This is a genomic window from uncultured Roseicyclus sp. (genome assembly GCF_937892565.1).
Lineage (GTDB): Bacteria > Pseudomonadota > Alphaproteobacteria > Rhodobacterales > Rhodobacteraceae > Roseicyclus.
The window spans coordinates 1-52,715 of sequence record NZ_CALAHQ010000009.1; the positions used below are offsets into that span (position 1 = coordinate 1).

General features: G+C 63.4%; 48 protein-coding genes. 35 read left to right on the top strand and 13 right to left on the bottom strand.

Annotated elements, in window-relative coordinates; translation table 11 throughout:
- From Q0094_RS01385 to Q0094_RS01435, 11 genes are all read right to left on the bottom strand, one after another.
- Window positions 1-223: hypothetical protein (locus Q0094_RS01385; RefSeq protein WP_297614479.1), on the bottom strand; the 223-nt coding region annotated here is incomplete at its 3' end.
- Window positions 224-451: 228 nt separating this feature from the next.
- Window positions 452-1,462: an ABC transporter ATP-binding protein gene (locus tag Q0094_RS01390; protein WP_297614481.1), complete on the bottom strand. Its 1,011-nt coding sequence runs from the start codon at window positions 1,460-1,462 to the stop codon at window positions 452-454.
- Window positions 1,459-2,466, bottom strand: a complete 1,008-nt coding sequence (locus Q0094_RS01395) for an ABC transporter ATP-binding protein (RefSeq protein ID WP_297614483.1) — start codon at window positions 2,464-2,466, stop codon at window positions 1,459-1,461. The genes Q0094_RS01390 and Q0094_RS01395 overlap by 4 nt, the downstream gene beginning before the upstream one ends.
- Complete coding sequence (locus tag Q0094_RS01400; RefSeq protein WP_297614485.1) at window positions 2,463-3,845, bottom strand: dihydroorotase family protein; 1,383 nt, start codon at window positions 3,843-3,845, stop codon at window positions 2,463-2,465. The genes Q0094_RS01395 and Q0094_RS01400 overlap by 4 nt, the downstream gene beginning before the upstream one ends.
- The gene (locus Q0094_RS01405; RefSeq protein WP_297614486.1) at window positions 3,842-5,266 is read right to left on the bottom strand and encodes a hypothetical protein; all 1,425 of its coding nucleotides are present in this window, start codon (window positions 5,264-5,266) and stop codon (window positions 3,842-3,844) included. The genes Q0094_RS01400 and Q0094_RS01405 overlap by 4 nt, the downstream gene beginning before the upstream one ends.
- A complete protein-coding gene (locus tag Q0094_RS01410) occupies window positions 5,263-6,441 on the bottom strand; it encodes a pyridoxal phosphate-dependent aminotransferase (protein WP_297614488.1) in 1,179 nt (392 codons plus the stop codon). Before Q0094_RS01410 ends, Q0094_RS01405 begins: the two co-directional genes overlap by 4 nt.
- Window positions 6,438-7,658, bottom strand: a complete 1,221-nt coding sequence (locus Q0094_RS01415) for an amidohydrolase family protein (RefSeq protein ID WP_297614490.1) — start codon at window positions 7,656-7,658, stop codon at window positions 6,438-6,440. Before Q0094_RS01415 ends, Q0094_RS01410 begins: the two co-directional genes overlap by 4 nt.
- A gap of 10 nt (window positions 7,659-7,668) precedes the next feature.
- On the bottom strand, window positions 7,669-8,832 hold the full coding sequence (locus Q0094_RS01420; protein WP_297614492.1) for a Xaa-Pro peptidase family protein: 1,164 nt from the start codon (window positions 8,830-8,832) through the stop codon (window positions 7,669-7,671).
- Window positions 8,829-9,914, bottom strand: coding sequence for an Ldh family oxidoreductase (locus tag Q0094_RS01425; RefSeq protein ID WP_297614494.1), 1,086 nt, complete (start codon window positions 9,912-9,914; stop codon window positions 8,829-8,831). Before Q0094_RS01425 ends, Q0094_RS01420 begins: the two co-directional genes overlap by 4 nt.
- Window positions 9,911-10,786 carry a DUF4438 domain-containing protein gene (locus Q0094_RS01430; RefSeq protein WP_297614496.1) on the bottom strand — a complete coding sequence of 292 codons (876 nt, stop codon included), beginning with the start codon at window positions 10,784-10,786 and terminating at the stop codon, window positions 9,911-9,913. Before Q0094_RS01430 ends, Q0094_RS01425 begins: the two co-directional genes overlap by 4 nt.
- The gene (locus Q0094_RS01435; RefSeq protein ID WP_297614498.1) at window positions 10,786-11,652 is read right to left on the bottom strand and encodes a DUF4438 domain-containing protein; all 867 of its coding nucleotides are present in this window, start codon (window positions 11,650-11,652) and stop codon (window positions 10,786-10,788) included. Before Q0094_RS01435 ends, Q0094_RS01430 begins: the two co-directional genes overlap by 1 nt.
- A gap of 168 nt (window positions 11,653-11,820) precedes the next feature.
- Here Q0094_RS01435 and Q0094_RS01440 point away from each other — a divergent pair, with 168 nt between their 5' ends.
- The 21 genes from Q0094_RS01440 to Q0094_RS01540 are packed head-to-tail and all read left to right on the top strand — an operon-like array spanning window position 11,821 to window position 34,554.
- Entirely contained in the window at window positions 11,821-13,353 is a 1,533-nt protein-coding gene (locus tag Q0094_RS01440) for a carboxypeptidase M32 (protein ID WP_297614500.1), read from the top strand.
- 1 nt (window position 13,354) lies between these two features.
- Window positions 13,355-14,533 (top strand): pyridoxal phosphate-dependent aminotransferase, encoded by a 1,179-nt coding sequence (locus tag Q0094_RS01445; protein WP_297614502.1) that lies wholly within the window; start codon window positions 13,355-13,357, stop codon window positions 14,531-14,533.
- 10 nt (window positions 14,534-14,543) lie between these two features.
- On the top strand, window positions 14,544-15,023 hold the full coding sequence (locus tag Q0094_RS01450; RefSeq protein ID WP_297614504.1) for a VOC family protein: 480 nt from the start codon (window positions 14,544-14,546) through the stop codon (window positions 15,021-15,023).
- Window position 15,024: 1 nt separating this feature from the next.
- On the top strand, window positions 15,025-16,008 hold the full coding sequence (locus Q0094_RS01455; RefSeq protein WP_297614506.1) for a succinylglutamate desuccinylase/aspartoacylase family protein: 984 nt from the start codon (window positions 15,025-15,027) through the stop codon (window positions 16,006-16,008).
- Window positions 16,008-16,928, top strand: a complete 921-nt coding sequence (locus Q0094_RS01460) for a polysaccharide deacetylase family protein (protein WP_297614508.1) — start codon at window positions 16,008-16,010, stop codon at window positions 16,926-16,928. Before Q0094_RS01455 ends, Q0094_RS01460 begins: the two co-directional genes overlap by 1 nt.
- Window positions 16,925-17,410 (top strand): ureidoglycolate lyase, encoded by a 486-nt coding sequence (locus Q0094_RS01465; protein ID WP_297614510.1) that lies wholly within the window; start codon window positions 16,925-16,927, stop codon window positions 17,408-17,410. Before Q0094_RS01460 ends, Q0094_RS01465 begins: the two co-directional genes overlap by 4 nt.
- Window positions 17,407-18,309, top strand: a complete 903-nt coding sequence (locus Q0094_RS01470; protein ID WP_297614512.1) for a dihydrodipicolinate synthase family protein — start codon at window positions 17,407-17,409, stop codon at window positions 18,307-18,309. The genes Q0094_RS01465 and Q0094_RS01470 overlap by 4 nt, the downstream gene beginning before the upstream one ends.
- A 2-nt stretch (window positions 18,310-18,311) precedes the next feature.
- Entirely contained in the window at window positions 18,312-19,010 is a 699-nt protein-coding gene (locus tag Q0094_RS01475; protein WP_297614569.1) for a GntR family transcriptional regulator, read from the top strand.
- Complete coding sequence (locus tag Q0094_RS01480) at window positions 19,007-19,915, top strand: NAD(P)-dependent oxidoreductase (protein WP_297614514.1); 909 nt, start codon at window positions 19,007-19,009, stop codon at window positions 19,913-19,915. Before Q0094_RS01475 ends, Q0094_RS01480 begins: the two co-directional genes overlap by 4 nt.
- Window positions 19,912-20,991 carry a Gfo/Idh/MocA family oxidoreductase gene (locus tag Q0094_RS01485; RefSeq protein WP_297614516.1) on the top strand — a complete coding sequence of 360 codons (1,080 nt, stop codon included), beginning with the start codon at window positions 19,912-19,914 and terminating at the stop codon, window positions 20,989-20,991. The genes Q0094_RS01480 and Q0094_RS01485 overlap by 4 nt, the downstream gene beginning before the upstream one ends.
- The gene (locus tag Q0094_RS01490) at window positions 20,988-22,547 is read left to right on the top strand and encodes an ABC transporter substrate-binding protein (protein ID WP_297614518.1); all 1,560 of its coding nucleotides are present in this window, start codon (window positions 20,988-20,990) and stop codon (window positions 22,545-22,547) included. Before Q0094_RS01485 ends, Q0094_RS01490 begins: the two co-directional genes overlap by 4 nt.
- A gap of 57 nt (window positions 22,548-22,604) precedes the next feature.
- The gene (locus Q0094_RS01495) at window positions 22,605-23,591 is read left to right on the top strand and encodes an ABC transporter permease (RefSeq protein ID WP_297614520.1); all 987 of its coding nucleotides are present in this window, start codon (window positions 22,605-22,607) and stop codon (window positions 23,589-23,591) included.
- 1 nt (window position 23,592) lies between these two features.
- Entirely contained in the window at window positions 23,593-24,519 is a 927-nt protein-coding gene (locus tag Q0094_RS01500) for an ABC transporter permease (protein ID WP_297614521.1), read from the top strand.
- Window positions 24,520-24,523: 4 nt separating this feature from the next.
- A complete protein-coding gene (locus tag Q0094_RS01505) occupies window positions 24,524-25,600 on the top strand; it encodes a Gfo/Idh/MocA family oxidoreductase (RefSeq protein ID WP_297614522.1) in 1,077 nt (358 codons plus the stop codon).
- Window positions 25,593-26,303 carry an SDR family oxidoreductase gene (locus Q0094_RS01510; RefSeq protein WP_297614524.1) on the top strand — a complete coding sequence of 237 codons (711 nt, stop codon included), beginning with the start codon at window positions 25,593-25,595 and terminating at the stop codon, window positions 26,301-26,303. Before Q0094_RS01505 ends, Q0094_RS01510 begins: the two co-directional genes overlap by 8 nt.
- Window positions 26,300-27,685 carry a M20/M25/M40 family metallo-hydrolase gene (locus tag Q0094_RS01515; protein ID WP_297614526.1) on the top strand — a complete coding sequence of 462 codons (1,386 nt, stop codon included), beginning with the start codon at window positions 26,300-26,302 and terminating at the stop codon, window positions 27,683-27,685. The genes Q0094_RS01510 and Q0094_RS01515 overlap by 4 nt, the downstream gene beginning before the upstream one ends.
- 18 nt (window positions 27,686-27,703) lie before the next feature.
- On the top strand, window positions 27,704-29,362 hold the full coding sequence (locus Q0094_RS01520; RefSeq protein ID WP_297614528.1) for a M14 family metallopeptidase: 1,659 nt from the start codon (window positions 27,704-27,706) through the stop codon (window positions 29,360-29,362).
- Complete coding sequence (locus Q0094_RS01525) at window positions 29,359-30,060, top strand: creatininase family protein (protein WP_297614530.1); 702 nt, start codon at window positions 29,359-29,361, stop codon at window positions 30,058-30,060. Before Q0094_RS01520 ends, Q0094_RS01525 begins: the two co-directional genes overlap by 4 nt.
- Window positions 30,048-30,806, top strand: a complete 759-nt coding sequence (locus Q0094_RS01530) for an SDR family oxidoreductase (RefSeq protein ID WP_297614532.1) — start codon at window positions 30,048-30,050, stop codon at window positions 30,804-30,806. Before Q0094_RS01525 ends, Q0094_RS01530 begins: the two co-directional genes overlap by 13 nt.
- Window positions 30,807-30,865: 59 nt before the next feature.
- The gene (locus Q0094_RS01535; RefSeq protein ID WP_297614534.1) at window positions 30,866-32,704 is read left to right on the top strand and encodes an ABC transporter ATP-binding protein; all 1,839 of its coding nucleotides are present in this window, start codon (window positions 30,866-30,868) and stop codon (window positions 32,702-32,704) included.
- Window positions 32,701-34,554, top strand: a complete 1,854-nt coding sequence (locus Q0094_RS01540) for an ABC transporter ATP-binding protein (protein WP_297614536.1) — start codon at window positions 32,701-32,703, stop codon at window positions 34,552-34,554. The genes Q0094_RS01535 and Q0094_RS01540 overlap by 4 nt, the downstream gene beginning before the upstream one ends.
- Before the next feature lie 68 nt (window positions 34,555-34,622).
- Here Q0094_RS01540 and Q0094_RS01545 read toward each other — a convergent pair whose 3' ends face one another.
- Window positions 34,623-34,838, bottom strand: coding sequence for a hypothetical protein (locus Q0094_RS01545; protein ID WP_297614538.1), 216 nt, complete (start codon window positions 34,836-34,838; stop codon window positions 34,623-34,625).
- Window positions 34,839-34,902: 64 nt separating this feature from the next.
- Here Q0094_RS01545 and Q0094_RS01550 point away from each other — a divergent pair, with 64 nt between their 5' ends.
- Genes Q0094_RS01550 through Q0094_RS01565 form a run of 4 tightly spaced genes read left to right on the top strand, consistent with a single transcriptional unit; the run spans window position 34,903 to window position 39,767 of the window.
- Window positions 34,903-35,901, top strand: a complete 999-nt coding sequence (locus Q0094_RS01550) for a Gfo/Idh/MocA family oxidoreductase (RefSeq protein ID WP_297614540.1) — start codon at window positions 34,903-34,905, stop codon at window positions 35,899-35,901.
- Window positions 35,902-35,904: 3 nt separating this feature from the next.
- Entirely contained in the window at window positions 35,905-37,476 is a 1,572-nt protein-coding gene (locus tag Q0094_RS01555) for an acyl CoA:acetate/3-ketoacid CoA transferase (RefSeq protein WP_297614542.1), read from the top strand.
- Entirely contained in the window at window positions 37,473-38,240 is a 768-nt protein-coding gene (locus Q0094_RS01560) for an enoyl-CoA hydratase/isomerase family protein (protein ID WP_297614544.1), read from the top strand. Before Q0094_RS01555 ends, Q0094_RS01560 begins: the two co-directional genes overlap by 4 nt.
- A gap of 3 nt (window positions 38,241-38,243) precedes the next feature.
- Entirely contained in the window at window positions 38,244-39,767 is a 1,524-nt protein-coding gene (locus Q0094_RS01565) for an aldehyde dehydrogenase family protein (protein WP_297614547.1), read from the top strand.
- 8 nt (window positions 39,768-39,775) lie between these two features.
- On the opposite strand, the gene Q0094_RS01570 is transcribed toward Q0094_RS01565, so the two are convergent.
- Window positions 39,776-40,789 (bottom strand): LacI family transcriptional regulator, encoded by a 1,014-nt coding sequence (locus Q0094_RS01570; RefSeq protein ID WP_297614549.1) that lies wholly within the window; start codon window positions 40,787-40,789, stop codon window positions 39,776-39,778.
- Window positions 40,790-41,030: 241 nt separating this feature from the next.
- On the opposite strand from Q0094_RS01570, the gene Q0094_RS01575 reads away from it, so the two are divergent.
- The 10 genes from Q0094_RS01575 (at window position 41,031) to Q0094_RS01620 (ending at window position 52,375) form a co-directional block, all read left to right on the top strand.
- The gene (locus Q0094_RS01575) at window positions 41,031-42,281 is read left to right on the top strand and encodes an ABC transporter substrate-binding protein (protein WP_297614551.1); all 1,251 of its coding nucleotides are present in this window, start codon (window positions 41,031-41,033) and stop codon (window positions 42,279-42,281) included.
- A gap of 101 nt (window positions 42,282-42,382) precedes the next feature.
- Entirely contained in the window at window positions 42,383-43,282 is a 900-nt protein-coding gene (locus Q0094_RS01580; RefSeq protein ID WP_297614553.1) for a carbohydrate ABC transporter permease, read from the top strand.
- On the top strand, window positions 43,282-44,163 hold the full coding sequence (locus Q0094_RS01585; RefSeq protein ID WP_297614555.1) for a carbohydrate ABC transporter permease: 882 nt from the start codon (window positions 43,282-43,284) through the stop codon (window positions 44,161-44,163). The genes Q0094_RS01580 and Q0094_RS01585 overlap by 1 nt, the downstream gene beginning before the upstream one ends.
- An 83-nt stretch (window positions 44,164-44,246) precedes the next feature.
- The gene (ugpC, locus tag Q0094_RS01590) at window positions 44,247-45,362 is read left to right on the top strand and encodes a sn-glycerol-3-phosphate ABC transporter ATP-binding protein UgpC (RefSeq protein WP_297614557.1); all 1,116 of its coding nucleotides are present in this window, start codon (window positions 44,247-44,249) and stop codon (window positions 45,360-45,362) included.
- An 88-nt stretch (window positions 45,363-45,450) separates the two neighbouring features.
- Window positions 45,451-46,926 (top strand): GMC family oxidoreductase, encoded by a 1,476-nt coding sequence (locus Q0094_RS01595; protein ID WP_297614559.1) that lies wholly within the window; start codon window positions 45,451-45,453, stop codon window positions 46,924-46,926.
- Entirely contained in the window at window positions 46,923-47,666 is a 744-nt protein-coding gene (locus Q0094_RS01600; protein WP_297614560.1) for a 3-ketoacyl-ACP reductase, read from the top strand. The genes Q0094_RS01595 and Q0094_RS01600 overlap by 4 nt, the downstream gene beginning before the upstream one ends.
- 11 nt (window positions 47,667-47,677) lie before the next feature.
- Window positions 47,678-49,264, top strand: a complete 1,587-nt coding sequence (locus Q0094_RS01605) for a GMC family oxidoreductase N-terminal domain-containing protein (RefSeq protein ID WP_297614561.1) — start codon at window positions 47,678-47,680, stop codon at window positions 49,262-49,264.
- 2 nt (window positions 49,265-49,266) lie between these two features.
- Window positions 49,267-50,430 (top strand): dihydrodipicolinate synthase family protein, encoded by a 1,164-nt coding sequence (locus Q0094_RS01610; RefSeq protein ID WP_297614563.1) that lies wholly within the window; start codon window positions 49,267-49,269, stop codon window positions 50,428-50,430.
- Window positions 50,431-50,440: 10 nt separating this feature from the next.
- Window positions 50,441-51,454: a LacI family DNA-binding transcriptional regulator gene (locus Q0094_RS01615; protein WP_297614565.1), complete on the top strand. Its 1,014-nt coding sequence runs from the start codon at window positions 50,441-50,443 to the stop codon at window positions 51,452-51,454.
- Window positions 51,455-51,565: 111 nt separating this feature from the next.
- Complete coding sequence (locus Q0094_RS01620; protein ID WP_297614567.1) at window positions 51,566-52,375, top strand: hypothetical protein; 810 nt, start codon at window positions 51,566-51,568, stop codon at window positions 52,373-52,375.
- Window positions 52,376-52,715 lie beyond the last annotated feature (340 nt).

Genomic DNA, 52,715 nt, shown 5'->3' on the forward strand with positions numbered 1-52,715 from the left:
TCCCGCCCCACCGCCCCACCGCGCCGTCGTCGCGCAGGATGTCGATCAGGGGCACATGGCGTCCGGCAAAGCGGCCCGCGCCGCACAGGAAGACGTGGCCGGGGGTGACGCCGGTGCCGCCTGTCGGCCCACGATATCCGGGAACGCTCGCAATGATCCGGGCCGTGACTGCACCGTGAAGGGCGGTTTCCTTGTGATAAAGCATGCGCCTGGTCCGGATCATGTCGGCCCGGGCATCCAGCAAGGCCAGATGGTCCTGCGGTAAGGGCGCGACCCTCATATGGGGTGAAATTGTCACGCGATTTAACAGGTTCACCGGGGCACCCATACAATGGCCTTACGTGCAGCCTTGCACGCTCAGGGCATGGGTTCAATCCTTGCCTGTTCGGCCCACTGGCCTTTTGTCGGACCAGCCATTGCAAGCCGCGCCCGCCATGTTCGGGCGCCAGCGTTACCCGGGGTTGATGCAGGCAACATAATGCCCGGCCGCCACCTCGTTCAGCGGTGGCACAACCTGTGCGCAGTCCGAGATCGCACGCGGACAGCGTGTGCGAAACACGCAGCCCGACGGCGGATCGATGGGCGAGGGGATATCGCCCTTGAGAAGCACCCGCTCACGTCGGCGCCCGGGTTCGGGGATCGGCACAGCCGACAGCAGCGCCTTGGTATAGGGATGGACCGGCATGCTGTAGAGCCGTCTTGACGGCGCCACCTCCATGATGCGGCCCAGATACATCACGATCACCCGGTCGCAGATGTGTTCCACCACGGCAAGGTCGTGGGCGATGAACAACATGGTCAGGTCGAACTGGTGCTTGAGGTCATCGAGCAGATTGATCACCTGCGCCTGGATCGACACGTCGAGCGCAGAGACGGGTTCGTCTGCCACCACGAATTCGGGATCGACAGCGAGGGCCCGGGCAATCCCGATCCTTTGGCGTTGTCCGCCGGAAAATTCGTGTGGAAACCGGTCAAGATAGTCGGCCGATAATCCGACCTGTTCCAGAAGTTGCACGATCCGGTCTTCCCGGTCCTCTGGCTTGCCGATGTTGTGCAGCGCAAGCGCGTGGCCGATCAAGGTGCGGATCTTTTCACGCGGATTGAGGCTTGCGTAGGGGTCTTGAAAAATGATCTGCATGCGCTTGCGAAACCGGCGCATCCCTTGCCGGTCGAGCCCGGTTATGTCTGTGCCGCCAAAGCGGACCTTGCCGCTGGTGGGTTCTTCGAGCCTGAGAAGCGTTCGGCCCACGGTGGTCTTGCCGGATCCGGATTCGCCGACAAGACCGACGACCTCGCCCCGGTCGATCGTGAAGCTTACCCCGTTCACGGCCTTGACCTGATTGACGACACGGTTCAGCACGCCCCCCCGGATCGGGAAGAACTTTGTCAGATCCTCTACCTCCAGCAAGCTGCGTTCGGCGCCAGCCGGGATCATCGCTTGAGCGGGTTCGAACGCGGTCATGCGGGGGCCCTTTCGGTAAGGTCGATCTCGGCCGCGCGGAAGCAGCGGGCGGCATGACCCGTGGCGACAGGGGCAAGCGCTGGTTCGCTGTCCCGGCAGAGGTCGCGCGCATGCGCGCAGCGCGGCGCAAAGCGGCACCCCTGTGGCAGGCGGGTGAGCGAGGGAACTTGCCCGGGGATGGTTGTAAGGCGCACCTTGCGCTCCGAGGCACCCAACCGGGGGATCGATCCCATCAGGCCCGCAGTATAGGGCATCCGGGGATTGGCAAAGATGTCGGCCACTGGCCCGGTTTCCACGGCTTGTGCGGCATACATGACAAGCACGCGGTCAGCCACCTCTGCCACGACACCCAGATCATGGGTGATGAAGATGATCGCCATGCCCAGCTGGCGCTGGAGGTCTTTCATCAGTTCAAGAATTTGCGCCTGAATGGTCACATCGAGTGCGGTCGTCGGTTCGTCTGCGATCAAAAGCGCAGGGCGGCACGACAGCGCCATGGCGATCATGGCGCGCTGGCGCATCCCCCCCGACATCTGGTGGGGATAGTTCGCGGCGCGCTTGCGCGGCTCTGGAATGCCGACCAGTGCCAGCATCTCGACCGCCCTTTCAAGACCTTTGGATCGGCTTATGCCTTCGTGGCGGATCACCGTCTCCGATATCTGGTCACCGATGGTATGAACGGGATTGAGCGAGGTCATCGGCTCCTGAAAGATCATGCCGATTTCCTGCCCGCGGATCGCCCGCATCTCGCGCTCGGACAGCGTTGCAAGGTCACGGCCCCGGAACATGATCCGTCCGCCGGTGATCTTGCCTGTCGCCGCTGGCAGAAGGCGCATGATGGAAAGAGACGTCACCGACTTTCCCGACCCGCTTTCGCCGACGATCGCCAGCGTCTCACCCGGGAAGACATCAAAGCTGACGCCATCGACCGCCCGGACCTGATTGCGGCGGCCAAGGGTGAAGGTTGTCTGAAGGTCATGGACGGAAAGAAGCGGCTCGGTCATCGAGGGTCCTCCGGGTTGACGAAGCGCCCGCTGCCGGGGGGCGCAATGATGGCGGCACCATCCCAGATGGTGGCCCCCCTCAGGATCGTACGCAGGATGCGGCCTTGGTAGCGGTGCCCATCCGTCAGCCGGCTGATCGCGCGCGCGTTGGTCAAAAGCGTGCTCTGGGTGATATGCGTTTGTGCGCCCATGTCGACGATGATGATGTCCGCATCGGCCCCGGCCGCAAGCCGACCCTTGGACGGAAGGCGAAAGCGTGCGGCGGCGTTCCCCGACAAGAGCGCAAATGCCCGCTCCATGGTCGTTTTGCCTGTTGCAACCGCATCCAGCAAAGTCGGCACAAGTGTCTCAAGACCAGGATGACCCGGGGGTGCGCTCAGAAAGTCGCCGTCCTTTGCCAGCTTTTCCTCGGGCGCAAATGCGGCATGGTCCGTGGTGACATGCTTGAGCGTGCCATCGGCCAATGCCTCCCACAAGGCAGCGCGGTCGGCCTCATGGCGGATCGGCGGGTTGATCTTGGCACTGACACCCGCGCGCGCAACGTCCGCCTCGGTGAAGGAAAGGTAATGTGGACAGGTCTCGGCGCTGAAATCGGACGAGCCTGAAAAGCGGCGCAGCACGTCAACTGTCAACCCCGAGGTCACATGCGCGATATGGAGGCGCGCGCCGGCGATCATGTTCATGGCAAGCAGCGATGCGACTGCAGCGGCCTCTGCCTCGGGTGGGCGCGCCAGCCCGTGCGTTCGGGCGTCGGCCTTGTCAAGCGCCGTGGCCCGGACAGCGGCCTGGGCAATGAGCGCGTCGTTCTCGGCATGAACGAACACGGTCAGCCCGGCTTTTGCCGCAAGCCGCAACACCGTCATCTGCGCATCTGTGTCGGGCCATGCCAGCCCTGCGAATTCTCTGTCGCGATCGGGGGGGGAGGCGGTCGTGAAGATCTTGAGCGCGATGACACCCGCGTCGCGAAGCGCGAAAAAGGCGGCTTCGGTCAGATCCACGGGGGCCGCGAACATCGCAAAGTCGGTCAGCGCGCGGGGCGCGAAATGGTCGCGCCGCATCACCACGCGCTCTGGCGAATTGCAGCACGGATCGGTGATCGGCATCTCGAACACTGTGGTGATGCCGCCCTTTGCCGCCGCGCCGGTTTCCGATTCCACGCTGCCCCGGTTCGGGTAGGCGGGGCTTCGGATATGGCAGTGTATGTCGATGGCCCCGGGCAGGATGTGCGCCCCTTGGGCATTCACCGTTTCGCGCGCGACCGCTTCCGCCTCGGGCGGCAGGATCGCGACAATCCTCCCCCCCGCTACCGCAACGGTGCCGGGGCGCAGGCCTGTTGGTGTCAGGACCTGCCCCCCCCGGATCACAAGGTCCAACGTCATTTCAAACCCAGTTCGGTCAGCGCCTCGGCCACCCCGTCGAGATGCGTCAGGTGCATGGATGCATAGTTCGGGGCCAGCACGATGCCGTGCCCGCCTGCGCGATAGGTGGCCATGACCGACCGATAGGCGATGTCCTTGGTCATTTTTGCGGTGTCGGGGCGCGACCGGGGCGCATCCACCCCGATGCCCATGTAAACCTTTGCCCGGCCTTCTACCCCCCGGACCGCATCGGCGCATTGCCCGGCCACATAGGTATCGGGATCCATGCCCGCACCCACCAGTGCCTCCCAGGGTGCTTCGGTCAGCCCGAGGATGCGAAACAGCGCGGCCGTTGCCTCGCCGGGTTCGAAGTCACGCAAGATCGTCTGGCGGAAAAAGCCCAGCTCCTTGGCCCAGACTTCGCCTGCCTGATGCTGATAGGTGATGGGCTTGACGAAATCGGCGTAGTTCGTCTGCTCCGCCCATGGCCATTGCGCGCGGCGGAAGATGTTGAAATGGTTGCGGTTCCAGACGTTGAGCCCAAAGGGCATCTTGGGCTTGCACCACTTCACGAGGCCATAGAGCTCGCGGTCGAGGTCCTTGTTGCGTTCCAGCCAGAACTTCTCCCACACCAGCATTTCCGGGTTGGCCAAGAGCGTCCGCAGAAAGGTGACAAAGGCGCCATCGGCAAAGCTTTTGCCGGCTGCCGCCTCCTGCATGAAGTCGTACATCGCAAGGCAGGCACGGCGGCAGGCCTCCACATCGATACCGCGCGCTTGCGCTTCGGCGCGGGCGGGTGCCGAGAAATCGCCGGGACAGCCGCCCTGGATCAGCGTATCAAGCGGCGAGTTCCTTTCGTTGCACCACATCAGCCCGTCGATGTCGTGATTGCGCACCTGATCCTCGATCATCGAATGGATCCAACTCCGGTAGCCGGGGTTCGACGTCGATGGCTCACCCGACAGCCGCCCCATCGCGTCGACGTCCATCGCCTGCGGCAGGGTGGGGATTTCCACCGCAGCGGCCGAGCCGTGGCCTGCGTATTTGAAGAAGGGCTCCATCAATTCGACATAGACCTTCATTCCGCGGGCATGCGCGGCGGGAACCACCATCTTGAGGATGTCCTTTCCCGCGAATTCGGCATCGCGCGAACGGTAATCGGCCATGAAGGTATCGCGGTAAAAGCGCGGGTCGGGGTCGAAATAGGCCCCGCCCCGCATCTGATAGGGTTCCGGCACGCCATGGTCGGGCCAGCCGTCCAGCGCATGGCTGATCGATCGGCCGGATTTGAGGCCAAGCCACGACACCGTGCCCAGCATCAGCACATTGACGCCCACCCGGTGCTGGAGCGTGTCCAGCACCGCTTCGACGCCTTCGTCCACGAATGAAATCGGGCTGATCTGGATACCTGCGAATTTTTCGGCGCGATCGGGGCGGTTCATGCGGTCGCCCTCGCGCTTTGTGCAAACGCCGCTATGCGCGCCATCGCGACCTTGATCCGCTCGAGCGGCTGAAGATAGCTGATGCGGATATAGTCAGTCGACGTGTCGCCGAACATCGTGCCGGGAAACACCATCACGCCGGTTTCCTTCAGTAGCCGTTCACAGAATTCCGGCGCGGCAAGACCCGAGGATGACACATTGGTATAGACGTAGAATGCCCCGCCCGGGTGGCCATAGGTGAAACCGGCGTCCGTCAGCGCGGGCATCAGCCACGCACGGCGTTGGGCGTATTCGTCGAGCATGGCATGAAGCGCATCCTGCGGACCGGTCAGCGCAGCCAGCGCGGCATGCTGGCTGACGGTGCAGGTGTTGATCGACAGCGTGTGGCGCGGCTCGGTCACTTTTTCCACGAAATCGAGCGGCGCGGCGAGGTAGCCCACCCGCCACCCCGTCATCGCATATGTCTTGGAAAAGCCGTTCAGCGTGATCGTGCGCTCTTTCATTCCCGGCAGCGTGGCGATCGAGAGATGTTCGTTCGGCGCGTAAAGCATCCTTGCGTAGATTTCGTCGGCGATGATCACGATGTCGTGGCGCAGCGCGATTTCGGCGATGGCGCGGATCGCGGCAGGCGGCGTGACCGCGCCCGTCGGGTTGTTGGGCGAGACCAGCACGAACATGCGCGTCCGCGGCGTGATGCGGGCCTCGATCTCGGCCGGGTCGAGCGCAAAGTCGTTTGCCTCAAAGGTCGGTACGGGCACGGGGATGCCGCCGCACAGATGCACCGCAGTGTCATAGGTGGTGAAGCGCGGCGAGGTGATCAGCACTTCGTCGCCCGGCGCCACCAGCGCCAACATCGTGAGCATGATCGATTCCTGCACGCCCGCCGTCACCACGATCTCGCCCGCGCTATAATCCAGCCCGCACGATGCCTTGAGGTCGTCAGCGATCGCCTGCCGCAATTCGGGAAGGCCGGTCGGCCCCGTGTAGTGATGCGCGTTGGCGTCAAGCGCGGCCTTGGCCGCCGCGACGATATGGTGGGGCGTATGAAAATCAGGATCGCCCCTGCCTAGGGCGATCACGTCTTTCATACCCCCGGCGATCCCCAGCATGCGGGACCGGAAACTGCCGTCTTCCTCGACGATGCGGGGGGCCAGGCGTTGGGTCAACAGGCTCATCCGTGCATCCTTTTTCCGGCGACATAGGTCATGCGGACCCGCTCGAGCGCAAAGAGATCGTGATCGGGGTTTCCGTCCACGACGATCAGATCGGCGGCCTTGCCAACCTCGAGCGTTCCTATCAGGTGGTCCATCTTGGAAATGCGCGCTGCGCGGATGGTGATCGAGGCCAGCGCATCCATGTTGTCGCGACACACGCCCACCTTGACCATATGCGCAAGCTCGGGGGCCACGACGTCATGTTCCACCGCCGGCGATCCGGCATCGGTGCCAAACACGATCGGCACGCCGCGCTCGGCCGCTTTCTTCAGCCCGGCATAGCGTGAGGGGTCGGCCACGGCCTTGATCCGTTCTTCGATCTTCCATTCCGGGATGCCGAAGCGGCGGGCGATATCGGGCTGTGATTGCTGCACCAGGGGCGCAAATGTCGTGACGATGGGCAGCCCCTTTTCCAACAGAAGGTCGATGGTGCTGTCGGACATGCTTCCGCCATGCTCGATACAGTCCACCCCCGCCGCAGCCACCCGCGCGATGCAGGCATCATAGGTCGCATGCGCCGTAACCGGCAGGCGGTTGCGGTGCGCCTCGTCGATGATGGCGTGCAATTCCTCGTCGGTGAATTCCAGCGTGTCATGGCAGGCCATGATCTTGATCAGATCCGCGCCGCCCTTGACCTGTTCGCGCACCGCGCGGCGCATCTCGTCCGCGCCGCTGGCCTCGCGGCAGACCCAATAGGTGTGCCCCCCCGTCTGGATGATGGCAGCGCCACAAACCTTTAGCCGCGGACCCGGAAAGATGCCCTGTTCGACCGCCTGCTTCGAGAAAAGATTCATGTCGTGAAAGCCCAGATCGCGGACCATCGTGATCCCCGCCCGCAGGGATTTCAGCATGTTTCCCGCAGCCTTGAAGGCGCTGATGGGCTTTGGATCGTCCATCGACTGACGGGCAAGATCGTGGATGCCGTCCCAGTTGAGATGCGCATGGCTGTTGATCATACCCGGCATGATCGTGCCGCCCGTTTGTGTCACCGCACCCTGTGGCATGTCCTTGCCGGAACCGACCGCCACGATCTTTCCGCCCGCGATGTGGACAAAACCGTCCTCAAAGACCTGACCGGCCATTGTAAGGACCCGCCCCGCAAGGATCCGGTCCTCCTGCGGAAGGTCGAACATCGGCTTGGTAATCTTTTGGTAACGCCAGGCGGCTGGTTCGGGCATCTCGGGCTCCTCAGGTGGACAGGACGCGGGTGTGTATCGGGTGGTCCGATTGGAAGCGGCTTGCGGTCTGCACGCCCAGATCGGTGACGATCAGTGTCTCGATGGTGCGCCAGCCGTCGATCCCCGCACGATAGACGCCGGGTTCGCAGGAAAACACCATTCCGGCTGCGGCAGGGGTCGGGTCGCCCGGCGAAAGCCATGGTGCCTCGTGCCCCTCGACCCCCATGCCGTGGCCGATGCGATGACGGATCGCATCGCTCAAGCCCGCCGCGCGGATCGGGCCGAGTGCGGCGTCGTTGACCCGCTGGCACGGCGCGCGGGCGGTGAGCGCACCGATACAGGCGGTGTTGGCGTCGGCCATAGCCTGCATCACCTTGGTCTGTTCAGCCGAGATGCCCCCCACCACCAGCGTCACGCCGCTTTCGGCGTGGTAGCCGCCCAGATGGCAGCCGATCCCGGCGATCACCGGCTCTCCGGGTTGCGGGACGCGGGGCAAGACCGTGCCATGCGGCAGGGCGGCACGGGGGCCGGAATGGACAGATGCCGTAATTCCCGTCTTGGTGCCCGCAAAGGCCGCGCCGTGGTTGCGGGTCAGGGCGGCGCGCGCGTGGCCCGTGGCGTCGGCCATCAGATCAAGCTCGGTCGCACCTTGTGTGATCATGTCGCCGCCGACCGCGAACAGGCGTTCCAGCACCATGTCGGCATAAAGTGCGGCTTGCCGGATCAGCGCCAGTTCCGGGGCATGCTTGACCACCCGTTCGGGCAGGCAATGGTCCGTCAGGTCAAGCCGCGCCACGTCAGCCTGAACCTGTGCCAGTAGGCGCGCCTCCAATGCATCGATGCCCAACCGTCGGGCGCGTGTTTCGCGCACCATCCAAAGCACGGGCGGCATATCGCCGGGATATTCGGGATAGGTCGCCACGCGCACGCCGGGCACGGTCTGGGCGTTTTCCAGTTCCAGATGGGGCACCATCAGCACCGGGTCGCCATCGACCGGCAGCCACAGACCCATGGGCCGCTCGTTGACCGAAAACATCCAGCCCGTCGCATAGGCAAGGTTGCCCGGCGCCAGCAGCAAAAGCCCGTCCAACCCCGCCGCCTGTGCCCGTCCGCGCAGACGGTCGCGCACCATGGCGCGAAAGGCTGACGAAAGGGGGGCAAGGGCCGGGGTCATAACACGCTGTCCGACCATGGGCCGACAATGGCGATTTGCTCGGCGATCCCAAGCTCGGTCTGCAAGGCCAGAAGATCGGCCAGCACACCATTTTCCAGTGGCACGCCTGTCTTCGACTTGCGCGCGGCGCGGCGCGCCTCCTGTTCGCCGGGAAGCAGGATTTCAGAGAAGCCGGGGCGCAGCGCACGCGATTTCATCATGCCTGCGAATTCATCCATCCGGGCGCGAAACACGTCCAGCCCCATGAACCATTCGATATCGATGGCCGTCAGGGTATGGGAGACGTCCAGTTTCGCGGGGTCGGCATAGGGCACAAGGCCAAACCCCCCGCCGCCGATCACGCCGGTCATCACATCCGTCATGAAGGCAAGGCCATAGCCCTTGTACTGCCCGATGCCCAGCAGCGCCCCCGCCATGGCGGCATTGGGGTCGTCGGTCTCGTGGCCCTCGGGCGTCAGCGCCCAATCCAGCGGCATGGGTCGCCCTTCGCGCGCGTGCCATTGCATCATGCCCTTGCCGGCGGTGGTCAGCGCAATGTCGAGAACCGCGTGATATCCAAGGCCGGTGGGTGCCGCGATCCCCCAGGGGTTGGTGCCCGTGGCGCCCTCGCGCCCGCCCCAGGGCGCCATCTCGGGGCCGGCGTTGGTAAAGCTGATGCCGATGCACCCTGCGTCGGCTGCCTGACACGCATGGACCGCCGATGAGCCGTAGTGGGTAGAGCCGCGCACCACCACCTGTCCGATGCCACAGACCTTTGCCTTCTGGATCGCAAGCGTCATGGCCCGGGCAGCCGCCACCGTGCCGATGCCGTTATGCGCATCGACCAGCGCAAGTGCTGGGCTTTCCTTGAGAATTGTCCAAGGCGCACGGGGGTCGACCTGATGCGCCTCGATCCGGTCCTTGTAGCGGCGGAGGCGCTTGACACCCTGTCCATGGCCGGGGTGAAAGCGCAGCTCCGAGAACACCAATGCCTCGGCAAAGGTTTGCGCATCGTCGGGGCGAAGCCCCAGTGCCCGGAAACCGGCGGCCATAAAGGCCAACAGGCTGTCTTTGGTCACGCTTGTCATCGCGATGGTTGTCATGGGATCAGCCCCAGAAGATCGGCGATGTTGGCGCCCGGATCGGGATAGCTTCCCAACTCGCCCCCCGGTGCCGTCATGATCAGCGCAATGCCCGGCCCGTAGCCTGCGCGCGGCCCATCTGTCGCACAGACGACGCCAATGGCCATCGCGCCGCGCAGGTAGCCGTGGTTCATCCGGCTGTCGGTATCCTCGAGCGCCACGATGTCGCCCAACCGCAACCGGTCAAGCCCCAGCCGCGCCACCAGATCGCGGTCAGTCGTCTGCAGATGGATGGAACCGCCCTCGGATGTCAGCCCGAGCCCCGCACCGATCAGATGGGGCGGGATGCTCGCTGTCACGCCAACATCAAGTCTGCCCTGACCTTCGCGCAGCGCCATCTTGCCAAGCAGCGCGGCCGACAGACCCTTCAGGCGCACCGCCGGATGGTCGGTCAGCGCCATGCCCACACCTTCGGCCCGGATCACGATCTGGTCGCCCACGGCCATGCGCAGGCGGTCCTGCTTGGGGAAATGGCAGATCACCTGTTCCGAAAACCGGCCCGATTTGCCCGTCACCACGCCCGTCGCGCCCGCCGCCGCCCCGGTCATCACGCGGGCCGTGTTGCCAAGGCAGGCATAGACGTTCAATCCGCGGTTCTTCATGTCGTCAGCCTGACGGATCGACACGCCGGGATGGATGCAATCGGCGAACCAGCCAAACGCCGGGTCGCCCACGCTCACATTGTAGACGATGCCGCCATAGGTTGGCAGCAAGAAGGGCGTGCCGTCAGCGGCCAGCCGATAGGGCTCGGCCGGAAGACCCGGAAAGCCCGGATGCGCGATATGGCCCGCGACAGAGACTGCAACAAGGTCGGCTGCGTTCGTGGAAAGCATCAGGCGTCCCCCCGGATGTTCAGCGTGTGTGCAATGTTCGCACCCGTATCGACGGTAAAGCCCAGTTTCTCGGCCGGGCCGGTGATCAGCGTCAGGATGCCCGGACCATGCCCGGTCATGATCGAATCGCCGTGGATGCACAGGCAGATCGCGACCCAGCCGGGCCGGAAAGACCGCCCAAAGCGGTGGTCCACGTCACGGATTGCGATCAGATCACCCAGCCGCATCTGGTCGATGCCAAGATCTGCCATCAGGGCGCGGTCCCCCGACATCAGGTCCTGGTCCACGAATTCGGCGTTCAGCTCCGCCCCCGAGCCCATGATCCGCGCGGGCAGCTCCATCGCCACCGGACAGATCACCTGACCGTTCTCTTCCAGCAGGCCATAAGCGCGTGCGAGGGCGGGCGAGGTCTTTTTGAATTCGAGCATCGGATAGGCCGCCAGACGGATGCCCCGGCCGACCGTGCGAATTTGCACCGTATCCCCGATCGTCATGAGATCGAGAACATCGGCGTCGAAATCCACCAGAATGCGGGCATGCTCGCCTGTGACCACGCCGCGGGCCCCCTTGGCGAGCCCTGACACCACGGTCGCCTCATTGCCGATACAGGTCAGGTAATGCAGCGCAAAATCGGCCTTTTCCTCGGCATTGGCGATCGAGACGCCCGGCTCCACATGGTCACCGGCCCAGCCAAAGGCGCGATCGCCCACGCGGGCGTTGTAGGTGATGCCATACATGCCCGGCAGCACATCCGCCCGCCCGTCAGGCCAATGGGCATATCCGTTGGGGCGCATGGCGGGCTGGCTGACCTGTCCGGTTACGGCCATTTCCACCAACCCACCCATTTCAAAGGCGAGGTCGCTCATACCGTCCGCTCCCTGTCGCGGTGTCTGTCTTTCCCGGCCGCCGAGCGCATTCGGGCGCTTGACGGCCGTGCTGTGAAAAAAGCTATAGACAGGAAGTCGATTGTCGACAATATATAAAATACAGTCTCCAATATAGGCGACGACACGTCAGGAAAGGGCGAAGCGGATATGGGCTATGCTGCACTTTTGGCACGCATGGGGCAGGTCAACGATGTGCTGAACGCAAAATCCCTGCTGGCCTGGGATGCGCGAACCAAAATGCCGCCGGGCGGCGCCGAGACCCGCGCAAAGCAGATCGCGACCCTGTCTGTCATGGCGCGCGACATGGTTGTGGCCGATGACACGCTGCGCGCCCTTGATGCAGCCGAGGCCGAGGTGCAGCATCTTGGTGCCGACACCATCGAGCGCACGATCTGTGCTCAGGTGCGAGACGCCGTGAGCTATCACCGCCGCATCCCCGCCGCGCTGGTCGAGGCGCGGGCGGAACTGGGCTCTGTCGGGCAAGATATCTGGGCCCGGGCGCGCGCGGCTGGCGATTTCGCCGCCTTTGCGCCGCATCTTGAAAAGACCGTCGCGCTCAACCGCGAGATGGCCGAGCATATCGGGTATGAGGGTCACCCCTATGACGCGCTGATGCACCGCTTTGAGCCGGGCGAGACGGTGGCGACGCTGACGCCGCTGTTTGCCCGCCTGCGCGAGGCGATGCTGCCGCTTTTGCGCGCCATCTCTGACCGCCCCGCACCGCGCATCGATTTTCTGCAGCGCGCCTATCATGCTGACGCACAATTGGCGTTCGGCCTCAAGATGGCCGAGCGCGTGGGCTATGATCTGGAACGGGGGCGGCTCGATACGACCGTTCATCCCTTCGAGGTCAGTTTTACCCGGCAAGATGTGCGCATCACCACCCGCGTGAACGAGCACTGGATGCCGGCCTGTCTGTTCGGATCGCTCCACGAGGCAGGGCATGCCCTGTATGAACAGAACGTGGACCCGGCCTATACCCGCACGCCGCTGGCGACCGACCTTGTCGGACTTTATGCTGTTGGCGGGGTGAGTTTCGGCGCTCATGAAAGCCAGTCCCGCCTGTTCGAGAACCATGTGGGCCGCAGCCGCGAATTTTGGGAACTGAATTTCCCCGAAGCGCGCGCCGCCTTCCCCGAGCAACTTCGCGATATCGACGCCGAAACCTTTTGGCGTGCCATCAACCGCGTGGCGCCGGGATTCATCCGGGTTGAGGCTGACGAGCTGACCTATGATTTCCACATCATGCTGCGCGTCGATCTGGAGGCCGCGTTGATCGACGGTTCGCTCGCCGTAAAGGACCTGCCCGAGGCGTGGAACGCAAAGATCGCCGACTATCTCGGGCTGAGCGTTCCCGATGATCGCGTCGGCGTGTTGCAAGACGTGCACTGGTCGTCGGGCCAGATCGGGACCTTTTGCAACTATACGATCGGCAATGTCATGGCGGGGCAGCTTTACGAGACCGCCATCAAGGACAAGTCCATCGCGGACGGCCTTGCGCGGGCCGATTACGCGCCCTTGCGCGACTGGATGGTGGCGCATGTCCATACCCATGGCCGCCGCTACACCCGCGATGAGTTGTTGGTGCGCGCCACTGGCCGGACGCTCGACCCCGAGCCCTACATCGCCCATCTGACCGCGAAATATTCCGAAATATACGGGTTGCCCAATGCCGCATGACATGACCGCACGGCTTGCCCGCCGGGTCAAGCTGAAGGACGCGCACATCATCACCCGGATGGCGGATATCGCCGAAGGCCTTACCGATGTGATCAAGCTGGGTCGGGGCGATCCCGATCTCGATACGCCGCCCCATATCGTGGCCGCCGGACAGCAGGCGCTGGCGGACGGCGCCACGCATTACACCCATCCGCTGGGCATCCCCGCGCTGCGGCAGGCCATCGCCGATAACATTCGCGCCCATGGTGGCGCCGATTATGCCCCCGACAACATCGTCGTCACCCCCGGCGGACAGCAGGCGATGTTCGTGATCGCCTTGGGTCTGCTGGATCCGGGCGACGAAATCCTTGTGCCTTGCCCGGGCTACAACCCCTATCATCAGGCGGCCGAACTGTCCGAGGCGACGGTGGTCAATATCCGCACCACGATCGAGACGAATTTCACCCTGACCGCCGAGATGGTGCGCGCCCATATCACGCCCAAATCAAAGATCCTGGTGCTGATCAATCCCAACAATCCGACCGGCACCGTGACGCCGCCGGCCGAGATCGCCCGCATCGCCGAAGTGGCACGTGAGCACGATCTGATTGTCATCTCCGATGAAATCTACGCCCGCCTGACCTATGGCAACCACACGGTCCAGCCGGTGGCGGCGTTGCCGGGGATGTTCGAGCGCACGATCACGCTTTCGGGCCTGTCCAAGGCCTATGCGATGACCGGGTGGCGCGTGGGCTATTTTGCCGGTCCGCCCAGCCTGATCCCGGCGCTGGCCGAGATCAACCACGCTTTCGCCATCTCCACGGCTGCCGTCAGCCAGCACGCAGCCCTTGCGGCGCTGTCCGGCCCGCAAGATTGTGTGGAAGAGATGCGCCAGACCTATGACGAAAGGCGCCGGGTGCTGTGTGACGGGTTGGCGTCGCTGGGCATTCCCCACGCTGACCCGCAAGGGGCCTTTTACGTGTATGCCGATGTTTCGGTGACGGGCGTTCCAGCCAGCATCTTTTGCGAGCGCTTGCTGCGCGACGCGCGCGTGCTGGCCTATCCGGGCACAATCTACGGCGACTATGTCGACAGCTACGTCCGCCTGTCGCTGACCCAGCCCATTGCACGCATCAAGGAAGCCATTGCCCGGATGCGGCCGCTCGTGGCCGCCATCCGCGCCGAACACAAGCCAGCCTGAGGGACGACGCATGAAATCCGACAATCCGAACGTCAAGGGAATCAAGCACATGGCTTTCGCCGTGCGCGACGCGGAAAAGGCGCTCGACGCCTATGCCCGGTTCCTCCATGTCCCCTCCGACACGAAGTTGGAGATCTTCCCCAAGTCGAAGAACAAGGTTGCGTTGTTCTACCTTGGCGGCATCGAGTACCAGCTTTGTGAAAGCCAGGACCCTCAGGGCCGTTTTGCCAAGTGGATCGATGAGCGCGGCGCCGAAGGGCTGCACCACATCTGCTATGAGGTCGACGACATCGACGCCGCTCTGGCCCATGCCCAGGCGCAGGGTGCCGAGATTCGCATCTGTCAGGCCTGCCAGAAATATGGCTCGCATCCGCACCCCGAGGGCTGGGTGGCCTTTCTCGACAATGAGGCGGGGGGAATCGAAATCGAGTTCATGCAGGTCTACACGCCCGAGCAACTCAAAGAATACGAAGCGTTCAAGGGGATCTGAGATGGCAACCGTCACCGTCGGCACCGCCTCCGCCGCGCCCGGCACCATTGCCAAGGGCGTGATCCCCGTAACCACGCTGGGCAGCGGCACGCCGTTGAACATTCCCGTGGCCGTCATCAACGGGGCCGAGCCGGGCCGCGTCTTCTGGGTCAACGGCGCGATCCATGGGGACGAGCCCGAAGGCCCGCTTGCCTGTCAGATCGCACTGCGCGAGGTGGACCCGGCCAAGCTCAAGGGCACGCTGGTCTTGTGTCCCGTCGTGAACCCGCCCGCCTTCGAGGCGGCACAGCGCGGCAATCCGCTCGATACGTTCAGCTACGACATGAACCGCATCTATCCGGGGCGCGCGAACGGCTACCTGTCCGAGCGCCTTGCCGCCGCCCATGCCGCCGCGATGGGGCCGGTCGCCGATATCGAAATCTCGATCCATTCGGGCGGGGCGCACAGTTTTCTGGACAAGTCGATCTTTGTCGACGAACGCCCCGAAAGCGTGGAGTTGGCCACGGCGATGGGCCCCGGCTGGGGCTGCATCATGTCGAACTTCAACCCCAAGGGCAGCCCGATGGCCTATCTCAAGGATCTGGGCAAGGTCGGCATCACGGTGGAACTGGGCGGACGGTCGGCAACGTCTCCCGAAGGGTTTGCGCAGGTGGGCCGCGATCTGGCGGATTCGATCCTGAATATCTTGCGTCACTACGGGATGTATCCGGGACAAGCGCACTACCCTCACCCCCGCTACAAGGGGGAACAAGAGGCGCTGCTGGCACCGGCATCGGGCATCTACATTCCCGAACCGGGCGTGAAATTCCTGACCATGATGAAGGCTGGCGATCCCATCGCACGCATCGTTGACATCTGGGGCGACACGCTGGCCCAGCTTTCCGCCCCCGCAGATGGGATGATCTTTGGTCTGCGCGCCCTTCCGAACGTGCAGACCGGCGACTGGTGCTGTTTCTTTCACAAGGTATCGGGGATGCGTGACTGATGCCGCCCGTCCGTGATCTTGTCGGCTATGCACAGCACCCGCCCGTGTTCGATTGGCCGGGCGGGGCGCGGGTCGCCGTGAACTTTGTGCTCAATGTCGAGGAGGGGGCGGAATACTCCACGCTTGATGGCGACGGGCGCACCGACAGCGCGCTGTCCGAGGTTGCCGCAGCCCGCGTGCCGCTTGGTGACCGGGATCTGGGCTATGAGGGGATGGTCGAATACGGCTCGCGCGTAGGGGTCTGGCGCATCTTGCGGTTGTTCCGGGAGCGCGGCTTGCCGATGACGGTCTTTGCCGCCGCCCAAGCCCTTGAGCGCCATCCGTCGCTTGCCGCCGCGATCGCCGCCAGTGACTGGGATGTGGTGTGCCACGGCTGGCGCTGGGCTGAACACTATCTGATGGACGAGGCGACCGAACGCGATCACATCGCTCGGGCCTTTGACAGCATCGCCGCGCTGACCGGTCGCGCGCCCTTGGGCTGGTATTGTCGCTACGCACCCTCGGTCAACACCCGACGCCTGCTCGTGGAACATGGTGGTTTCAGCTACGACAGCGACAGCTACGCAGACGAGATTCCTTTCTGGGTCGATGTGGCGGGCCACGACCATCTGGTGGTTCCCTATTCGCTGGTGACCAACGACACGAAATTCATCGGGGGCCCGCTGGTGACCGGGCGCGACTGGGGCGCCTTTTTGATCGACACGGCAGACGGCCTTGTTGCCGAGGCGCAGCTGCACCCGCGCATGATGTCGGTCGGCATGCACCCGCGCATTCTGGGTCATCCCGGGCGCCTGAAAGGGCTGATCGACTTTATGGACCATATCGCGGCTGATCGCCGTATCTGCGTGTGCACGCGTGCTCGGATCGCGGCGCATTTCCGCGCCCATGTCCCCGCGCGCGGTTCACAGGTGCAGCCATGAGGATCATGGCCCACGCCGCACCGCCTTTGGCGTTGTCGCGTTTTGCCGTTCTGGTCGAGCCGCCGGCATCTCCTGGCGACCGCAGACATTATTCCGACTGGTTGGCCCCTGTTGCGGGCTGCGCGCTTCAGTTCCACTTGAACCATGTGGCTCCGTCCGCGCTTCCGCTCCAGATCACACAGGTCGAGGCGCACCCCCATGCCGCGCAGGTTTTTCTGCCGGTCGATGTGGACCGGTACGTCGTCACCGTCATGCCGGGCAAAGACACGCCCGATCCCTCGGGGGCTGTGTCGGTGATCCTGCCCGGCACGGTCGGTCTCGCGTATCGGCCCGGTGCGTGGCATGCGGGCATCACCGTTCTGGGCCGGCCCAGCCATTTCGCCGTTCTGATGTGGCGCGGCGCCCCTGATGACGACCTCTTTGCCGAGATCCCGCCCCTGTCCGTGGCGGCCCCGGGCGCAATGGCGGGCCTTGCAGTATGATCGCCCATATTCCCCGGCTTTATGTGCCCGTGATCACGCCCTTTGCCGCCGACCTGTCGGTTGATACGGCGCGCTTTGTCGCCATATGCCGGCGCATCCTGGAAGATGGGGCGGATGGGCTGGCCGTTTTCGGAACCACGTCCGAGGCCAATTCCCTGTCGACGGCTGAACGGATGTCGGCACTCGACGCCCTGGTCGATGCAGGGATCGACCCTGCGCGGCTGATCCCCGGCACGGGCTGTTGCGCGCTGCCCGATACCGTCTTGCTGACCCGCCATGCCACCCGGATCGGCTGCAAGGGCGTGCTGATGCTGCCGCCGTTCTACTACAAGCCCCTGTCGGACGACGCCGTTTTCGCATCCTACGCCGCAGTCATCGACGCGGTGCCCGATATGGGCCTTTATCTTTACCACATTCCGCAGATGTCGGGTGTTGCCCTGTCCATTCCGATGATCGGGCGGTTGACAGACGCCTTTCCGGGCACGGTGCGGGGGCTGAAGGACAGTTCCGGCAAATGGGACAACACCGCCGAGGTCATCGCGGCGTTCCCCCAGATCGAGACATTTTCGGCATCCGAAAGCCTGCTGCCAAGCAACGTCGCTGCGGGGGGTGCGGGCTGTATCAGCGCCTCGGCCAATGTGAATGTTTCGGGCATCATGCGGCTCATCCGCGCGCTTGGGACGCAGGAGGAGGCCACCGCCCTTGCCCAGGTCAGCGCCGTGCGCGCGGCGTGCGAGGGATTGCCGTTGATCCCCGGGATCAAGGCAATTGTCGCCCTGCGCATGAACGATCCCGGTTACGCCCGGACCCGGCCACCATTGTTGCCATTGACACCCGACCAGAAAGTAGCCGCAGAGCGGGCCGTTGCCTTGTGCCCTCCAAAGGAGAATGCCGCGTGAGCATGACCCAAGCCAGTGTCTTGACGGCACCAACTGCCGCTGATCTTGAACCCATCGAGCAGACACCGCTGCGCGTCCAGATCGCCGACCGCCTGCGGCGCGCGATCATCACGGCAAAGCTCAGGCCGGGCACTGTGCTGGTGGAAACCGCATTGGCCGAGCAGATGAATGTCAGCCGCGCCCCTGTGCGCGAAGCCATCGCCATCCTCGAGAACGACGGGCTTGTCGAAACATTGGCCTACAAGGGCAAACGCGTAAAGCCTCTGACCGTGCGCGAGGTGGAGGAAACGTGGTCACTCCGCCAGACCTTCGAGGTGATGGCCATTCGCCGGATCCTTGAGCGTCGCGCTGATGTCGCGTCGCTTTGGATCCCCTGCCGCGCGATGCGCGACGCCGCTGCCCTGGGTGACCGTGAGGGGCTGATCCTTGCGGACGAGCAATTTCATCGCATGCTCATCGCCCTGTCGGATCACCATCTGCTGCTGCAATCGTGGAACGCCCTGTATTTGCGCATCAACCAGATCATGGCGCTTCGCAACCGTCGCGACAGCGACGATCTGGCCGAGATCGCGGGCAACCATCCTCCGATCGTCGAAGCGCTTCAACTGGGCGATACCCGCACGGCGGTCCGTCTGATTTCCGATCACACCCGCGCGCTGCGTGATTTTGATCCGGCCTCGATCGTCGAGTGGCTGGGATGAACCAGCGCGCTGCCATCATCACAGGTGCTGGCGGCTTTGTCGGCTGTGCCATAGCTGCGGGGCTACTGGCGCTCGGCTGGCAGGTGGTGGCGGTCGATCTGTCTTTTGACGCGGCGGCACAAGCGCGCTTGGCGGGCGCCAGTCTGGTGGAGGGTGATCTTGCGTCGGGCGGTCTTGATCTGCCCCGGGCAGACCTCTTTATCCATGCCGCCGCGCTGACAACGGATGCGGGCACGCTGGGCATATCGGCGGCTGCGCATATCCGCGCAAACATGGCGCCGCTTTTGACGGTTCTGGCGCATGCCGCCGCCACCCGGCCGGCGGTGTTTGTCTTTCTGTCGTCCACCGGTGTCTTTTCCGCCACGGATGGCTTGCCCGAACTGACCGATGCCAGCACGCCCACCGCCGACCATCCCTATGCGGCCGCCAAACGCGCGGGCGAGCTGTTGACCCCTGCCGCATTGGCGGGCCTGTGCCGCGTGCTTGTCGTGCGGTTGGGATATCTTTACGGGCCGGGCGAAGTGGCGCGGTCCACGCGGACGAATGTGTCCCTCATGCGCCGCTGGCTCGACGACGCCGCGCAGGGCCGGGCGCTGATGGTGCCCGCCGATGACCCGCGCCGCGACTGGACCTTTGCACCCGACCTGGCATCTGCGTTGGTCCGGCTGATCGATGCAGAGCCGCCGGGCCATCCGGTGCATCTGAATTCGGGGCATATCCTGTCGGACACGGAGCTTGCCCGCCTGATCAGCCGTGCCGATCCGCGCGCGGTCGTGCGCAGGGGGCCCGCATCGGGGGCAAAGCCGCCAGCCCTTCCGTCGCGTCTTTCGGCGCTGAGCGGTTTTTGTTGGACCGCGCCCGAAGATGGCTTGGCAAGGCTGATGGCAGAAAGGACGGCGGCATGACAACGCTGCGTCTTTTCCTCGTGGGTCTGGGTGCCCGATCGCGCGTGTGGCGTCAGGTGATCGCCGCCGAACCCCGGGCACGGCTTGTCGGTGTGGTCGATGCCGACCCCGACCGCGCCGCAGCCGTGGGCGCAGAGCTGGGCTTGCCCTATGCCACCGATCTGGCGTTGTTGACCGCGCGTGTTGACGCCGATGCGGTCATCCTCGTCACGCCCCCATCGGGACGGGCCCCCCAGATCAAGGCCGCCTGCGCCGCGCGCCTTGCGATCCTTGCGGAAAAACCGCTCGCCGACAGCGTGCCCGAAGCCGCAAGCTTTGTCGCCATGGCCGATGCAGCGGGTATCAGCCTGATGGTGGGGCTGAATTTCCGCTACCTTGCCGTGACGCAAGCCCTCAAGACGCTTTTCGCCGATGACAGGCTTGGCCCACCCGCCTTTGGTCTGTTTGCTTACGAACGCTGGCGCGACGGGCGGCAGCCGCACATCAACCGCTACCCGCTGACCATGCAGCACCCGATGCTCTGGGAACAGTCGATCCATCATTTTGATCTGATGCGCTACGTCTACGGCGCCGAGCCGCTGCGCATCAGCGCGCGCACCTGGAACCCGCCCTGGTCGATGTATGCCCATGACGCCAACGTCGCGGCCCTGATCACATTCGCGAACGGGGTCGAGGTCACCTATCAGGGCACCTGGGCCGCGAACCGCAATTCGCTTGACTTCAAATGGCGCACGGATTGCGCGCGCGGCATCGCCGTGCAGGCCGACATGTTCGGCGATCTGTCCTTTGCGCTGCGCGACGATCCGGCCCCGACGCCTGTCACGCTTGCCCGGCACGAACCCTGGATCAGCGATGCGACCGGCCTGTTTGAGGCCTTTCTCGCCCATGTCTCGGACGGCGCACCGTTGCAGTGCTCGGGCGCCGACCACCTCCAATCGCTCCGCATGGTCGAGGCCGTTTCGGTCGCCTCTGCCAAGAGCCAGACAATAACGCTCAACACCCCGCCGGCCGCGGAGCCGGGGTGTCATCGTCTTCAGATCGACCAAGTCCAACCAGAGAGAAGGAACAAAGGATGAGACGCTATATGCCCTTCCTATGGGCCGGAACCGCCAGTATTGCGCTGGCTGCCGCGGTCCATGCACAGCCCGCCGATGACACCATCGTCGTCGGGTTGTCTGCTGACATCACCACGTTCGAGCCTGCCAACATCTCGTCGCGCGACAACGCCAATATCGCCCGGCACATTTTTGGCACATTGTACACCATCTCCGGTGACGGCGCCGTGTCGCCCGATCTGGCCGAGAACCTTGAGATCTCGGAGGATGGGCTGGCCTATGTCTACACGCTCCGCGAGGGGCTTACCTGCCATGACGGTGAGGCGCTGACGGCCGAGGATGCGGCCTACACGTTCAACCGTGCCAAGGACCCGGCAAATCAGTTCACCGGGAACACACCGGGGTTTGTCTTTTCGTCCATCGGCTTTGAAAGCGCCGAGGCCCTGGATGATCGGCGCGTTCAAATCAACATCGCGCGCAAGAACCCCATCGCCTTCGGCCTGATCGCCGAGGTCTATGTCCACTGCAAGGACAGCTATGAGGCGATGAGCCTTGACGAGGCGGCAGCCGGCCCGATCGGCTCTGGCCCCTACCGGCTTGCGTCTTGGACGCGCGGCTCTGATGTCGTGCTGGAAAAGGTCGAAAACCCCAACAGCCCCGCCAACATGCAAAGGATCGTCTGGCGGATCATCCCCGAAGCCTCGACCCGGTCGGCCGAGCTTATCGCGGGCAATGTCGACATCATCACCAACGTGGCGCCTGACCAGATCGATGCCGTCAACGCCTCTGGCGGGGCAGCGGTGCAAGCGGTTCAGGGCACACGGCGGATGTATGTGGGCTTCAACCTCTCGCCCGAATTCGCGGCCCAGCCGGGCGGCGATGCCATTCAGGATCCGGCCGTGCGCCGTGCGCTTCAGTATGCGGTTGACGTGCCCGCCATCTGTTCGCAGCTCTTGAACTTTGAATGCGTGCGCGCAACGGGTATCGTGAACCCGCCCAATGCGAACCAGTCGCTCACGCCCTATCCGTATGATCCGGAAATGGCGGAAAAGCTGCTGGACGAAGCCGGCTGGCCGCGTCAGGCAGACGGCACGCGCTTTGCAATCAAGTTCCAGGCAGGGCAAGGGCGCTATCTCAATGACCGCAACGTCGTGCTGGCCATCGGTCAGTATCTTGAAGACGTGGGTCTTGATGTTGAAGTCGAGCTGATGGAATGGGCCTCGGTCTATGTCCCGCTGATCCGTCAGCGCGCCGTGGGTCCGCTGTTTTTCCTTGGTTCGGGTGGGGCCCTGTGGTCACCGCTGTATGACATGACCGATCTTGCGAAGGTAGAATCGGGCACGAACTACACCCACTGGAACGACCCGCGCTGGTTCGACCGCTGGGCAGATATTTCGGCGGCGACCACGCAAGAAGAGCAGCGCGTGATCATCGATGAAATGCTGCAGGTCTTCTACGATGATGGCCCCTGGCTGCACATGTACTTCCAGCCCGATTTCTACGGGGTCTCGAGCCGCGTCGACTTTGTCGCGCGTCCCGACGAAAAGGTCTATCTTTTCCAGACCGGCCTGAACTGACCCAACCAAACATGGGGCGCGGTTCGCCGCGCCCCGTCCTTTCACCGGGGGATCGCCATGTGGACCTACATCCTGAGACGCCTGCTGCAGAGCGTGGTCGTGATCCTCGGGGTCACTTTGATCAGTTTCACGGCGCTCCAGATCGGCGGTGATCCCACCTATCTCTATGTCTCCGAACGCGCGACCGCCGAAGAAATCGAGATGGTTCGCCGCGCGCTGGGCTTTGACCAGCCGCTTTATGTTCAATACCTCACCTATATCGGCAATGTCTTTCAGGGCGATTTCGGCCGCTCCCTCAGCTACCGCCAGCCAGCGATCGACATCGTGCTGGGTGCGCTGCCGGCGACCATCGAGCTGACGCTTTTCGCCATCTTTCTTGCCATTTCCTTTGCCATTCCGCTGGGCATTGCGGCCGCGCTGAACCGCGGCACATCGGTGGATGGTGGCATCATGACCATGGCGATGTTCGGGCAATCGATCCCGGGTTTCTGGCTTGGCATCATGATGATCCTGTTCTTCGGGCTCTACTTGCGGTGGTTTCCGATTTCGGGCCATGTTCCTTTCCTTGCACCGCTGTTTGCGGGCGATTTTGCGACCGCCCTGCGCAACCTGCCGCAGGCGATCTATCACCTGATCTTGCCTGCGGTTGCGGTGGCCTTTTATTCGCTCAGCCGTAACGCCCGGCTTGTGCGGTCCTCGATGCTTGAGGTTCTGGGGCAGGACTATGTGCGCACGGCGCGCTCCAAGGGCCTGACAGAGCGCGCCGTTGTCATCCATCATGCGCTGCGCAACGCCTGGCTTCCCGTGGTCACGATGATCGGGCTTGAATTCGGTTTCCTGCTTGGGGGCGTCGTCGTGATCGAGACGGTGTTCAGCTATCCCGGCATCGGGCGTCTTGTCTTCAATGCCATCAACCAGCGCGATATTCCGGTGGTGCAGGCGGCCGTGATCCTTTTGTCGGGCATCTTCATCACGCTCAACCTTTTGGTTGATCTCATCTACGCGCGGCTTGATCCGCGGGTGAAACTCGCGGGGGGCAAGTGACATGACCGATATCGCGACCGATGGCCTTACGCGGCTCAGCGTGCAATCCGGGCCTCGCTGGCGTCGGGAGCTGGCCCGCGCGGGCCGCAGCATGGTCGCCGCCAGATGGCCGTTGCTGGCGCTTTTCATTCTGTTCGTCGTGGCCGTGGTCGCGATCTTCGGTCCGGCGTTCTCGCCGATGGACCCCAACCGGCAAAACATCATGCTCCGGCTGGCCGAACCCGGGGCCCCGGGCGCACGGGGTGCAATCCATTGGCTTGGCTCGGACGGGCTTGGGCGCGACGTGCTGTCCCGGCTGTTGTATGGCGCGCGCATCTCGCTGCTTGTCGGTATCTGCGCCATTCTGGTCGGGGGCACGATCGGCGTGGTCGCCGGGCTTGTCTCGGGCTATTTCGGGGGCTGGATCGACGACATCATCATGCGTCTGGGCGACATCCAGCTTGCCTTTCCGTTCATTCTGCTTGCCATCATGTTTCTTGTCGTTCTGGGGCCGGGGGTCGGGAACCTCATTCTCGTGCTGGGTATCGGGCAATGGGTGACCTATGCGCGGATTGTCCGGGCCCAGACCCTGTCCTTGCGCGAAAAGGAATTCGTCGAGGCCGCACGCGCGCTTGGCGACACCACCCCGTCGATCATCTTTCGCACGATCCTTCCCAATATCGTGGCCCCCTTGACGGTGATTGCGTCGTTCAACGTGGCCGCCGTGATCCTGTCGGAGGCGGCCTTGTCCTTTCTTGGCCTCGGCGTGCCGCCCGAGGTGCCCACATGGGGCTCGATGCTGGCCGAAAGCCGCGAGCAGTTGCTGGCCAACAAATGGTGGCTTGCCGTCTTTCCGGGCCTGGCAATTGTCGTGACGGTCTTGTCGTTCAACATTCTCGGCGACTGGTTGAGGGATTTCCTCGATCCGCGCCTCAAGGAACAGGGGTAAGCCCATGAAGGTCGGAATCATCGGAGCAAGCTTTGCGCGCGCCGCCTATCTGCCGGCATTGCGTCATGTCGCCGGGGCCGAGGTCGTGGCCATCGCGTCGGGGCGTTTGTCATCGGCCCGCGCCGCAGCAGAGGAATTCGGCGTTCCCCATGCCTATGACGACTGGCAAGACATGCTTGATCGGCACGCCTTTGATCTGGTCTGCATCGCGACACCCACCGTGCTTCATGCGCCGCAGGCGCTGGCGGCCATTGCAAAGGGCGCGCATGTGATCTGTGAAAAGCCCACCGCCATGGACGCGGCCGAGGCCAAGGCCATGTGGGTTGCCGCCGAGGCGGCGGGGCGTGTCCACATGATCGACCACGAGTTGCGCTTTAATCCCAATCGTGCCCGCATCGCCACGATGATCGCCGACGGCGATCTGGGGACGATCCGCCACGTCAACATCGCCAATATCGGCAATTCCTGGGCCGATCCGGCCGGGCGCCCCAAGGGCGATTGGTGGTCGGACGCAGCACAGGGCGGCGGGCGGCTTGGCGCCAATGGCAGCCATCAGGTGGACATGTTGCGCTTCTGGCTGGGTGAGGTGGCGCTTGTCACCGGCGCCGCGCCGGTGATGGTGCCCGCCCGCTTGGACAAGGCCACCGGTCAGGGCTGGACCGCCACCGCCGATGATGTTGCCTATTTCACGCTCAACATGGCCTCGGGCGCGCTGGCACAGGTGTTCATGTCGGGCGTGGCCGCCCACAACATCGGCAATCTGACACAGGTGTTCGGGTCCAAGGGCACCATCACGCTCGACAATGCCGATGAAAAGCTGTGGTTCGCCAAGGCTGGCCAAGGCTTCGAGGAGATCACGGTCGATGATCCCAATGCCCGCCTGCCGGGCCTGAACAAGGGGATCTGGAACGTCTCGGTTGTGGCCCTGATACAGGAAGCGGCCGCCGCCATTCGCGAAGGCCGCCCGCCTGCGCGCGGCGCCACCTTCCGCGACGGCTACCTCAATCAGCGGGTGCTCGATGCCGTCCGCCTCTCGGGCGCACAAGGCCGCAGCGTCAGCCCCGAGGATATCCATGCCTGACCTAACCGGAAAACGCATCCTCGTCACCGGTGCCGCGCAGGGGCTTGGTGCGGCCATCGCCCGGCACTGTGCGGGACATGGCGCCGACGTCTTGCTGATGGACCGCGACGCGCAAGGTCTGCGGGCCACAACTGCTGACTGCGCGCGCGCCCGTGCCGTGCAGGTGGACCTTTCGGATGCCGACGCAACCGCCCGCGCCATCGCCGATCTGGTCACGGCACCGGTTGACGTTCTTGTTCACAACGCCGCGATCTTGAAGGTGGAACCTGTGGAGGCCGTTACCCTCGCCACCTTTCAGGCAACCCTGAATGTGGGTCTTCAGGCGGGATTTCAGCTTACTCAGGCCCTTTGGCCCGCGATGCGCGCAAGGGGTGGCACGCTGATCTTCGTGTCGTCGCGGTCGGGGATCGAGGGGTTCCATTCCGAGACCGCCTATTGTGCCGCCAAGCACGCGCTCGAGGGGTTTTCCAAATGTCTGGCCATGGAGGGTGAAGCCCATGGCATCGCATCCCACACCATCACGCCGGGCATGGCGATGCATACGCCCATGTCCGAGACAAACTACACCCCAGAGCTGCGCGCGAAATGGGTTGATCCGATCCGCCTTGCCCCCGCTTTCGCCTGGCTTTCCGCCACCCCCCGGATGGCGCTGTCAGGTCAGCGCCTGAATGCCTGGGACCTCTCCATGGAGCACCCTGAATGACCACCGCCGCCCCCCCTTCGCCCCAGATGCAGGCCGTCTATGACTGGATCGACGCGCATGCGGATGAGTGCATCGCCGACCTTCAGGCCTTTGTGCAGCGACCCTCGATCAGCGCGCAGAACATCGGCTTGCGCGAGACGGCGGAATGGTTGCGCGACCTGATGCATCGCGACGGGCTGCCGGCCGAATTTCATGAACTCGATCAGGGGCCGCCGGTCGTGTTCGGTCACTTGCCTGCAAAGCGCCCGGCCAAGACGATCTTGTGCTACGCCCATTACGATGTGCAGCCCCCCGAACCCATCGAAGCCTGGACGCATGGTGGCCCGTGGTCGGGTGCTATTGTGGACGGCGTGCTTTATGGGCGGGGCGCCACCGACAACAAGTCGGGCGTTCTGGCCTTTACCAAGGCCGCGAAAGCCTTTCTTCAGGTGCGCGGCGAAGTGCCTGCGAACCTCAAGTTCCTGACCGAGGGCGAGGAAGAGATCGGCTCGCCCAATCTTGCGGCATGGGCTGAACGCAACAAGGAATTGCTGGCGGCCGACGGGATGCATTGCCTTGACGGGTCGGTGGAAACCGGAACCGACGTGCCCGATGTATCGCTCGGGCTGAAGTCGGTGCTTTTCGTCGAACTTGTCGCGCGCGGCGCCAAGACCGACATCCATTCGCTGAATTTTCCGCTGGTGCCTGCGCCGGTATGGGAACTGATCTGGGCGCTCAACACCATTCTCGACCGTGACCGCCGTATCTTGATCGAGGACTGGGCCGAAGGCATCTGGCAGCTGACCCCCGAGGACGAAGAGCAGGTGCAGGCCAAGGCCGCCCGCATCGATACGGCCGAAATGAAGCGCGAATGGGGGATCGAAGAATTTGTGCTGGGCCGTGACGGGGCCGACGCCGTGCGCGCCCGCGCCTATGAGCCGACAGCCAATATCCAAGGCATCATCGCAGGCTATACCGGCCCCGGCACCAAGACCATCGTGCCCAACGAGGCGCGCGCGCGACTTGATTTCCGGCTCATTCCCAACATGCAGCCCGATGCCGCGATCCGGAAAATCAAGGCGCATCTGGAAAAGCACGGGTTCGGCCATATCGAGGTGCGCGCCTTTGACGGGGCCGAACCGCCCTACAAGATCAGTGTGAAGGAAGACATCAGCCAGGCCATCATCGCCGCCGCGACCGAAGTTTACGGCGAATTGCCCGTGGTCAACGGCGTCTCTGCCGAAGGTGCAATCCTTCGGCATGTCTGGATCCCTTGCGTGCTGACGGGTTTTGCCAACCCCGGCGCCAATCTTCACGCCCCCGACGAGAACATCCACATCGACATGTATCTCAAGGGCATCAAATACGCCGCTGCCATCATGGAACATTTCGGGCGATCCTGACGCCCGCAGGAGCCCGCAATGCATATCGCCTTCGACACCTACCACGATTACGACGCCTTGACGGCCCATCTTCAGGCGCTGGCGGCAGCCTATCCGCGGCTTGCCACGCTGCGGTCCATCGCCAAATCCCACCGCGGCCGCGACGTCTGGGCGATGGAGATCACGAACCCCGATACCGGGCCGGGGTCTGACAAGCCCGCCTTTTATATCGATGCACAGATCCACGCCGAGGAACACGCCACCAGCGCCACCGCGCTTTACGCGATCCATCACCTCTTGACGCAGTATGGCACCGACGAAGAGGTGACGCGGCTGGTTGACCAACAGGTCTTTCACATCATTCCGCGCATCAACCCCGACGGCGCCGAATTCGCGCTCAAGGCGCCCTATCATCCATGGTGCGGAAACGGCCGCTTCCTGCCCGGAGAGGACAGGCTTGACGGCCTGATCCCGCAAGACATCGACGGCGACGGCTTCATCGTGAACATGCGCGTCCCCGACCCCCGTGGCGAGTGGAAGATCGACCCCGAAGAACCCGCGCTGATGATCCAGCGCGAGCCCGGCGAAGAGGGCGGTCAGTACTACCGCGTCTATCCCGAAGGCATGATCCGCGATTTTGACGGCGTGCATGTGAAGATCGTCCCCGGTCAGGACGGCAACATGAACCGCAACTTTCCGATCAACTGGTCGCCGCGCGAATACGGGGCGGGGGAATATCCGTTCTCGGAACCCGAGGCGATGGGGATGGGGCGGCTTATCCTCGACAACCCCAATATCTGCGGGATGTGCGCCTACCACACCCATGGCGGCATCATCTTGCGCCCCTCGATGATGAAATATGACGCCGAGATGAGCCCGCGCGACCTTACGCTTTACAAGGCCATCGGTGAGGTCGGCACGCGGCTGACGGGATATCCGGTCATCTCGACCTATGAGGAATTCACACCCGACAAATCCAAGGTCCGGCATGGCTCGCTCAAGGATTGGGTTTACGAGGAAATGGGGATCATCTGCTTCTCGACCGAGCTGTGGGATATCGAGACGGCGGCAGGGGTGGAAAAGAAGGGCTACTACAACCTCGGTCCGCGCAATGCCGAGGTGCAGCGGCAGTTGTACCGCTGGGTGGTGAAGAATGTGGGGACCAAGGGTTTTCGCGATTGGAAATCCTTTGATCACCCTCAGCTTGGCCCCGTCGAGATCGGCGGCATGGCCTATATCTGGAGCTATCGCAACCCGCCCGGGCATCTTCTGGAAGAGGTCTGCCGCAACAATGTCTTGTTCAACCTGCGTCATGCGGCCGCCGCGCCGCGCGTGGTGATCGATGATCTGGTGGTCGAGGCATTGGGCGCTGGGCTGTTCAAGGTTCAGGCCACGGTGTCAAACCACGGCTACCTGCCCACCAACCTTTCGGATGTGGCCATCCAGAAGGGCGTTGCACAGACCGTGACCTTGGGTGTCGACGGCGCCGAGGTGGTGATCAACCCCGCCACGGTCGATCTGGGCCATCTTGCGGGGCGCAACGAGCGGCGCTTTGAATGGTCACCCTGGGGGCAGCAATGGTCGGCGGTTGCCAAGCGCGCCGAATGGCTGGTGCGGGGCGCGGCGGGCGGGACGGTCACCGTCACCGCACGGTCGCAAAAGGGCGGGGCGCATCGGGTCACCGCGCAGCTTCCATGAAGATCGCCGACATGACCTGGGCCGATGTGGAGATCGCGGCGCGCCGCGATCCCCGCGCCGTGCTGCCGCTCGGGTCGACCGAACAGCACGCCCAGCTTTCCTTGTGCGTGGATGCGATCCTTGCCGAACGGGTCGCCGTCGAAGCAGCAGAACCATTGGGCGTGCCCGTCTACCCGGTCATGCCCTATGGTCTTGCGCCCTATTTCACCGCCTATCCGGGCACCGTGTCGCTGCGGGTCGAGACGCTGCTGGCGGTGGCGCGTGATGTGCTGGCCTCGATCCGCCGGGCGGGCTTTCGCCGTATCCTGATCGTCAATGGTCATGGTGGCAATGCCCCCGTGGGCGCACTTGCACAGGAGCTTATGGCCGATTGGCCCGACACGTCGATCCGGTTTCACAACTGGTGGAGCGCGCCGCGCACCTGGGCCATGGTCGAGGCGACGGGCCCCGCAAGCCATGCAAGCTGGATGGAGAATTTTCCCTGGACGCGGCTTTCCCATGCACCCGCGCCCGCGGGTGAAAAGCCGATGATCGATCCGGAAAGCCTGCGGGCGTCAAACCCCGCTCAGGCGCGGCGCGCGCTGGGCGATGGCAATTTTGGCGGCGCTTGGCAACGCGACGATGTGGTGACCGATGCGCTTTGGCGGACAGGGGTCGAAGAAACCCGCGCCGCACTGGAGGGGCCGTGGCCGCAATAGCACTGGCGGGTATCGCGGGGCGGCCTGCGCTTGTGACGGGTGTGGTGGGTGGTATCGGCCACGCCATCGCGCGGGCGCTGGCCGATGCCGGGGCCGAGGTGATCGTGACCGATCGTCCCGGCCCCGAGCTTGACGCGGCCGCCGCCGCCCTTGGTCTGCCGCATATTCCGGCCGATCTGGGCCGACGCGCGGATGTGGCCGCGCTGGAGGCGGCTTTGCCGCGTCCGCCCGCAATCCTCGTGACATCCGCAGGCGGCGTGCTGGGGCAGGTGGGCCGCCCGGTGGAGGAGGTCCCCGAGCAAGATTGGCGCGCGATTTTCGCGGCCAATGTCGACAGCGCCTTTTTTCTGGCCCAAGCGCTTGCGCCAGCCATGAAGGCAGATGGCTGGGGCCGGATCGTCACGATCAGTTCGGGCGCGGGCCTGCGCGCCAGCCTGACCGGCATTCAGGCCTATGCCGCATCCAAGCACGCGCTTGTCGGCCTTACCCGTCAGCTGGCGGCTGAATTCGGCCCCTTCGGGATCACCGTCAATTCCGTTGCCCCGGGGTTTGTCCTCTCCAACCCCGCAAGCCGTGCCCAGTGGGACAGCTACGGCGAGGCCGGACAGGCCGCGATCTTGTCGCGCATCAGCACCCGCCGCCTTGGCCGGCCCGAAGACATCGCCGCCGCTGCGGCGTTCTTGTGCTCTGACGCCGCAGCCTGGATCACCGGACAGATCCTGAGTGTCGACGGCGGACATGCTTGAGCCCGCATCCCGCGCCGTGCGATTGGCGCATGGCAATATCCAAGACTGAAAGCCCACCCGTGGTCCAGACAGCAACCGCCCGTCCCCCACTGCCCGCAGAACGGCTTGCACTGACCGATACGGTCAGCTGGCGCAAAGCTGTCGGCACGATGTGGCGGGTCATGCAGATCGGCCTCGAGACGCCGTGGCAAGTGACGATTGCGCTTTTGTCGACGCTTCTCGCGGCCATTTTCCAGCTCATGATCCCACAGCTTCTGGGTCGTGCGGTCGACCTTACGCAGGGCGTCGCAACCGGGGACCGGGCGGCGCAGGATGCGCTTTTGCTGACCGCGCTGGCCGTTTTGGGTGTCGCGATCCTGCGGGGCGTGTTCGCGACCTTTCAGAACTATTTCAGCGAGGCGGTGGGCCACCATACCGGCTACCGTTTACGCCTGTCCTACTATGACCGGATCCAGCACCTGAGCTTTGGTTTCCATGACAGTGTCCATTCCGGCGATCTTATCACGCTGGGCCTGCTTGATATCGAAGGCGCGCGGATGTTCTTTGCAACCGGCATCATCCGTTTCCTGCTCTTGTTCGTGCTGATCGGTTTTGGCGGCTGGTGGCTTTTGTCGATCGACCTTTGGCTTGGCCTTTTGGCGCTCAGCTTTGTGCCCTATGTCGGGTGGCGCTCGTCGCAATCGCAGCTTGAACTGCGCCAGACATGGCTTGATCTGCAGGAACGGCTATCGGTTCTCAGCCGGGTGATGGAGGAAAACCTCGCCGGCACGCGCATCGTGCGCGCCTTCAGTGCGCAAGACCACGAAATGCAAAAGTTCCGTGAGGCCTCGGTGCGCGCGCTCGATCTTGCGCATGAACGGGTGGATCTGCGGGTGAACAGCACCGCCGCCATGACGTTGTCGTTTCTGCTGGCGATGGGGGCGGTGTTGCTGGTGGGCGGGATCAAGGTGCGCACAGGCGAGATGACCGTGGGCACGCTGACCGCGTTTCTGACCTTCATGACGATCCTGCAGATGCCGGTCCGGCAACTGGGCATGCTGGTCAACTCGATTGCGCGCACCTCGACCTGCGGTGCGCGGGTGTTTGGGCTTCTGGATCTTGAGCCGTCGGTGGCCGATGTGCCCGGGGCCCGCGATCTGCGGATTGACGGCCCGGTGTTGCGATTTGAGGATGTGGGCTTTGCCTATCCCTCGGCCCGCGACACCCCTGTCTTGCGCAATCTGTCGTTTACCGCCGGGCGGGGCGAGATCATCGGCATCATCGGCCCCCCGGGCAGCGGCAAGACCACGGTGGCACAACTGATCCCCCGGTTCTACGACGTGACATCGGGCGCCATCACCATCGATGGGCAGGATCTGCGCGACGTCACGCTTGCCTCGCTGCGCCGTTCGGTCAAGGTCGTCAGTCAGGATGTCTTCATGTTCACGACCACGATGGAGAACAACATCGCCTATGGCGATCCCTGGGCCGAAGAGGACGCCATCGAAGGGTCAAGCGGCGATGCGCAGCTTCATGCCTATGTCGACACTCTGCCCGAACGCTACCGCACGGTCGTCGGCGAACGCGGCGCGTCCTTGTCAGGCGGGCAGCGGCAGCGGATGTCCATCGCACGCACGCTGCTGGTGGCACCGGAAATCCTTGTGTTCGACGATTCCACCGCCGCGATCGACGCCCGCACCGAGCGGCGTATCCTTGCCGCGATCCGCGCCGGGCGCGACCGGCGGATCACCATCCTTGTGGCGCATCGGCTCAGCACGCTCGCCGATGCCGATCGCATCCTTGTGCTGGAACAGGGCCGGATCGTGGAGCAGGGCAATCATGCCGAACTGATGGCGCTTGGGGGCCGCTACCGCAGCCTGCATGATCTTCAGAACCGTTCCTATGGTGACCGGCGATGAGCGGCGAGACCGAAGTCGAACGCCATGATGTGCGCGAAGATGGACGCCGCCCGCCGCGCGCCGTGGTCGGGTCGCACCGGGTCGAGGAAGAGATGTTCGGCCGGGTTTTCGACCCAAGGATCCTGCGCCGCATCTGGGTTTTCGTGCGCCCTTATCGGCGGCAGGTCCGGATTTCCGTCATCGCGGTTCTGGTCTTCACGCTGAGCCAGCTGTCAATCCCGATGATCATCCGCAATGCCTTTGACGTCGGCTTGGCCAAGGGTGCCTGGGGCGGCGCGCTTTACGCAGCCGTGGCCGCATTCGCCGCCGCCATCGCCACCAACTATGTCGCCAGCCTGGTTCAGGAACGCTCGGTGGGCAAGGTGGCCGAGAATGTTCTGTTCGACATCCGTGAAGCGATGTTTGGCCATCTTCAGCAGGTGTCTCAATCCTTCATGGACCGCACCGAAGTCGGGCGCCTCATGTCGCGCCTGCAAGGTGATGTGAACGCGATGCAGGAATTTCTCGAGACTTCGGTGATTTCGGTGGGCGATCTTGTTTTGCTGTTCGGGATCGTGGGTTGCATGCTCTGGCTTGACTGGCAGCTTGGGCTTTTGACGCTGTCTGTCCTGCCGGTTCTGTTTCTTGTTCGCATCGTGTGGCTGCCGCGCGCACGGGCCGCCTTTATCGCCGCGCATGAGACGAATTCGATCACCAATGGTGCGCTGGCCGAGGCGATCCATGGCGTGCGCACCGTTCAGGGGATGACCCGACAGACCGTCAACGCAAAGCTTTACGATGATATGGCGGGTGCAAATCTGCGCACGCATCTTGTTGCCGGGCGTTATGCGCAGGTGCTGGTCCCGGTGGTTGACACGCTGACCGGGCTGTCGATGGCGGTGGTGGTCGTTGTGGGCGGCGCGATGGTGCTGGATCGTACGCTTGATGTGGGCGTGATGGTGGCTTTCCTGTTCTTCATCCAGCGCTTTTTTGACCCTGTCCGGTCGCTGACCATGCAGTATTCCGTGATGCAACGCGCCATGGCCTCAGGGCAGCGCCTGACCGAGGTGCTGGATGTGCCCCTCAAGATTATCGATGCGCCAGACGCTGTCACGCTTCCCCAAGGCACCCCGGCCTCGGTCGAGTTCCGGGGTGTCCGCTTTGCCTATGTTCCCGGCCAGCCCGTCCTTGATGATGTGAGCTTCCGGGTGGAGCCGGGCCAGACCGTGGCACTTGTCGGCCCCACAGGTTCCGGCAAATCCAGCGTCATGGCGCTTTTGCATCGTTTCTACGACGTCACGGGGGGTGCCGTGATCGTCGGCGGGCACGATGTTCGACAGATCACCCGGGCCTCGCTGGGTCAGCAGATCGCCATGGTTCTGCAGGAGCCGTTCCTGTTTACCGGAACGGTCTTGGAAAACATCCGTTACAACAAAACAGACGCCACCGAAGATCAGGTGATCGCAGCGGCGCGGGCGGTGGGGGCGCATGGTTTCATCGAACGGCTGCCGCAGGGCTACGCGACAGAGTTGACCGAACGCGGCAGCAACCTGTCCATGGGCCAGCGCCAGCTTGTGAGCTTTGCCCGCGCGCTTGTCGCCGATGCGCCGATCTTGATCCTGGACGAAGCGACAGCAAGCATCGACAGCCATTCGGAACAAGACATTCAAAAGGCGCTCGGCGTGCTTCTCAATGGCCGCTCGGGGCTTGTGATCGCGCACCGCCTGGACACGATCCGCAATGCCGACCGCATCATCGTGCTCAACGCGGGCCGCGTGTGTGAAAGCGGAACGCACCAAGAGCTTTTGGCCTTGGGTGGGCAATACGCGGAGCTCTACCGCTCGGGGCATGCATCCTTTGACGACAGATAGCACAGGTTTTGTCACGCAACCTTGGCTGGTGCCCGGGTCGCGTTCCGCCTGGCCGTGGTGCTGCTGCACTATGTCAAGATAGCCCCATCGGGCGGCATTTTGCAGGCGGCTGTTGCCTGTGTTGCGGGGGCCGTGCGCAACCCGCCATCTGGCACGCGGGCAATGGCGCGCCGTGCCGCGTTGATCGAAATCAATTCAACATTCTGATATATATCATAATTTACAGAAACGCCATGATGGATTGTTTTGTTGACAACAAAATTGGAACGATCCAATAGTTTCATGAAGAGGTCAGGATCTGTGGCCCACGATTCGAGCGCGGATCATTTTCAAGGGGGAAATACTGTCATGCGGTGGGGGTTGATCGGCGCGAGCAATATCGCGGCAAATCACATGATCGGCGCCATTCGTGGCGCGGGCGGCGATATCCGATCGGTGCTGAGTTCATCGCCCCAGCGCGCCAAAACCTACGCCGCCGAACATGGCATCGCGCATGGATATGATGATCTGGCCACCATGCTGGCCGCTGACGATCTGGATGCGGTCTATATTTCGACCACCAATGAAAAGCATCTTGCCCAAGCCTTGGCGGCAATCGCGGCAGGCAAGCATGTGCTTTGCGAAAAGCCCTTGGCGATGTGCGTCGCCGATGCCGTAGCCATGGTGCAAGCGGCGGATGCGGCGGGTGTGGTGTTTGGAACCAACCATCATCTGCGCAATGCAGGCTCGCATCTGGCGATCCGCGCTGCTGTGCAGTCGGGCCGCATCGGCGAAGTGCTGAGCATGCGGGTGTTTCACGCGGTCTACCTGCCGCCGTTCCTGCATGGCTGGCGGCTCGACAATCCCGCCGCGGGTGGCGGCGTGATCGCTGATATCGCGGTCCATGACGCCGACACCGTGCGCTTCCATCTGGGCGAAGACCCGGTTTCCGTGGTCGCCATCGACGCGGAATCGGGTCTTGGTCAGGGGGTCGAGGATAGCTGCATGTCGGTCTGGTCCATGCCATCTGGCGCGATGGTCATGGCGCATGAAAGCTTTACTCACGCCCATGCTGAAACCGGGCTTGAGGTGCATGGCACCAAGGGGTCGATCATCGCGCGCAATGTCATGACGCAGCGCCCGGTGGGGCAGATCACCCTGCGAACACAAGCCGGCGAGGAAGCGATCACATTCTCCGATCACAATCTCTATGCCCGGGCGATGGATCACTTTCATGCCGCGATCTTGGGACAGGGGCGGCCATCGGCGGATGGTGTTGACGGGGTCAAATCGCTCGCTGTCGCGGCCGCCGTGGCGCAGGCCGCCAAGACCGGCCAGCGCAGCGTCGTCGATTACGGCGGGATCTGAGCCATGGGCAAGCACGTCACCGCCGCCGAGGCTGTCGCGCGAATTCCCGACGGGGCGGTTGTCACGGTCTCGTCCTCCTCTGCGCTGGGCTGCCCGGATGCGGTGCTGAAAGCCCTGGGCGAGCGGTTCCGGGCCGAGGGGCATCCGTGGGGCCTGACCACGCTGCACCCGATCGCGGCGGGCGACATGTATGGCGTCAAGGGCATCGACCATATCGCGCAAGATGGCCTGCTGTCGCGGGTGATCGCGGGCAGCTACCCATCCGGGCCATCGACCCTGCCCATGCCCGAGATCTGGCGCATGATCGTCGAAGATCGCATTGCCGCCTATAATGTGCCATCGGGCATCTTGTTTGACATGCACCGCGATGTTGCGGCGCGCCGGGCCGGTGTGCTGACCAAGGTCGGTCTCGACACCTTTGTCGATCCAATCCGCGAGGGCTGCGCGATGAACGCCAAGGGGGCCGCCGCCCCCATCGTCGGCCGCATCACATTCGGCGGACAGACATGGCTGCATTTCCCCAATATCGTGCCCAGCATTGCCATCATCCGTGCCACCACCGCCGATGAGCGCGGCAACCTGACTTATGAACATGAAGGGGCCTATCTGGGTGCGCTCGATCAGGCGATCGCGGTACGCAACCACGGCGGGCTGGTGATCGCGCAGGTCAAGCGCATGACGGCGGCGGGCAGCTTGCGGCCCCATGACGTGCATGTGCCGGGGCATCTGGTTGATCTGATCGTGGTGGCCCCGGACCAGAAGCAGACGACCGAAACCATTTATGATCCCGCCATCTCGGGCGAGATCATGCGCCCATGGGACAGTTTCGCCCTTGGCGAACACGGCGTCGAAAAAGTGATTGCGCGCCGCGCCGCGATGGAGCTGAAGCGCGGCCAGACCGCAAACCTTGGCTTTGGCATTTCCGCGATGGTGCCGCGGATCTTGCTGGAAGAAGGCCATGCGCAGGCCGTGACATGGGCCATCGAACAGGGTGCGGTTGGTGGCATGCCGCTGACCGGCTTTGCCTTTGGGTGCGCGTCAAACGCCGATGCCTTTGTGCCCTCTCCGGCGCAGTTCACCTATTTTCAGGGGGGCGGCTTTGATCAGACCTTCTTGTCATTCCTCGAGGTGGATGTGGCGGGGAATGTGAATGTCTCGAAGCTTGGCAAGAAACCCTATCTGACCGCCGGTTGTGGTGGTTTTGTGGATATCACGGCGCATGCGAGAAAGATCGTCTTTTCCGGCTTTTTCGAAGCCGGGGCCGAGCTTGATCTGTCGGATACGGGTCTGCGCGTCACCAAGCCCGGCAAATTCCCAAAGATGGTGGATGCGGTCGAACATGTCACCTTTTCGGGGGCCCGCGCGGTCGAGCAGGGGCAGCATGTGACCTATGTGACCGAGCGTTGCGTGATCCGCCTGACACCCAAGGGGTTGGTGGCGGTCGAAGTGATGCCGGGGATCGACCCTGAACGCGACATCGTGGCGGCCAGTGGCGGGCGCGTCAGCCTGGCCGAAAATGCCACTGCCATGCCGCTTGCGCTCTTGCGCGATCAGCCCATGGGCTGGGCACCATGAGCGCGGTTCACCTCAAGATCGATGGGGCCATTGCCCATATCGTGCTGGATAACCCCGCCAAGCTGAACGCCTTTACCCCCCAGATGCTGGTTCAGTTGGAGACGCATTGCGCCACGCTGGAGCAATCCGCCGATATCCGCGGCGTCATCTTGCGCGCCGAAGGGACGCGCGCCTTTTGTGCGGGTGCCGACATCACGGCATGGGCATCGCTATCGCCTTTTGATTTCGCGCGCCTTTGGGTGCGCGACGGGCATCGCGTTTTTGACCGCTTGGCGCGGCTGTCGAAACCCACCATCGCGGTGATCCATGCCCATGCCTTTGGCGGCGGGCTGGAATTGGCGGCCAGTTGCGATATCCGCGTCATGGCGTCTTGCGCGACACTTGCCCTTCCCGAGGCGCAGCTGGGCATCGTGCCGGGCTGGTCGGGCACGCAGCGGCTGGCGCGGCTTTTGCCCGAACCGGTGCTGAAAGACATGGCGCTGTTTGGTCGCCGCATCGATGCCACGCGCGCGCATGGTTTGGGCTTTGTGGCCGAGATCGCGGAGGATCCGCTGTCTGTGGCCGTGGCGATTGCCGATGGCGTTGCCAAATCTTCGCCCCGCGCGGTCGAGGTGGCAAAATATCTGATCCATGCAGCGGTGGGCGAAGATCGTTCGGCCATGATCGAGGCCTTGGGTGGCGGGATGATCGCAGCCAGCGCCGACAAGGCCGAAGGCGTGGCGGCCTTTGCCGCGAAACGCAAACCCGAATTTCCCGGAACCTGACCCATGCAAGACCTGACCGTGATCCCCGCCACCAACGCCGCCGGGTTGCCCGATGCGCCGCTGCGCTTGCGGCACTGGATCGGCGGGGCATGGGTGGACAGCGCCGATGGGGCCACAAGCCTGCGTGCATCGCCAGCCCATGGGGTGGCGGTGTCGGTCGCGGCCAAAGGCAGCCGGGCCGAGGCCTGTGCGGCGATTGCCGCCGCGCGCGCGGCCTTTGACGCAGGCGATTGGGCGCGCTCTTCGGGCAAGGATCGGGCCACGCTGCTGCTCAGGGTGGCCGATCTGATCGACCGCGACCGTGCCAGGATCGCCCGGCAGGAGGTGCTGGAATCTGGCAAGCCCATCACGCAAGCCATGGCCGAAATCGAAGGTGCGGCCGATATCTGGCGCTACGCCGCCGCTCTTGCCCGCACGATGCATGGCGACAGCCACAACAGCCTTGGTCCCGACATGCTGGGGCTTGTGCTCAAGGAACCGATCGGGGTCGTGTCGCTGATCACGCCGTGGAATTTTCCGTTTCTGATCATCTCGCAAAAGCTGCCCTTTGCGCTGGCGGCGGGTTGCACGGCGGTGGTCAAGCCCTCCGAGCTGACGCCGGGCACCACGGTGATGCTCGGGCAACTTCTGGAAGAAGCGGGGCTGCCGGCGGGTGTGTGCAATATCGTTCTGGGCTATGGCGATCCGGTCGGCGCGGTGCTGTCGTCGGATGCCCGTGTCGACATGGTCAGCTTTACCGGATCGACCGCCGTGGGCAAACGCATCACGGCCGCGGCAAGCGCCACGCTGAAAAAGGTCAGTCTTGAGCTGGGTGGCAAGAACCCGCAGGTGATCTTTGCCGATGCCGATCTGGAACAAGCGGCCGACGCCATCGCCTTTGGGGTCTATTTCAACGCGGGCGAATGTTGCAATTCGGGCAGCCGCATCATCGTGCATCAAGATGTGGCCGCTGCGCTGGTCGACAAGATCGTGGCCCTGAGCCGCCGTGTGCCCTTTGGCGACCCGCTCGACCCGCGCACGCAGGTTGGCGCGATCATCACCCCCGAGCATCTGGCCAAGATCGACGGCTATGTGCAAGCTGCGGTGGCCGCCGGCGCGCGGTTGGCCCTTGGGGGTGCCACGCTGGATGTGGGGGGGCTTGGCGCGCAATTCTACCAGCCCACCATCGTCACCGATGTGCGCCCCGACATGGCCATCGCGCGCGAAGAGGTATTCGGCCCGGTCTTGTCGGTGCTGACCTTTCGCACGGCATCCGAGGCGATCGCGCTTGCCAATGACGCGGCCTATGGGCTTTCGGCCGGGGTCTGGAGCCGCGATGTCTCTACCTGTCTTGATTTCGTGCGCAGGGTTCGGGCAGGCACGGTCTGGACCAACACATGGATGGATGGCTTTGCAGAACTGCCCTTTGGCGGGTTCAGGGAAAGCGGACAGGGCCGTGAATTGGGCCGCTACGGGCTTGAGGAATTTCTGGAACTCAAGACCGTGCAGATGCGTATCGGGGCAACGCGGGGGGCGTGGGTCGGATGACCAAGACCTTAGCCGCGCAAATCCTGTTGGGGTTGAAACAGGCGGTTCAACCGCTCTGGCGGCTCGCCATTCATGCGCCGCAAAAGCATTTCGGCCATGGCGCGGCCCGTGGCGCGCAGATCTTCGAACACGGTGTCGATGCGGGGGCGGATATTGTCAAAGATCGGCGAAGCGCGCTTGGCCACGATATCGGCATCCACCCCATGCACGGCCCCCGTATCGGTCAGCGTGGCCAGCGCCAGCAACGCCGTCACCTCACCCACGCAGACATAGCCATCGGGCGGGTGGGTCGTGCGACGCCCGCGCATCAATGCCGCCGCAATCTCGGGCGGGGGGCTGTCGAGCGTGACACCGGCAACGATCTCATGATCGATCCCGGCTTCGCGAACGGCCGACAAGAACCCATAGCGCAAATGCTGGGTAAAGGTGAACTGATCGCCCGGCAGCACAAGGCTGATCCGGCGGCGCCCCTTGGCGACCAAATGTCTGACCGCTTGGCGCGCAAAGGCTTCATTGTCGAAATCGACCCAAGGATGGGGTGTCGTGAATTCCGTCCGGCCGTGGCTGACAAAGGGGAAATCTGCCTCCATCAACAACCGGACGCGCGGGTCAAAGGCTTCGGTCCGGGTAAACAGAAGGCCGTCGGCAAGGTTGTTGCGCAAGATGGTGCGCACCGGCACCAGCCGATCTTCGCCGGGGTTGTCGGGCACCACGGTGACGGAATAGCCGGTGCCGGCCAGCACCTCGGTGATGCCCGACAGGAATTCCTGGGTGAACCCGAGAAATTCATGCTGGGTGTTGAGCAGCAAGCTGATCACCTGTGTGCGCCCGGTGCGCAGGCGGCGCGCGGCGCGGTCAGGCACATAGCCCAACCGCGTGGCCGCGGCAGAAACCGTTTCGCGGGTGCGCGCGGCGATTCGCGGATCACCCGCCAAAGCACGCGAAACCGTCGCAACGGCAAAGCCCGTCTCCTGCGACAGGGTGCGCAAGGTCGGCTTGTCGCCTTGGATATCGTCGCCCATTGCCGCGCGTCGCCCTTGGGTTGTGGTGCGGGCTATAGTGACCAAGTTTTCAAACGTTTCAATAGCCAAAAAGGCAGGAAATTTTTTTCTGCAACGGGGAAGAATCGGCATTTTCAAGCCGATTATGCCGAAAACTGTGGAATCAGCAGTTGCAATTTGGGGTTGACGCGACCCCAATTTATAACGTTTCAATTGCTGCAGGCCCGATAAGGGCGATGGTCAATCAGGGAGGAACCGAGACATGACCGTGATGAAGAAACTACACATGACTGCTGCCGTTCTGGCGTTGTCGACCACTGCGGTCGCAGCGCAAGAAGTTGAAGTGCTGCACTGGTGGACCTCCGGTGGCGAAGCTGCCGCCGTGGGCACATTGCGCGACACGCTGGCCGCGGGCGGCATCAGCTGGCTGGACATGCCCGTTGCAGGCGGCGGTGGCTCGGACGCCATGACCGTCTTGCGCGCGCGCGTCACCGCAGGCGACGCGCCGACCGCGGTGCAGATGCTTGGCTTCTCGATCCAGGACTGGGCCGCCGAAGGTGCTTTGGCCAACCTCGACGCGCTGGCCGCCGAACAGGGTTGGGCCGCTGTCGTGCCCGCGGCACTGCAGCGTTTCTCGACCTACAACGGAAGCTGGGTTGCCGCACCCGTCAACGTCCACTCGACCAACTGGGTCTGGGCCAACACCGCGCTGATGGCCGAGCTTGGCATCAGCCAGCCGACCTCTTGGGAAGAATTCGTGGCCGCGATGGAGACCGCAAAGGCCGCAGGCAAGACCGCGCTCGCGCATGGTGGTCAGGCATGGCAGGAAGCGACCATGTTCGACTCGATGGTGATGGGTGCCGGTGGCCCCGATTTCTATCAGGCCGCGATGGTCGATCTTGACCCCGCAGCGCTGGGTTCGGACACGATGGTCGAAGCCTTCAACCGCATGGCAACGCTGCGCGGCTTTGTTGACGACAACTTCTCGGGCCGTGACTGGAACCTTGCCACCGCAATGGTCATCAGCGGCGATGCGCTGTTCCAGATCATGGGTGACTGGGCCAAGGGCGAGTTCGTCAATGCCGGCATGACCGCTGGCAACGAGTTCACCTGTTTCCGCGTGCCCGGCACCGAAGGCACCGTGACCTTCAACTCTGACCAGTTTGCGATGTTCAACGTCACCGATCCTGCCGCGCAGCAAGCACAGCTTGCCATGGCATCGGCCGTGTTGAGCCCGGAATTCCAGGTGGCATTCAACCTGGTCAAGGGTTCGGTGCCCGCACGCACCGACATCCCGGCGGATCAGTTCGACATGTGTGGTCAGATGGGCATGGCACAATTGGCCGAAGCGGGCGCCTCGGGCGGTCTGTTCGGCTCGATGGCACATGGCCATGCCAACCCACCTTCGGTTCAGAATGCGATGTATGACGTGATCACCGCCCACTTCAACGGTGAATACGACGCGGCCACCGCTGCGGCCGAACTCGTCACCGCGGTCGAGATCGCTCAGTAATCTGCACCACCATGGCCGGCCCCGAGATCATCGGGGCCGGTCTTTTTTGTAGGGCCGGACAGGTCCAGGCCAGACACATCAAGACAGAAGGGGGGCGCCGGATGGCCGCATCGACCGATACGGGCGTTGATCTGCGCACGCGCCTTCAGACATGGTTACCCAAGCTTGTCTTGGCGCCCTCGCTTGCGATCATGCTGGTCTTTGTCTACGGCTTCATCGCCTTTACCATTTACCTCAGCTTTACCGACAGCCGCATGTTGCCGTCTTTTGGCTGGGTGGGCTGGGACAATTACGACCGCCTCTTTCGCATCCGCGAATGGAACACGGCGCTGAGCAACCTTGCGGTTTTCGCCGTGCTCTACATCGGCATCTCGACGCTGATCGGGCTGACCCTTGCGATATTGCTGGATCAGAAAATCCGGGGCGAAGGGGTGTTGCGCCCGATCTTTCTTTATCCCATGGCGTTGAGCTTCATCGTGACCGGCACCGCATGGAAGTGGTTTCTCGATCCCGCAATCGGGCTTGAAAACACGATGCAGCTCTGGGGCTGGGACAGCTTCAGCTTTACATGGATCAAGGACCGCGAAATGGCGATCTACACCGTCGTCATCGCCGCGGTCTGGCAATCCTCGGGGTTTGTGATGGCCATGTTTCTGGCGGGCCTGCGCGGGATCGACAATGAGATCTTGAAAGCCGCCCAGATCGACGGCGCGTCAAACTGGAACCTCTATCGTCGGATCATTCTGCCACAGCTGCGCCCTGCGTTCCTGTCGGCTTTTGTGATCCTCAGCCACCTTGCGATCAAATCCTACGATCTGGTGATTGCGCTGACCGGCGGCGGCCCGGGCAATGCCACGGCGCTGCCGGCCACCTTCATGTATTCCTACACCTTCACCCGAAACCAGATGGGGATCGGCGCGGCATCGGCGGTGATCATGCTGATGACCATCGCGGCGATCATGGTTCCCTACCTGTATGCAGAGCTGAAGGAAAAGAAGTGATGGCCGTCGCATCGCCCGATACCGCCATTCGCACCTCGCGCATCACGCGGGTGTTTATCTATCTGTTCTTGCTGCTGTTTGCGTTGTTCTATCTCTTGCCCTTCGGGATCATGCTGGTGAACTCGCTCAAGCCGCTATCCGAGATCACCGGCGGCAACATGATCGCCTTGCCACAGGACTGGACGATCGCGCCCTGGCTGTCGGCATGGTCCACCGCCCAAATCGGCGTCGAGCCGACCGGGCTTCGCCCGTATTTCGTGAACTCGCTGGTGATGGCCATTCCCGCCGTCGTGCTGTCGACGATGGTCGGTGCCTTGAACGGCTATGTGCTGACCAAGTGGCAATTTCGCGGATCGACGATCATTTTCGGGTTGTTGCTGTTTTCCTGCTTTATCCCGTTCCAGATCGTGCTCATCCCGATGGCGCGTATCCTGGGGCTTTTGGACATTGCGGGAAGCACGCCGGGCCTGATCCTGGTGCATTTCGTCTATGGGATCGGCTTCACGACGCTGTATTTCCGCAACTACTATGCCGCCTTTCCGACCGAACTGGTGCGTGCCGCCCAGATCGATGGTGCGGGCTTCTTTCAGATTTTCTGGCGCATCATGCTGCCATCATCGGGGCCCATCATCGCGGTCAGCTTCATCTGGCAGTTCACCAACATCTGGAACGATTTTCTGTTCGGGGCGTCCTTTGCCAGCGGTGGATCAGCCCCGATGACTGTGGCACTGAACAACCTTGTGAACTCATCCACGGGGGTGCGCGAATACAACGTGCATTTCGCGGGCGCCATCATGGCGGCCGCCCCAACGCTGCTCGTCTATATCGTCGCCGGCCGCTATTTCGTGCGTGGTCTTATGGCGGGGAGTGTGAAGGGATGAGCACGAATTTTCGTACGAAAATTCGCATCTGCGATCTTTCGTACGAAAGATCGGCGTCGCGACTTATCGAAAGGACATAGCCCATGGGTTTTCTCGACATCGCCAACGTGACCAAATCCTATGGCGCCGTAGAAGTGCTGCATAAGGTCGACATCGATGTCGCCGAGGGGGAATTTCTTGTGCTGGTCGGCCCATCGGGCTGTGGCAAATCCACCCTGTTGAACATGATCGCAGGGTTGGAGGGCATCACAAGCGGCGAGATCCGGATCAAGGATCGCGTGATGAACGGCGTGCATCCGTCGCGGCGCAATATCGCGATGGTGTTCCAATCCTACGCGCTTTATCCCAACATGACCGTGGGCAAGAACATCACCTTTGGTCTTGAGATGCATGGCACGCCCAAGGCCGAGCGTGAAAAGGCGATGCAGCACGTCGCACAGCTGTTGCAGATCGAGCATCTGCTCGACCGCAAGCCCGGTCAGCTTTCGGGGGGGCAGCGCCAGCGCGTTGCGATGGGCCGTGCGCTTGTGCGCAATCCCGATGTGTTCTTGTTTGACGAACCGCTGTCGAACCTTGACGCAAAGCTGCGTGTCGACATGCGCACCGAGATCAAGAAGCTGCATCAGCGTTTGGGCACCACAATCGTCTATGTCACCCACGACCAGATCGAAGCGATGACGCTGTCGACCCGGATCGCCGTGATGTTTGATGGCTATGTGCAACAGCTTGGCACGCCCAAGGAGATTTATGACAGCCCGGCTAATCTTTTCGTGGCGACCTTCATGGGAAGCCCGGCGATGAATGTGCTGCAGGCCCGCCTTGTCGATCGTGATGGCGCACTTTACGCGCTGATCACCGCCGCCGATGATCAAGAGCGTGCTTTGCGGATCGAGAATGCCCCACCCGCCTATGCCGCCTACAAGGATGCGAAGGTGCTTCTGGGCATCCGCCCCGAAGCGATCACCGACCCCGAAGGGGCCGACCGTAACGCGCGCAACATTCAGTCTTTGACCAATCGTGTAACCGTGACCGAGCCGGCGGGGGCCGATACCTTCGTCACGATGACGATTTCGGGCAAGGATTGCATCGCGCGGATGCGTGCGGATGCCGATGTGCTGCCTGGACGCGATTTCGATTTCGCGATCAACATGGACAAGGCGGTGTTGTTTGATCCCAAGACGGACCTTCGCATCGCATAGGCGTGGCGTGCCCGGCCGCGTGCGGGGCTGTTTTTGCGCTGGAATTGGAACGATCCAAAAGCTATGATTGCACCGTGGGAGGAACGGGATGGACGACGCCGATATCATCATCCTTGGTTCCGGCATGGGGGGGGCAAGCTTGGCCGCTGGCCTGGCGGCCTCGGGATTGCGTATCTTGATCCTCGAGCGTGGCCAGCGGCTGATTGATAGCCCGGCGGCGCGTGATCCTGCGGCGATATTCGCCAAGGGGCATTTTCGCCCGTCCGAAACTTGGCTGACCCCCGAAGGCCTTCGGTTTAACCCCGGAAACTACGCGTATGTCGGGGGCAATTCCAAATTCTACGGCGCGGTGATGATGCGTTACCGGGCCAGCGATTTCGCGCCTGTGCGCCATATGGGCGGAATGACCCCCGGCTGGCCTTTTGCCTATGACACGCTTGCGCCATGGTATAGCCGCGCCGAGGCGCTGTATCAGCTGCGCGGCGAGGCACGCCATGACCCGACCGAGCCGCCGCATGACGGACCCTATCCCCATCCCCCGATCCCCCACGAGCCCGCCATCGCCGATCTGGCGCGGCGGTTGCGCGCGATCGGGCTGCACCCCGCGCCGCTGCCCCTTGCGGTTGATCTTGAGCGTTGGCTGGCGCGTGCATCCACGCCCTGGGATGCTTTCCCCGACACCACGGGGGCCAAGCTGGATGCCGAAACCGCCGCGCTGGCCCAAGCGCAGCGTCATGCCAATGTGCGCTTGCAGACGGGCGTCAACGTCGTGCGGCTGGAAACGGCCGGCAACAAGATCAGCGCTGTCGTGACAGACCGCGGCCGGTTCAGCGCGCCGCGCATCGTGCTGGCGGCCGGCGCGGTGATGACGGCGGCAATCCTGTTGCGCTCGGCAAATGACGGCCACCCAACCGGGCTGGCCAATCGCTCGGGTCAGGTGGGGCGCAATTTCATGAACCACAATGCCTCGGCGCTTTTGGCGCTGTCGGCCCGGCGCAACCCGTCGATCTATCAAAAGACGCTTCAGATCAATGATTGGTATCTGACCGGCGGACCCGAGGGCGAACCTTTGGGCAATATCCAGCTTCTGGGTCGCGTTTCGGGTCCGATCCTTGCCGCCCAGACCGGGTTGCCGCTGCCATTGGCCCGGCTGATTGCCAATCATGCCATCGATTTCTATGTCATGTCCGAGGATCTGCCCAACCCCGACAGCCGCGTTACCCTGCGCGGCGATGAGATCGTGCTGGATTGGCGACGGTCCAATTTGGCGGCGCATCTTGCGCTGGTGGACAAGCTCAAATCCGCGCTGCGCCGTGCAGGTTTTCCGTTCAGCTTGTCGAGGGCGTTTGATCGGCGCACGCCGTCGCACCAATGCGGCACGGCGCGGTTGGGCGATGATCCCGAAACCAGCGTGACAGACCCCTATGGCCTGACCCATGATCACCCCAATCTGTGGATCTGCGATGCGTCGCTCTTGCCGACATCGGCGGCGGTGAACCCGTCGCTGACCATCGCGGCGCTGGCGCTTCGTCAGGCCGACCGCATCTTGCAGGAGGTCGCATGACAGCCAAAGCCCTGATCACCGGTGGCCAGCAAGGCATTGGCCGCGCCATCGCACAGGCCTTGCATGACGCGGGCTGGCAGATTGCGATCGCCTCCGAGGCGCCTGTCGATGCCGCCCCCGTGCAAGCAGCACTCGCCGCAATGCCCGGTGCCCGGTATCATCAACATGACCTCAGGCGGATCGATGCCGTGCCTGCGCTGGCTGATGCCGTGGGGCCGGTCACGACGCTGATCTCCAATGCCGGTGTGCCTGCCATGGTGCGGGGCGATTTGCTGGACATGTCGCCGGACAGTTTCGATCGCTGCATCGATGTGAACCTGCGCGGGGCTTTTTTCCTGGCCCAGGAATGCGCCCGCCGCATGCTGGATTTGCCCCAGGATCCCTATCGCGCGATTGTTTTCATCACCTCGGTCAGCGCGGCGATGGTATCGGCCGACCGGGCGGAATATTGCATCTCCAAGGCGGGGGCGGCGATGATGGCACAGGCTTTTGCCGCGCGGCTTGCACCCGATGGGATCGGCGTCTTTGACATTCGCCCGGGCATCATCGCCACGCCCATGACCGCGCCTGTGGCGGAACGCTACGATCAGCGCATCAAGGATGGGCTGGTGCCCGGCGGCCGCTGGGGCATGCCCGCCGATATCGCGCGAACCATTCTGCCGCTGGTGCGCGGCGATTTCGCCTTTGCGACCGGGGCGGTGATCCCTGTCGATGGCGGCCTGTCCATCCACCGGCTCTGAAGGGGGGCGCCATGGCCGAGGGCTATGATTACATCATCATCGGCGGCGGCAGCGCGGGTTGTGTGCTGGCCGCGCGACTGTCGGAGGATCCGGCCGCGACCGTGTGCCTGCTCGAGGCGGGCGGCGGCGACCGCAACCCGCTGTATCATTTGCCTGCGGGCTTTGCCAAAATGACCAAGGGTCTTGGGTCCTGGGGGTGGGAAACCGTGCCGCAGCGCCATATGCGGGGCCGGGTTTTCAACTACACGCAGGCCAAGGTGATTGGCGGCGGCTCCAGCCTTAATGCCCAGATCTATACCCGCGGCAATGCGCAGGATTACGATGATTGGCGGCAGATGGGCTGTGATGGCTGGGGCTATGCGGATGTCTTGCCCTATTTCCGCAAGGCCGAAGACAATGACACCCACGACAATCCCTATCATGGCAAGGGCGGCCCCTTGGGCGTGTCGCAGCCGGTCGCACCCCTGCCCATCTGCGAGGCCTATTTCGAGGCCGCCGCCGCGCTTGGCATCCCGCGCAACATGGATGTGAACGGCGCCAGGCAAGATGGTGTCGCCTATTACCAGTTGACCCAGCGCAATGCGCGGCGGTCATCGACGGCAATGGCCTATCTTGCGCCCAATCGGGGTCGCGCCAACCTGACCCTAAGGACCGGTGCGCATGTCCGCCGCATCCTGGTCGAGGCTGGCCGCGCCACCGGGGTGGAACTGATCGACGGCACCCGCGTGCGGGCCACGACCGAGGTGATCTTGTCTGCCGGCGCCATCGGATCGCCGCGGCTGCTGCAACTGTCCGGCATCGGCCCGGCCGATCACCTGACCGATCTGGGCATCCCCGTGATCCTTGACCGGCCACAGGTGGGTGCAAACCTGCAAGATCATCTGGATCTCTACTGTATCAGCGAACTGAACGGTCCCTACAGTTATGATCGCTACGCAAAGCCCCATATGGCGGCGCTGGCGGGGCTCCAATACCTGTTCACGCGCAAGGGACCGGTCGCCTCGTCGCTGTTTGAAACCGGCGGGTTCTGGTATGCGGATCAAGATGCCCGCTCACCCGATATCCAGTTTCATCTGGGCCTTGGCACAGGCATCGAAAAGGGCGTGGCGACCATGCCGCAAGGGGGGGTGACACTGAATTCCTGCCACCTGCGCCCGCGGTCGCGCGGGTCGGTGCGGCTTGCTTCCAGTGATCCGGCACAGGCCCCGCTGATTGATCCGAACTACCTGCAAGACCCCTATGACCGCGCGATGTCGATCCGTGGCCTCAAGCTGACACAGGCGATCATGGCCCAAGCCCCGCTTGCGAAATTCGTGCTGGCCGAACGCCTGCCGGGGCCGGATGTGAAGACGGATGAGGATTATTTCAGCTTCATCTGCGCCCATTCCAAGACCTCGCATCATTGTGCGGGCACCTGTCGGATGGGTCCCGACCCCGAGGCGGTCGTTGACACGCGCCTTCGGCTGAACGGCATCACCGGGCTGCGGGTGGTGGATAATTCCATCATGCCGACGGTGATTTCCTCCAACACCAATGCGGCGGCGATCATGATCGGGGAAAAAGCCGCCGACATGATCCGCCAAGACGCGAGGGGCTGACGATGCTTTTGCCAACTTATGCCGGAACCCTTGAGGAGTATCACCTGACCGGCACGCCGCTTGTGCCATGCGCGCCAAAGGTGGCGCTGACCCGCACGGCATTCGCCGCCGCCCATGTGATCAGCGACCCCATGGCCGCGCGTGACCCGTGGGATGGCCGCCCCGCGATCGATTGGGATGCGACGCTGGCCTTTCGTCATGGGCTTTGGGATCAAGGGCTGGGGCTGGCCGAGGCGATGGATACCGCACAGCGCGGCATGGGCGTGGATTGGGCAACCGCGCTGGAATTGATCCAGCGCACCATGGTCGAGGCCAAGGCCCATCCGATGCGCCCGCGTGTGGCCTCGGGGGCGGGAACCGATCACCTGCCGCTTGAGGCGCTGCACAGCACCGATGCCATCACGGCCGCCTATCGCACCCAAATGGAGGCGATCGAAGCGGCTGGTGGTCAGATCATCTTGATGGCCACCCGCGCGTTGCCCGCGATCAAGGCAGGCCCCGAGGATTATGCCCGCGTCTATGACGCGCTGATCCACGACGCCGCCGCCCCCGTGATCTTGCATTGGTTGGGTGACATGTTCGATCCCGCGCTGACCGGCTATTGGGGGGCAAGCGATGTCGAAACCGCCAACACCGTGGTGCTGGATCTGATCAATCGCCACGCCACCAGGATCGACGGCATCAAGATCAGCCTGCTGGACCAAGCCCATGAAGAGGCATTTCGCGCCCGGCTGCCCGATGGGGTGCGCCTTTATACCGGGGATGATTTCAATTACGCACCTTTGATCGAAGGGGATGGGGTGCATTATTCGCATGCCCTTTTGGGCATCTTTGCCGCCATCGCACCCGCCGCATCACAGGCGCTGGCGGCTTTGGCGATGGGCGACCATGCCACCTATCACGCGCTTTTGGCCCCGACCGTGCCGCTTAGCCGCGAGATTTTCCGCGCGCCCACGCGCTACTACAAGGCGGGGATCGCTTACCTCAGTTGGCTAAACGGCATGCAAAGCCATTTCATCATGCCCGCCGGGCTGCAATCGTCGCGCAGCATGGTCCATTACGCGCAGGTTTACCGCCTTGCCGATCAAGCGCGGTTGCTGATCCGGCCCGATCTGGCGGAACACCGCATGCGCAGCCTTCTGGTCACGCATGGGATCGATCGCTAACACAGGGGGCATGAAACGCCGCCCCACCATCATGGATGTGGCCGCCCATGCGGGTGTGTCGAAATCCACCGTTTCGCTCGTGTTGCAGGGGTCCGTGCAGGTAAAGCCGGAAACCCGCGCATCGGTGCAGCGCGCCATGGCCGATATCGGCTATGTCTACAACCGCGCGGCGGCCAATCTGCGCTCGGCCTCGGTCGGGTTGGTGGGGTTGGTGATCAACGATCTGCGCAATCCGTTTTTCACCGAGTTCGCCACCAGCTTGCAGATGACGCTTGCCTCGCATGGCTATGCCACCGTGATCGCCAATTCCGACGAAGACCCCGCGCTACAGGCCAAGCTTGTCGGTTCCATGATCGAACACGGGGTAGCGGCGCTTGTGATTTCGCCGGTCTATGGCGAGGCAGGCGATACCTTTGATCAGCTGGCGCGGACCGGAATTCCGGTCTGTCAGGTTCTGCGCAAGGGCGATGAGCGGACCGATCTGTTCCCCTTTGCCAGTTTCGATTACGCCGCCGGCAGCGCCGATGCCACGCGCCATCTGCTTGCGCAAGGCGCCCGCAACATCGCCTTTGTCGGCGGTCTTGCGGGCCGCGCGATCACGCATGAACGAAAAATCGGCTGGCGCGAGGTGCTGCGCGCTGCAGACATGACCGAAGTTGCGCTGCATGGCAAATCCTCGCGCGGGTTCGGATTGCAGGCCGCCGACATGCTGATCGCCGATCATCCAAAGGTCGATGCCGCTGTCTGTTTCAACGATCTGGTGGCGCTTGGGCTGATGGCGGGGTTCGCGCGCGCCGGCCGCAGCCTTGGGCAAGGCTTTCGCGTGGTGGGCTTTGACGATATCGAAGAGGCCGCGCAAGGATGGCCGCCGCTGTCCTCGGTCAGTTGCGATATTGCGGGCTTTGCGCGCGACACCGCCGACCGCATCTTGGGCTGGATGGTGCAAGGCCAGCGCCCGATCCCCGAGATCCGCAGCCCGGTGCGCCTTGTTGCGCGCATGTCCAGCCTTGGTCAGGGTGAATGACAGTCGGTCTTTTGGCTTGATGCGGGTGTCCGAACCTGTCTAATCGGCCAGCTTGAATACTGTGATCTTTGGTTTTATGCCGATCATGATTTCGGCGGTAAAAGTAAACGAATGATACAGGCACCTCCGAGCAATCTGTTTTTCCATGATGCCGCTTCTATGGGCTGCGGGTCGTGCCAGACCCGTGGGCATGACGCCGACGCGATGGTGCCGCCGGATCGGCGCCCTGCACATCGGGTGTGGGATGCGCGCCGTGGCGTCACGCTGATCGAGGCGGTGCTTTATATCGCGGTGGCACTGGGGCTGATCGTCGGCGGGCTGGTGTTTTACCAACAGGCATCGCGCGCTGCGACCTATCAAAGCGTGGTTCGCGGGCTTCAGGTGGTGCAAGGCGAAGTGCAAGCCATGTATCAGGTCACGTCATGGCAGAACAGTGTTCAGACCGGCCCCACGCGTATCACCGCCGCGCTCATCGCGATGGGGGCCGTGCCGGCAGAGATGATGACCGATGACGGTCAGCAAATCCGGTTGACGCGCGACAGCCAGCTTTTGGTCTGGCATGGGCTCGTCGATGGTGAGTTTCAGACGCTCTATCAGATCCAAGCCGTTCCTGAATGGATGTGCACGAAAATGGTTGTCGCAAGCACCGCAACCGGATCGGCCGCATCCTCTGGAAACGGCACGCTGGGCGATGGCATCTTGTTTGATATCGCATCCGTTCAAGTTGGTGGCGTTGGCCCGGAGGATGGATTTGGCCGCTCAGGCCACATCCATCACTTCCGACAGGTTGCACTGGAGCAGAATGAAACCAGTGGCGATCTGACACCCGCATTGGCGGCGCAAATCTGCCGCGAAAGGGCAAGTTTCACTGCAAGCCGCTTGGTATCGAACATCGTGTTCGCGACGATACCCATGAACTGATCTGTCGCGTCGGGTGCGGCGCGCTGTCGGGCATGGTGGCAACCGCGCGCTCGATGTCAGGGAAATGCAAGCGGTGACCATGACGCACAAGGATGGATTCCGAATTCTCATTTGCAAGATAGAGGATGCCCCAATCACAAACCCGCTCAAGGCTCATGTTTGCACCGACTTCCTCAACCCGTGCCCTGTAACCCGCTTGCCGCCTGTCACCAAAGATGCGCTCTGCGGCGTCACGCGGATCGAGGCGGTCGCTTGTTCATCGCGGTCGCGCTGGGGCTGATCGTTGGCGGGCTGGTGTTCTATCAACAGGCATCGCGCGCTGCGACCTATCAAGGCGTGG

What these genes read in the sequence shown, in the direction of transcription:
- Q0094_RS01480 (WP_297614514.1), top strand. Translation starts at nt 19,007, where the DNA reads ATGAACCAGCGCGCTGCCATCATCACAGGTGCTGGCGGCTTTGTCGGC.
- Q0094_RS01505 (WP_297614522.1), top strand. Translation starts at nt 24,524, where the DNA reads ATGAAGGTCGGAATCATCGGAGCAAGCTTTGCGCGCGCCGCCTATCTG.
- Q0094_RS01510 (WP_297614524.1), top strand. Translation starts at nt 25,593, where the DNA reads ATGCCTGACCTAACCGGAAAACGCATCCTCGTCACCGGTGCCGCGCAG.
- Q0094_RS01455 (WP_297614506.1), top strand. Translation starts at nt 15,025, where the DNA reads ATGGCAACCGTCACCGTCGGCACCGCCTCCGCCGCGCCCGGCACCATT.
- Q0094_RS01460 (WP_297614508.1), top strand. Translation starts at nt 16,008, where the DNA reads ATGCCGCCCGTCCGTGATCTTGTCGGCTATGCACAGCACCCGCCCGTG.
- Q0094_RS01520 (WP_297614528.1), top strand. Translation starts at nt 27,704, where the DNA reads ATGCATATCGCCTTCGACACCTACCACGATTACGACGCCTTGACGGCC.
- Q0094_RS01490 (WP_297614518.1), top strand. Translation starts at nt 20,988, where the DNA reads ATGAGACGCTATATGCCCTTCCTATGGGCCGGAACCGCCAGTATTGCG.
- Q0094_RS01600 (WP_297614560.1), top strand. Translation starts at nt 46,923, where the DNA reads ATGACAGCCAAAGCCCTGATCACCGGTGGCCAGCAAGGCATTGGCCGC.
- Q0094_RS01515 (WP_297614526.1), top strand. Translation starts at nt 26,300, where the DNA reads ATGACCACCGCCGCCCCCCCTTCGCCCCAGATGCAGGCCGTCTATGAC.
- Q0094_RS01500 (WP_297614521.1), top strand. Translation starts at nt 23,593, where the DNA reads ATGACCGATATCGCGACCGATGGCCTTACGCGGCTCAGCGTGCAATCC.
- Q0094_RS01405 (WP_297614486.1), bottom strand. Translation starts at nt 5,266, where the DNA reads ATGAACCGCCCCGATCGCGCCGAAAAATTCGCAGGTATCCAGATCAGC.
- Q0094_RS01525 (WP_297614530.1), top strand. Translation starts at nt 29,359, where the DNA reads ATGAAGATCGCCGACATGACCTGGGCCGATGTGGAGATCGCGGCGCGC.
- Q0094_RS01580 (WP_297614553.1), top strand. Translation starts at nt 42,383, where the DNA reads ATGGCCGCATCGACCGATACGGGCGTTGATCTGCGCACGCGCCTTCAG.
- Q0094_RS01435 (WP_297614498.1), bottom strand. Translation starts at nt 11,652, where the DNA reads ATGAGCGACCTCGCCTTTGAAATGGGTGGGTTGGTGGAAATGGCCGTA.
- Q0094_RS01595 (WP_297614559.1), top strand. Translation starts at nt 45,451, where the DNA reads ATGGACGACGCCGATATCATCATCCTTGGTTCCGGCATGGGGGGGGCA.
- Q0094_RS01410 (WP_297614488.1), bottom strand. Translation starts at nt 6,441, where the DNA reads ATGAGCCTGTTGACCCAACGCCTGGCCCCCCGCATCGTCGAGGAAGAC.
- Q0094_RS01550 (WP_297614540.1), top strand. Translation starts at nt 34,903, where the DNA reads ATGCGGTGGGGGTTGATCGGCGCGAGCAATATCGCGGCAAATCACATG.
- Q0094_RS01585 (WP_297614555.1), top strand. Translation starts at nt 43,282, where the DNA reads ATGGCCGTCGCATCGCCCGATACCGCCATTCGCACCTCGCGCATCACG.
- Q0094_RS01395 (WP_297614483.1), bottom strand. Translation starts at nt 2,466, where the DNA reads ATGACCGAGCCGCTTCTTTCCGTCCATGACCTTCAGACAACCTTCACC.
- Q0094_RS01570 (WP_297614549.1), bottom strand. Translation starts at nt 40,789, where the DNA reads ATGGGCGACGATATCCAAGGCGACAAGCCGACCTTGCGCACCCTGTCG.
- Q0094_RS01430 (WP_297614496.1), bottom strand. Translation starts at nt 10,786, where the DNA reads ATGCTTTCCACGAACGCAGCCGACCTTGTTGCAGTCTCTGTCGCGGGC.
- Q0094_RS01485 (WP_297614516.1), top strand. Translation starts at nt 19,912, where the DNA reads ATGACAACGCTGCGTCTTTTCCTCGTGGGTCTGGGTGCCCGATCGCGC.
- Q0094_RS01470 (WP_297614512.1), top strand. Translation starts at nt 17,407, where the DNA reads ATGATCGCCCATATTCCCCGGCTTTATGTGCCCGTGATCACGCCCTTT.
- Q0094_RS01615 (WP_297614565.1), top strand. Translation starts at nt 50,441, where the DNA reads ATGAAACGCCGCCCCACCATCATGGATGTGGCCGCCCATGCGGGTGTG.
- Q0094_RS01420 (WP_297614492.1), bottom strand. Translation starts at nt 8,832, where the DNA reads ATGACCCCGGCCCTTGCCCCCCTTTCGTCAGCCTTTCGCGCCATGGTG.
- Q0094_RS01465 (WP_297614510.1), top strand. Translation starts at nt 16,925, where the DNA reads ATGAGGATCATGGCCCACGCCGCACCGCCTTTGGCGTTGTCGCGTTTT.
- Q0094_RS01495 (WP_297614520.1), top strand. Translation starts at nt 22,605, where the DNA reads ATGTGGACCTACATCCTGAGACGCCTGCTGCAGAGCGTGGTCGTGATC.
- Q0094_RS01540 (WP_297614536.1), top strand. Translation starts at nt 32,701, where the DNA reads ATGAGCGGCGAGACCGAAGTCGAACGCCATGATGTGCGCGAAGATGGA.
- Q0094_RS01425 (WP_297614494.1), bottom strand. Translation starts at nt 9,914, where the DNA reads ATGACAACCATCGCGATGACAAGCGTGACCAAAGACAGCCTGTTGGCC.
- Q0094_RS01565 (WP_297614547.1), top strand. Translation starts at nt 38,244, where the DNA reads ATGCAAGACCTGACCGTGATCCCCGCCACCAACGCCGCCGGGTTGCCC.
- Q0094_RS01440 (WP_297614500.1), top strand. Translation starts at nt 11,821, where the DNA reads ATGGGCTATGCTGCACTTTTGGCACGCATGGGGCAGGTCAACGATGTG.
- Q0094_RS01575 (WP_297614551.1), top strand. Translation starts at nt 41,031, where the DNA reads ATGACCGTGATGAAGAAACTACACATGACTGCTGCCGTTCTGGCGTTG.
- Q0094_RS01605 (WP_297614561.1), top strand. Translation starts at nt 47,678, where the DNA reads ATGGCCGAGGGCTATGATTACATCATCATCGGCGGCGGCAGCGCGGGT.
- Q0094_RS01545 (WP_297614538.1), bottom strand. Translation starts at nt 34,838, where the DNA reads ATGAAACTATTGGATCGTTCCAATTTTGTTGTCAACAAAACAATCCAT.
- Q0094_RS01390 (WP_297614481.1), bottom strand. Translation starts at nt 1,462, where the DNA reads ATGACCGCGTTCGAACCCGCTCAAGCGATGATCCCGGCTGGCGCCGAA.
- Q0094_RS01450 (WP_297614504.1), top strand. Translation starts at nt 14,544, where the DNA reads ATGAAATCCGACAATCCGAACGTCAAGGGAATCAAGCACATGGCTTTC.
- Q0094_RS01445 (WP_297614502.1), top strand. Translation starts at nt 13,355, where the DNA reads ATGACCGCACGGCTTGCCCGCCGGGTCAAGCTGAAGGACGCGCACATC.
- Q0094_RS01400 (WP_297614485.1), bottom strand. Translation starts at nt 3,845, where the DNA reads ATGACGTTGGACCTTGTGATCCGGGGGGGGCAGGTCCTGACACCAACA.
- Q0094_RS01560 (WP_297614544.1), top strand. Translation starts at nt 37,473, where the DNA reads ATGAGCGCGGTTCACCTCAAGATCGATGGGGCCATTGCCCATATCGTG.
- Q0094_RS01555 (WP_297614542.1), top strand. Translation starts at nt 35,905, where the DNA reads ATGGGCAAGCACGTCACCGCCGCCGAGGCTGTCGCGCGAATTCCCGAC.
- Q0094_RS01415 (WP_297614490.1), bottom strand. Translation starts at nt 7,658, where the DNA reads ATGCCCGAACCAGCCGCCTGGCGTTACCAAAAGATTACCAAGCCGATG.
- Q0094_RS01620 (WP_297614567.1), top strand. Translation starts at nt 51,566, where the DNA reads ATGATACAGGCACCTCCGAGCAATCTGTTTTTCCATGATGCCGCTTCT.
- ugpC (WP_297614557.1), top strand. Translation starts at nt 44,247, where the DNA reads ATGGGTTTTCTCGACATCGCCAACGTGACCAAATCCTATGGCGCCGTA.
- Q0094_RS01610 (WP_297614563.1), top strand. Translation starts at nt 49,267, where the DNA reads ATGCTTTTGCCAACTTATGCCGGAACCCTTGAGGAGTATCACCTGACC.
- Q0094_RS01475 (WP_297614569.1), top strand. Translation starts at nt 18,312, where the DNA reads ATGACCCAAGCCAGTGTCTTGACGGCACCAACTGCCGCTGATCTTGAA.